Origin of the sequence: Streptomyces amritsarensis, from assembly GCF_001953875.1 — a bacterium.
Lineage (GTDB): Bacteria > Actinomycetota > Actinomycetes > Streptomycetales > Streptomycetaceae > Streptomyces > Streptomyces amritsarensis.
In genome coordinates, this window is the sequence record NZ_MQUR01000017.1 from 56236 (window position 1) to 96827 (window position 40592).

The window sequence follows — 40592 nt, forward strand, 5'->3', positions numbered from 1 at the left end:
TCGGCCAGCGCCAGCGCCAGCCCGGCCGGCTCGTCGTGGTCCAGGGTGTCCTCGTCGAAGCCGCTGACGATCACGTGCGGGGCGAGACCGGCCTGCCGCAGCAGGTTCAGCCGGGCGGGGGAGGCGGAGGCGAGGACGAGCTTGCGCACGCTCGCGGGCTGGGGTGTGGCAGTCATGCCCGCCATCGTAGGTGTGCCCGGGGGCGGCTCAGAAGTGGCTCACACCGAGGACGTAGACCACCACGAGCATGGCGAGGGCGAGCACCACGGTGAGCCGCCGGATCATCGCCTGCGCGTCGCGCATGTCCTTGGGCGGCTCGTTCTTCGGGTCGGACCAGAGCATGTTCCGATCCTGGCCCCGGGGACGGGTGCGGCGCCTGAGTACGGGTACTCAGGCGCCGTACCGCATTCACGTCATCCGGCTACCCGGGCCAGTACGTCCGGCCCCAGGCGTGCGGCCCCGGCTGGGGGAGCCGGCGCCGTGCCACCCGGGCCGGCGTCGACCACTCGTCCGCGACCGGCGGGGCGCCCGCCGGCGCCGCCGAGGCCAGCAGCGCCGCGCGCGCCTGGACCACCGCCAGTGCGGCGGCCAGCTCCTCAGGGGTCGGATTGCCCTTGACGACCTTGATCACCACGGTGACCTCCTGGAGGGACTAGAGGGGGATGTTGCCGTGCTTCTTCGGCGGCAGGGACTCCCGCTTGGTGCGCAGCTGCCGCAGCCCCTTCACCACGTGCGCACGGGTCTCGGACGGCATGGCCACCGCGTCGATGTAGCCGCGCTCCGCCGCCGTGTACGGGTTGAGCAGCGCGTCCTCGTACTCGGCGATGAGCCGGGTCCGGGTGGCCTCCACCTCCTCGGGAGCGGTCTCGGCGAGGGTGCGGCGGTGCAGGATGTTCACCGCGCCCTGCGCGCCCATGACGGCGATCTGCGCGGTCGGCCAGGCCAGGTTCAGGTCCGCGCCGAGGTGCTTGGAGCCCATGACGTCGTAGGCGCCGCCGAAGGCCTTGCGGGTGATGACCGTGATCAGCGGCACGGTGGCCTCCGCGTACGCGTAGATCAGCTTGGCGCCGCGCCGGATGATTCCGTTGTACTCCTGGTCGGTGCCCGGGAGGAAGCCCGGCACGTCCACGAACGTCAGCACCGGGATGTTGAAGGCGTCGCAGGTCCGCACGAAGCGGGCCGCCTTCTCGGAGGCGTCGATGTCCAGGCAGCCGGCGAACTGCATCGGCTGGTTGGCGACGACGCCCACCGGGTGGCCCTCGACCCGGCCGAAGCCGGTCAGGATGTTGGGTGCGAAGAGCGACTGCGTCTCCAGGAACTCCGCGTCGTCGAGGACGTGCTCGATCACGGTGTGCATGTCGTACGGCTGGTTGGCGCTGTCCGGGATCAGCACGTCGAGCTCGCGGTCGCTGTCGGAGACCGCGGTGTCGGCCTCCTCCGGGAAGGCGGGCGGCTCGGAGAGGTTGTTCGACGGCAGGTACGACAGGAGCGACTTCACGTACTCGATGGCGTCCTTCTCGTCGCCCGCCATGTGGTGCGCGACGCCGGACGTGCTGTTGTGCGTGCGCGCACCGCCCAGCTCCTCGAAGCCGACGTCCTCGCCGGTGACCGTCTTGATGACGTCCGGGCCGGTGATGAACATGTGCGAGGTCTGGTCGACCATCACCGTGAAGTCGGTGATCGCGGGCGAGTACACGGCGCCGCCGGCGCAGGGCCCGACGACCAGGCTGATCTGGGGGATCACGCCGGAGGCGTGGACGTTGCGGCGGAAGATCTCGCCGTACATGCCGAGCGCGCTGACGCCCTCCTGGATGCGGGCGCCGCCGGAGTCGTTGATGCCGACGAGCGGGCAGCCGGTCTTCAGCGCGAAGTCCATGACCTTCATGATCTTCTGGCCGAAGGTCTCGCCGAGGGCTCCGCCGAAGACCGTGAAGTCCTGCGAGAACACGGCGACGGGGCGGCCGTCGACCGTGCCGTAGCCGGTGACCACGCCGTCGCCGTAGGGGCGGGTCTTCTCCAGCCCGAAGTTGGTGGACCGGTGCCGGGCGAACTCGTCCAGCTCGACGAAGGATCCCTCGTCCAGCAGTAGGGCAACCCGCTCACGCGCCGTCAGCTTGCCCTTGGCGTGCTGCTTCTCCACGGCGCGGGCGGAACCGGCGTGGGTGGCTTCGTCGATGCGGCGCTGCAGATCCGCGATCTTGCCCGCGGTGGTGTGCATGTCGATCGGCTCTGACGGATGTGACATCGGGGTCGCGGCTCCCTGCATGGTGTCAACTGCCTGGTCAATTGATTGACTACTGCTGGCTACTGGTGCGTAGCGTATCGGCGGGCATGGCGCTCGGCAGTGCGGCGTTTGACACACCTGCATTGGGTTGCTTGGCCTCGTCGCCTTCCCTAAGGGGAAGCCTTCCCACCCTCGCGGACGGCTCTCCCGGGCCGTGGGCCATCCGCACACGGTCGAACGTCGCGGACGGCTCCACGGCCCGCGCGTCGCAGGGGTGGAAACGGAACGTGAATGACCGATTCGCCGCAGAATTCCCCACAGTGGGGAAGCTAGGGTCAGTCAGGATCCGACCACGAGCCCGGGTCAGAGGATCACACACGGCGACATAAGGAATCCGACCATGTCATCAGACGCCTCAGCAGGAGCCTCCGCAGGTCGCTGGTCGAGCCTGGACCGGCCGCCGCTCAATGCCGCCGCGCTGCGGCGGGCCCTCGTCACCGGGGACGGGCTGTGGACCTCCCTGGAGGTGGTCGCCTCCACCGGGTCCACCAATACCGACCTCGCCGCGCGGGCTGCGCAGCTGCCCGAGGGGGCCGTGCTCGTCGCGGAGGAGCAGAGCGCCGGCCGCGGCCGTCTCGACCGCAGCTGGGTCGCTCCGGCCCGGTCCGGGCTGTTCTTCTCGGTGCTGTTCAAGCCGGGCGGCGCGGTGCCGCAGGAGCAGTGGGGGTGGCTGACCCTCCTGGCGGGCGTGGCCACCGCGACCGGGCTCTCCCGGGCCGCCGGCGTGGACACCGCACTCAAATGGCCCAACGACCTGCTGGTCACCGTCGAGGGCGAGGAGCGCAAGGCCGGCGGCATCCTCGCCGAGCGCGTCGCGGACGGCATCGTCGTCGGGATCGGGCTCAACGTCACCTTGACCGAGGAGGAGCTCCCGGTGCCGGCCGCCGGGTCGCTGCTGCTGGCCAAGGCCACCGTGACCGACCGCGAGCCGCTGCTGAAGGCCGTACTGCGGTCGCTGGAGGAGTGGTACGGGAACTGGCGCGCCGCCGGTGGCGACCCGGCGGCCAGCGGACTCCAGGAGACCTACGCGGCGGGCTGCGCCACGCTCGGCCGGCACGTGCGCGCGGAGCTGCCGGGCGGGCGCACCCTCACCGGAACGGCCGAAGCCGTCGACACCGATGGCCGCCTGGTGATCCGTACGGCCGAAGGCACCCACGAGGCGGTGGGGGCCGGCGACGTCGTCCACCTGCGGTCCGTGCACTGACGGGGGTGGGGCCGGGCCTGCGGCGAAATGCGCGGAATGCTGCGTTTCGGGTGCATGCGGCCCCAAGCACCGCCGTGTGGAGCCCGGCACCGGTGCCGGCTCGAAGCCGGGGAGGGGGAGTGAGCTACGGCACACCTGCCGTATGGTTTAGGCGATCCCGCTGCTCGTGGTGATCAACCGGTTCGGCAGGGCAGTGCGCACGGAATGGACAGGAGGCGGCCCTTGACCGTCGACGACTCTGCTTCCGGCGCGTCCGCCCCCGGGCCCACCGGTCCGGGCACCCCGATCGGGCGCGACCAGCACACCCCCCACCACGAGGTCGACCACACCGTGCAGCCGACGGCGGATCCCCTCGCGATCCGCCTGGAGCAGCTCATCCTGGGCGCCGAGCGCCGGTACACCCCCTTCCAGGCCGCCCGCAGCGCCGGGGTGTCGATGGAGCTGGCATCCCGCTTCTGGCGGGCCATGGGCTTCGCCGACATCGGCCAGGCGCGGGCGCTGACCGAGGCCGACGTACTGGCCCTGCGCCGGCTCGCGGGCCTGGTGGAGGCCGGGCTGCTGTCCGAGCCGATGGCGGTGCAGGTGGCGCGGTCCACCGGGCAGACCACGGCGCGGCTGGCGGAGTGGCAGATCGACTCGTTCCTGGAGGGGCTCACCGAGCCGCCGGAGCCGGGGATGACCCGTACGGAGGTCACGTACCCCCTGGTCGAGCTGCTCCTGCCGGAGCTGGAGGAGTTCCTCGTCTACGTGTGGCGCCGCCAGCTGGCGGCGGCCACCGGACGGGTGGTGCAGGTCGCGGACGACGAGGAGATGGTCGACCGGCGGCTCGCGGTGGGCTTCGCCGACCTGGTCGGATTCACCCGGCTGACGCGCAGGCTGGAGGAGGAGGAGCTCGGCGAGCTCGTCGAGTCCTTCGAGACGACCGCGGCGGACCTGGTGGCCGCGTACGGCGGCCGGCTGATCAAGACGCTCGGTGACGAGGTGCTGTACTGCGCCGACGACGCGGCGACCGCCGCGGAGATCGCGCTGCGGCTCATCGAGACGATGGAGGCCGACCCGCAGATGCCCGAGCTGCGGGTCGGGATCGCCTTCGGCACGGTGACGACCCGGATGGGCGACGTCTTCGGGACCACGGTGAACCTCGCGAGCCGCCTGACGTCGATAGCCCCCAAGGACGCCGTGCTGGTGGACGGGGCCATGGCCGAGGAGCTCTCCCGGACCGGCGCCGCACCGGTGTCGGAGAAGGAGGCGGAGGCGGAGCCCGACGAGGGCGCGGCCTACCGGTTCGCCCTCCAGCCGATGTGGCAGCGGCCGGTGCGCGGCCTGGGCGTCGTGGAGCCCTGGTCCCTGACGCGCCGCAAGCGCCGCTGACCCCCGCCGTCACCGGCCGCCGCTCGCACCGCCGGGGCGCCGACACCCGCCGGGGCGCCGGCACCCGCACCCCGCGCGTCGCAGGTGCCCCGGCCGGGGCGCCCGCGCCGACGGCGGCGCCCGCGCGCCCGAGGCCGCCCAGGCGGCCACGCCCCTGAGGCGCGCCGGGTCGAGCGGCGGCGTCCGCGCCCCTGTACGCCGGGCGCCGAGCCGCGCTGCGCAGGGTCCCCGCGTCCCCGCGCCCGAGGCCGCCCCGACGGCCGCGTCCCCGTCCTCCGAGCCGCGCCGCGCAGAGGCCTGCGCCGCGCCGGGCTGAGCGGCCGCGTCCGCGCTGGGTATCCGGCCCGCGCCGACCGGCGGCGCCCGCGTCCCCCGGCGCCGAGCCGCGCCGCGCAGGTGCCTGCGCCGGGCCGAGCGGCGGCGTCCGCGCTGGGTATCCGGCCCGCGCCGACGGCGGCGCCCGCGCGCCCGAGGCCGCCCAGGCGGCCACGCCCCTGAGGCGCGCCGCGCGGGTGCCGCGTCGAGCCGAGCTGCGGCGTCCGCGCCCCCGTACGCCGGGCCGCGGCGGGCGCGCCGGGGCGCGCCTCCGCCCACCCCCGCCCGAGGGGCTGGGGCGTCGGCGGGCGGGAGGCGGGGGTCACGGCCGCGCCAAATGTGCCACGGCCCGTACCGATCGGCGGGACACCGCCTACTATCCCGACGTAACGTTCGTTAACCGGGAGGGTCCTATGGCGTCCGAGTTCGAGTCGGAGTTCGTGGCGGTACGCCGCCACGAGGGCGGGGTCGCGGAGCTGGTCCTGGACCGCCCCAAGGCCATGAACGCGGTCTCGACCGACATGGCCCGTGCCATCGGCGCGGCCTGCGCCGCGCTGGCAGCGGACCGTTCCGCGCGGGTGGTCGTGCTCTCCTCCACCGCGGAGCGGGCCTTCTGCGTGGGCGCCGACCTCAAGGAGCGCAACTCGCTCTCCGACGCCGAGCTGGTGCGGCAGCGGCCGACCACGCGCGGGGCCTACGGCGGTGTGCTGGAGCTGCCGATGCCGACGATCGCGGCGGTACACGGTTTCGCGCTGGGCGGCGGTTTCGAGCTGGCGCTGGCCTGCGACGTGATCGTCGCCGACGAGACCGCGGTGGTGGGCCTGCCCGAGGTCTCCGTGGGTGTGATCCCCGGCGGTGGCGGTACGCAGCTGCTGCCACGCCGCGTGGGTGCGGCGCGGGCCGCCGAGCTGATCTTCACGGCACGCCGGGTGGAGGCCGCGGAGGCGCTCTCCCTTGGCCTGGTGGACTCCGTGGTGCCGGCGGGCCGGGACGCGGCCGAGGCGCTGGCGCTGGCGTCGCGGATGGCCGCGAACTCGCCGGTGGGCCTGCGGGCCGCCAAGCGGGCGCTGCGGCTGGGGCACGGCATGGACCTGGCGGCCGGCCTGGAGATCGAGGACGCCGCCTGGCGGACGGTCGCCTTCTCCGGAGACCGGGCGGAGGGCGTGGCGGCCTTCAACGAGAAGCGCAAGCCGAACTGGCCGGGGGAGTAGACCCGGGGGAGCAGACCCCGGCGGGTGTGCCCGTGGTGATCTTGAGGCTGTCGAAACTCGCGCCAATTGTCTCAAAATCCGACAAAACTCCCTAACCTGGGGTGATGGGAGCTGACGGGCGGCTGCGAGCCGTGGTGGGCCTCGCCCAGGCGATGGCCGCGGCGAGCACGCCGCGCGACAGTGTGCGTGCGGCCGCGCGGGGCGCGCGCCTGGCGATGGACGGCTCGTTCGCCGCGATCTCGGCGTGGGAGCGGGAGCGCGGGTGCCTGCGCGTGCTCGTCAACGAGGGTGAGCGGCGTGCGGGCGAGGAGGAGTTCCCCGAGGACGAGTCCTATCCGGTGCACGACTTCCCCGAGATCACCGAGTTCCTGCACGAGCGGTGGGTGGGCGGCGGCGGCCCCCACGCCTGGGTCGAGAGCGCCGTCGGCGACCGGCCGGGGCGGCGCGGCGAGGCGCTGCGCCGCCGGGGCCGCGGTACGTGCGTGGTCGCGCCCGTCGTGCTCAGCGGGCGGGCCTGGGGCGAGCTGTACGTCGCCCGGGACGAGGGGCTGCCCGACTTCGACGACGGCGACGCGGAGTTCGCCACCGTGCTCGCCGCCGTGGTCGCGGCCGGCCTCGCGCAGAACGAGCGCCTGGAGGAGGCGCGGCGGCTCGCCTTCACCGACCCGCTGACCGGGCTCGCCAACCGCCGGGCCGTCGACATGCGCCTCGACGAGGCCCTGGAGGAGCACCGGCGCACCGATGCCGTCGTCAGTCTCGTCGTCTGCGACCTGAACGGGCTGAAGAAGGTCAACGACACCCTCGGGCACGCCATGGGCGACCGGCTGCTGGAGCGGTTCGGGTCCGTGCTGAGCCTGTGCGGGGCCATGCTGCCGGGCGCGCTGGTCGCGCGTCTGGGCGGCGACGAGTTCTGCCTGGTCGGGGTCGGCCCGCCGGCGGACGACGTCGTCCGGGTCAGCGAGGAGTTGTGCGCGCGCGCCGCCGAGCTGGAGCTGGGTGAGGGCGTGGCCTGCGGGGTGGCCTCCACCGGGGACCCGATCGGGCCGGTGAAGTCCTCCCGGCGGCTGTTCCGCCTCGCGGACGCCGCCCAGTACAAGGCCAAGGCGGCGCGTTCGGCCGGGCCGGTCGTGGCGGGCCGGGACACGGCGGTGGTACGGCTGGCGGACGCTGCCGCGCAGGAGGCTCCGGGTGAGCGGCGCCGCTTCCGCGGCCGCCAGTGACCGCGGGGCCGGATGCCGGGCGCCTCGTCGCGTAAGGGGTCCAGCGGCTGCGCGATCGTGACAGTTTCAGCTAGTGACATGGAGCGATTCAATCCGTAGGGTGCTGAATATGGATATGCACACTGTCGTGGTGGGGACGTCCGGTACCACCGCCGAGGACGTCATCGCCGTTGCCCGCGGCAACGCACGGGTCGAGCTGTCCGGCGAGGCGCTCGACGCACTCGCCCGCGCCCGCGAGATCGTCGACGCGCTGGCCGCCAAGCCCGAACCCGTCTACGGGGTGTCCACCGGGTTCGGCGCCCTCGCCTCCCGGCACATCAGTCCCGAGCTGCGCGCCCAGCTCCAGCGCAACATCGTCCGCTCGCACGCCGCCGGCATGGGTCCCCGCGTCGAGCGGGAGGTGGTCCGCGCGCTGATGTTCCTCCGCCTGAAGACCGTCGCCTCCGGCCACACCGGGGTGCGCCCCTCCGTGGCGCAGACCATGGCCGCCGTGCTCAACGCCGGGATCACCCCCGTCGTCCACGAGTACGGCTCCCTCGGCTGCTCCGGCGACCTCGCCCCCCTGTCCCACTGCGCGCTCGCGCTGATGGGCGAGGGCGACGCCGAGGGCCCCGACGGCACCGTCCGCCCCGCCGGCGAGCTGCTCGCCGAGCACGGCATCGAGCCCGTCGAGCTCCGCGAGAAGGAGGGCCTCGCCCTCCTCAACGGCACCGACGGCATGCTCGGCATGCTGGTCATGGCCCTCGCCGACCTCGACCGGCTCTACAAGTCCGCCGACATCACCGCCGCCCTCACCCTGGAGGCGCTGCTCGGCACCGACAAGGTCCTCCAGCCCGAGCTGCACGCCATCCGCCCGCACCCCGGCCAGAGCGCCTCCGCCGCCAACATGGCCGCCGTGCTGAAGGGTTCCGGGCTGACCGGGCACTACCAGGAGGAGTCCGCGCCGCGCGTGCAGGACGCCTACTCCGTGCGCTGCGCCCCGCAGGTCGCCGGCGCCGGCCGCGACACCATGGCGCACGCCGCCCTGGTCGCCTCCCGCGAGCTGGCCGCCGCCGTCGACAACCCGGTCGTGCTGCCCGACGGCCGCGTGGAGTCCAACGGCAACTTCCACGGCGCCCCGGTCGCCTACGTCCTGGACTTCCTCGCCATCGCCGCCGCCGACCTCGGCTCCATCGCCGAGCGGCGCACCGACCGGCTCCTCGACAAGAACCGCAGCCACGGCCTGCCGCCCTTCCTCGCGGACGACGCCGGCGTGGACTCGGGCCTGATGATCGCCCAGTACACGCAGGCCGCCCTGGTCAGCGAGATGAAGCGGCTCGCCGTCCCGGCCTCGGCCGACTCCATCCCCTCCTCCGCCATGCAGGAGGACCACGTCTCGATGGGCTGGTCGGCCGCGCGCAAGCTGCGCACCGCCGTCGACAACCTCACGCGGATCATCGCCATCGAGCTGTACGCGGCCACCCGCGCCATCGAGCTGCGCCACGGCCTGACCGCCGCCCCGGCCAGCCTGGCCGCGATCGCCGCCGCCCGGGCGGCGGGCGTGCAGGGCCCCGGGCCGGACCGCTTCCTCGCGCCCGACCTGGCCGCCGCCGACGAGTTCGTCCGTACGGGCGCGCTGCTCGCCGCGGTGGAGCCCGTGACGGGCCCGCTCGCCTGACGAGCGGCACCCGCTCAGCACGGCGAAGGGCCGCCCCGGGATCCCACCACCATCCCCGGGGCGGCCCTTCGCCGTCGTAGGCGTCTGCCGGGGGCCTACGCGCCGGGGGAGCGGCGCACCGAGAAGGCCACGAAGGCGGCCCCGACGCCGAGGCAGAAGGTGCCGCCCAGGAGGTACGGGGCGGTGTCGACGGAACCGGTGTCGGCGAGCGAGAGGGACGGGGGCCGCGCGCCCGAAGCGGAAGGCGCGGAGCCCGTGACCGTCCCGACGGCGGACGCCCCGTCGGGGTCCTGCGCGGTGTTCGCGCCCACGGGCACGGCGGAAGCGGGCTGCGCCGTCTCCGGCGCGGTCGCGCCCGCGGAGGGCACGAACCACAGGGCGGCGAGGAGGGTGGTCGCTCCGAGAGCGGTGAGCAGCGGACGGCGTGCGGACACGGTGCGATCCCCCTTGTGGCAGCAGCGAATTGGCCGTGTGCGCCGATGCTACGGAAAGGGGCGGGTCGTGGGAAAGTCAGGGCTTCCGCGGGCCTTACCCTCCGTCGTATGAACCCTTCTGAGACATCACGATATGTACGACTTCGGGTGGATCTGGTGCTTGAAGTGCCGGACGCCCAGGCACTCACGGGTGCCGCGCTCGACCACATCAAGGCCGACGAGTTCATGCCGGACGAGGAACGCAGCCATGCGGAAGCCGCCGTCCGGGAAGACGAATCGGAAGCCCTCGCCTACCTCGTCGACCCCACTGACCTGGTCCTCGACATCCCCGGGGTGGAGCTCGCACAGGCCTCCTGGAGCAGCGAGCCCGTCGAATACGACCCCGAGTCGATGGAGTGGGACCTCGACGAGGAAGATGGGGACTTCGACGAAGAACCCGACAACGCCTGACCGTGTGGTTGCCCACATCCCAACGGAATGTGGAACCGGCCAACGTCGTTAACGCGTTGTCAGGACCGGGCAGGGGGGTGCGCCCCCTGCCGGGCCAACCCCGGGACGGCGGTCTCGTGGTTACCGGCAACGATGGAGTGGCGTGTGAGGACGGACAGCAAGCGGCGGAGAAGGTCCCTGGTGGCCATATCTGTCGTGCTCGGCGGCGTACTGGTGCTCTCGGCGTGCAACGACGGGGGTGGCGGGGGCGGGGACCCGAAGAGCAACGGGGAGGCCAGCAAGTCCCAGGCGGACGTGGACGCGGCAGCGGCCAAGGACGCCTCGAAGGCCAAGATCACCATCGCGCCGAAGGACGGCGCGACCAACGTCGGTCTCAACGACGCGGCGAACGTCACCGTCACCGACGGCACGCTCACGCAGGTCGAGCTCAAGACGAGCGAGGGCGCCGCCGTGGCCGGCGACATAGCCGCCGACGGCAAGAGCTGGAAGCCCAAGGGCGCCCTCAAGCGCTCCACCAAGTACGCCCTGTCGGTGACGGCCAAGGACGCCGACGGCAAGGAGGCGCACGAGAACGCCTCCTTCACGACCGTCTCCCCGGAGAACAGCTTCGTGGCCTCGTTCGTGCCGGAGGAGGGCCAGACCGTCGGCGTCGGCATGCCGGTCTCGATCACCTTCAACAAGGCGATCAAGGACAAGAAGGCCGTCCAGGCGGGCATCACCGTCTCCTCCAGCAGCGGCCAGGAGGTCGTCGGCCACTGGTTCAGCGCCCAGCGCCTGGACTTCCGCCCCGAGCAGTACTGGCAGGCGGGCTCCACCGTCACGCTGAAGCTGGCGCTGGAAGGCGTCCAGGGCGCTCCCGGCGTCCAGGGCGTCCAGAGCAAGACCGTCACCTTCAAGATCGGCCGCAGCCAGGTCTCCACGGTCGACGCGAAGACGAAGAAGATGACGGTCACCCGCGACGGCGCGGTCATCAAGACCATCCCGATCTCCGCGGGCGCCCCGGCCACCCCTACCTACAACGGCCAGATGGTGATCTCCGAGAAGTTCAAGGAGACCCGGATGAACGGTGCCACCGTGGGCTTCACTGACGCCGACGGCAAGGGCGAGTACGACATCAAGGACGTTCCGCACGCCATGCGCCTGTCGAACTCCGGGACCTTCCTCCACGGCAACTACTGGGGCGCGGACTCGATCTTCGGCAGCGCCAACACCAGCCACGGCTGCGTGGGCCTGAACGACGTCAAGGGCGCGGGCGACCCCAACCAGCCGGCCGCCTGGTTCTACGACAACTCGCTCATCGGCGACGTCGTCACGGTGGTCAACTCCCCGGACAAGACGATCAAGCCGGACAACGGCCTCAACGGCTGGAACATGAGCTGGGCCGACTGGAAGGCCGGCTCGGCCGCCTGACGCCTGACGCCTGACGCCTGACGCCTGGCACGGCCAGGGCGCGGCGCGCCGCACGAACGCCGAACGGCGGGGAACCCCACGGGTTCCCCGCCGNNAACCCCACGGGTTCCCCGCCGTTCGCCGTTGCCGAGGGGACGGCGAACGAAGTCGAGCCGGACGCGGTGGCCGAAAACCCCGGGGCGGCGCGCCCGGCCGCGCCCTAGGGTCGGGCCCATGATGATCAACTCTCTCGCCCTGCCCCCGTCCGACGCCGAGGTGGACGCCTGGCTGGCGGTCCTGACCGCCGCCGCGGCCGTCGACCTCCCGCAGCTGCCGCCGCCCTCCCGGGTGGAGGTCGCCGGGCGGCTGCGGGTGACCCCGGTGCGCGGCCGGCCCCTGCTGTGGACGGCCGGCGAGCGGGCGGGGGAGGGGGAGGAGGCGGGTGTCGCCGCGCTGCTCCTGTTCACCGAGGAGGGCAACACGCACACCGCGTTCCTGGACGCGCTGACCGTGCGCCCCGGAGCGCGCCGCCGGGGCATCGGCACCGCCCTGTGGGAGCGGGTCCGCGAGGAACTGCTCGCGGACGGCCGGACCTCGGTCGCGGCCATGGTCGACCTCGGCGGTCCCGGCCAGGCCTTCGCGGAGGCGGCGGGCTTCCGCAACGTCCTGCCGATGGCCTGGTACGTACAGGACATACCGGTCGGCGGTGAACCGGCGCACGCCGCGGCGGACCGCTGCGCATCCGCCCCCGCCACACCCGGCTACGAACTCCTGACCTGGTACGGCCTCGTGCCCGACGCATGGGCGCCGGCCGCGGCCGCGGCCCACGCGGCCATGGAGGACGCGCCGACCGGGGACATGGACGAGCGGATCCAGACCTGGACGGCCCCGCGGCTGCACACCCTCCAGCAGCTGATCCTCGACCGGGGCGGCGACATGATCACGGTCGCGGCGGTGACCCCCGGGGGCGAGGTGGCCGCGTACACGGAGGTCGTCCTGCCGGATCCCACGGGCACGACCGCCCTCCAGTACGACACGGTGGTCGTGCCCGCCCACCGCGGCCACGGCCTCGGACGCGCCGTGAAACTCCACATGGCCGCGCGGGCAGCAGCCCGCCACCCGCAGCTGCGCCGCATCGCCACCACGGTGGCGGACGAGAACGGCCCCATGCGGGCGGTCAACGAGGCGCTCGGCTACCGGCGGGAGCGCGGCGTCGGCATCTACCAGACCACGCTGTAGCCGGATCCGGATCCGGATCCGGGACGCGGGCCGCCGCCGCGGGTCACACGGCCTGCCCGGCGGCTCTCCCGGCGGTCTTTCCTCCCGCCTGCTGCCCGGAGGCGGTCGCCTCGCCGGTCCCCTCGGCGGCCTTCTCCGCGGCCTTCTCCGCGGTCCGCTGTGCGTCCCACGATGCCAGCAGGCGCAGCGCGTCCTCGGAAGCCGAGCCCGGCTCCGCATGGAAGGTCACCAGGGCCTGCGTCGGATCGTCGGGGAGCGTCAGCGTCTCGAAGGACAGCCGCATCTCCCCCACCAGCGGGTGCCGCAGCAGCTTCACCCCGTGCGTCTTGTCCGCCACCGTGTGCGCCGCCCACAGCCGCCGGAACTCCTCGTTCTTCACGGACAGCTCCCCGACCAGCGCCGACAGCTGCTCGTCGTCCGGGTGCTGGCCCGCGTACAGCCGCAGGTTGCTGACGACCCAGCACGCCTGGCACTCCCACTCCCCGTACAGCTCCGCGGTCGCCGGATCCAGGAACATCAGCCGGACCAGGTTCCGCTCCGCCGCGGGAAGCGCCCCGAAGTCCCCGAAGACCGCGGCCCCCAACCGGTTCCAGCCGATGACGTCCTGACGGTGCCCGACGAGGTAGGCCGGTACGCCCTCCATCGCGTCCATCAGCGTGCGCAGCGCCGGACGCACCTGCTGCGGCCGCCTGCTCTGGCGGCGCCTGCGCGCCTTCGGCCGAGCCAGGTCCATCAGGTGCGCCCGCTCGGTCCCGTCCAGGCGCAGGGCCCGTGCGATGGCGTCCAGCACCTCCGCCGACACGTTGTGCCCGTCGCGCTGCTCCAGCCGCGTGTAGTACGCGACCGACACCCCGGCCAACTGCGCCAGTTCCTCACGGCGCAGCCCCGGCACGCGCCGCCGGCGCCCGTAGTCCGTCATGCCCACGTCCTCCGGGCGCAGCCGTGCGCGGCGGGAGCGGAGGAACTCGCCCAGGCATGCTCGCTGATCAAGCTGGTCCATGCCGCCCAGTATCACCGGGCGGCACGCCGCGCGGAGGGCGTCAGCCTGACCCCACCAGTAGTACGTTCGCCAGTCGTAGGAAGCACAGGGGTCTGGGTGCCGGCGGGGCGGACCGGCAGGGTGGGGGGCACCGCAGAGACCCACCACGTCGAGGAGCACCCCATGCCCGTCACCGCCACCGCGGCGCACACCCCCGCCACCCCGATCACCCGGGTCGCCGCGTACGCCGCCCCCGCCCCCGGCGTCCCGCTGGAGCGCACCACGATCCCGCGCCGCCCCGTCGGCCCGCACGACGTCCTCGTCGACATCAAGTACGCGGGCATCTGCCACTCCGACATCCACCAGGTGCGCGACGGATGGGGCGAGGGCATCTACCCCATGGTCCCCGGCCACGAGATCGCCGGGATCGTCGCCGAAGTCGGCGCGGACGTGACCCGGTTCAGCGTCGGGGACCGGGTGGGCGTCGGCTGCATGGTCGACTCCTGCAGGGTGTGCGAGCACTGCCGAAACGGCCAGGAGCAGTACTGCGCGCAGGGCATGACCGGCACCTACAACGCCCTCGGCCGGGACGGCGAGCCCACGTACGGCGGATACTCGACCCACCTCGTCGTCGACGAGAACTACACCGTCCGCATCCCCGAGGGCCTCGCCCTGGACGAGGCCGCCCCGCTGCTGTGCGCGGGCATCACCCTCTACTCGCCGCTGAGGCACTGGCAGGCGGGCCCGGGCAAGAAGGTCGCCGTCGTCGGCCTCGGGGGCCTCGGCCACATGGGCGTGAAGATGGCGCACGCACTGGGCGCGGAGGTCACCGTCCTGTCGCAGACCCTCCGCAAGGAGGCCGACGGCCGACGACTGGGCGCGACCCACTTCCACGCCACCGGCGACGCGGCCACCTTCGAGGAGCTGGCCGGCACCTTCGACCTGATCCTGTCCACCGTCTCGGCCCCGCTCGCCCTGGACGCCTACCTGGGCCTGCTGAAGGTCGACGGCGCCCTGGTCAACGTGGGCGCCCCGGAGGAGCCGGTGTCCCTCAACCTCTTCTCCGTCATCGGCGGCCGCAAGACCCTCGCCGGATCGATGATCGGCGGGATCGCCGAGACCCAGGAGATGCTGGACTTCTGCGCGGAGCACGGCCTCGGCGCGGAGATCGAACTGGTCGACGCCGACGGCATCAACGAGGCCTACGCCCGCGTCCTGTCGAGCGACGTCCGCTACCGCTTCGTGATCGACACCTCGACGATCTGACACCGCGGGGCAGAGCCCGAACGCCGCCCGGCGGCCACCCGTCCTGCATCAGTGGCCCGACGGGTACGCGGACAGCCGGCGCCGCCGCGCCGCCCGTCGGGGAGGGGGACGCCGTTCACTCCCCGGGGGCCGCGGCCACGCCGATCGGGCAGGAGACGCCCGTGCCGCCGATGCCGCAGCGTCACGGCCATCGCCAAGTCCCTGGGAATCGGTCGTGCCACGTTGTACCGGCACCTCGGAGAGAGCGCGTGAGACAGACGCACGCGGACGCAGACAGGCCCCGGCATCACGGCGGGGGCCGCTGTCAGGCAGGGGCCTGCCGGGCCGGGCAGGGCAGCTCGGGAGCAGCACGGTTCGGCGAGCACGCCACGAGGGCGACGGAGTGGAAGACAGTGCCTCTCAGGTAGTGGCCGAGGGATACGTCTCCTCCCCACGTCAGCCGCTCGACAGCAGATTTCTCCAGGAGAACCATCCTGGTCGCCTCCCGGTCCGGCTCCGAGGCGAACCGGGCCGCGAACTCTGCGAGCTGGAGGCCCAGCCACTCGCCGGCCTCCTTGGGCTCCTCCCATGTCCCCCTGATCAGGGAGGGCGGTTTCATGAGCCAGTGCACCGTCTGGATCGGGGGGAGGTCGGTAGTCGGGAACGCGGCCACGGCTTCTCGGTACCGGTCGTTCACCTCTTGCTCACTGGTCGCCGCCGGGGCCTGGCCGGGCGGTCTGCGGACGCTCTCCCTGTCGAACGTCTTCTTCTCTCCCACCCATGCGTAACCGTGGTGGTGCACCGCTGCTCCGTTCCGAGAGGTGACGACGGCCCCGCCCGTCGGCGTGTGGGCAGGGCCGTCAGTTCAGGTGGTGCCGTGGATCAGGCGGAGAGGTCGAAGCGGGCGGGGTCGATGCCCGCCGCGTCCAGCTCGGCCGTGGTGAAGCGCAGGGGCTCGGCGTCCGGGCGCTTGCTGTCGCCCATCGCCCACGCGTCCGGCCCGATCTTCGCGAGGGTCAGGCACGCCTCGCCGTCCGGGTGGGTGTTGCCTCCGCACGCCTTGCTGAAGTGGGCTCCGGCGATGTCGAGTTCGTACAGGTCGGTCATCTTGTCCTCCTTGATTCAGATGGAAGGGCACCGCTGTCCCGCTCGGGGAGTGTCCGGGTGCCTCGCAGCGCCTCTGCGATCTGCTCGACGTGAGCAGCGGGGATCGAGCCCAGGTGCACGAGCGGCTCGCCTCGGGGAGTCACCTGTGGGCGTATCGCCGCGCAGGCGCTCTCCGGCAGGCCCAGGGAGGCGAGCACCTCCCGCATGGCATCGGAGGCACTCAGAGCCGCTGTACGTCCGTCTCTCCAGGTCTGCATGTCCACTACGCCGCTGTGCGCTGCTTCGCAAGGGCAGCGCAGACACCGCAACCCGGCGCAGGCGCAGGCGGTGTGCGGGGGAGGGACAGTTGAACCGGTGGGTCCATCGTGGTGCTGGGGCTGCTCACTGGGATTCCCTCCATCGAGTGTCGGCACCGCTGATGCTTCACCCGCTGAGCAGCTCCTTCTAGGACCTTTCCTGTTGGGGCAAGAATCCGTCCCGGACGCCCTCGACCAGGGCTCTCATGGCATCGCCGGAGACCGCCACGGCGGCGAACCGTTCGAAGGTGTCGAGGTAGACCCGGACGTCCTTCGGGTCGCGGGTGGTGACCTCGGAGTGGAACGTCTCCACGATGACGAGCCGGTCGTCGTGGAGGCTGAAGCAGGTCATGGGGAAGTCGGGCATCCGGCGGTCGGACGGGACGACACCCAGCGAGACGTTGGGCAGACGGGACACGGATACGAGCCGGTCGAGCTGGAGCGCCATGACCACGGGCTCGCTGATGCGCCACCGGAGTACGTGTTCGCAGATCAGGAAGCGGAATGACCTGCCCGGTTCGTACAGGACGGATTGCCGTTCGAGACGGGCAGCCACGGTCTTGGTCCTGGTCTCCTCCGGCAAGGACGGAGACAGGGAGAAGACGGCGTAGGCGTACTCGGGCGTCTGGAGGAGTCCGGGAATGAGCTGCCCCTGAAAGAGCCTGAGTGTGGTTGTGCCGGCCTCGATGGCCCGGATGGTCTTCTGGTGCTTCCAAGGGCCCATGCGGCGCAGCAGGCGCCATGCGGTGGCCTCGGCGGCTTCAGCGCGGGCGGCTGCCAGGAACTCTTCCTTGACTTCCTCGCTCACGTTTATGGCAGTGAGGACCAGGTCCACGTCCTGGACGGTTGGTCGTACCTTGCCCGTCTCGATCTTCGAGAGCTTCCCGGCAGACATGGAAGCCCTGCGGGCCACCGAATCACCCGTGAGTCCGGATGCGTCGCGCAGCGCCCGCAGGGCTTTCCCGATCGAGTCGGCGGTCAGTGGTGCCGCTCCCGGTAGTCCGCGAACGCCACAGCTTCGGCCAAGGCGCGGTCTCGGTAGTCCTGATACTCGGCAAGGCAGTGGGCAGGAAGCAGTTCGGCGCCGGTGAACGCACCTTCTGGCGTGTAGTGCATCCGGTATACGTCCTGGTCGTCGAACAACCAGAAGTCGTGATCGGGCAGGCCGGTCACGGCCTGCTCTGACAAGTCGATGATTCCGATGGTCTCGCCGGCCGCGATGTTGCCCGGATAGGCGGCCAGTTCGTACCGCAGGTAGTCAGTCAGCGGAGACCGAAGGATGTGGACGCGTGAGACCTGCTTGCCCTTGTCGGTCATCGACCGTACCCATGGGTTGTCGTCCCAGGTGGGGCCCATGTCCCCGCCTGCCAGGAAGCGTTCGAACTCCTCGCGCTCCTCCTCCACGCTGTAGACGGCGAGGGTCTCCAGCCGAAAGGCGGTCCGTTCGAAGGTCTCGAAGAGCCGGCCGAACTCTTCACCGCTGAGCACGGAAGTACTCCTCCAGCACCGCGGCCGGGACCACGACAGCGGTTTCACCCTCGGGCAGGTCCAGCTGCGCCAGCCGCTCCGGGTCGGTGATGACGTAGCCCTGCACTACGTAGTCCTTGGCGTCCTCAGTACCCCACAGCGTCGGGCACGTTCCGTTCCTGCACTCCGGGTCACCGGAAAGCTTCCGCAGCATCCTTGTCCCCACATGTCGGCGTACGCCTGTTGCGTTCGATGCTCCCGAGCTGGTCGGGGTGGGGTCAAGTACTGATCCTTTCCAGAACGGGAAAGCAGCCCTCTCGGTCGGAATTGAGGATGCGCCGGGATGTACGCGGCGGCTACAACGGCAGCATGACCGTCTTCCTGTGTGCCAAGTGCGGTGGCAGTCTTACGCCAGACCTGACGCTGCTGCCTGCCGTTCCGTCAGCGCCCGACGACGAGGAACGGGACAAGGAGAGCCGGCTGGCGCCGGCCACCATGCCGCAGGGGCACTACGCGATCGAGACCGAACCGTGGGGCGCTCCGTACGTGCCGCATCCGGACCCGGAAGAGGGTGGGCCTGCGCAGCCGCGTGGACCCTGGCGGAGTGACGAAGGGGTGCTCATGATCTCTGCCGGGCCGCTCGGCAACATCGTGATCCACCCCGAGGAAGCGCCCCGACCTCCAGCCGCTGCCGGACTGGGAGAACAGCGGCGGATGCTGCGGACCGTCAGGAGACAGCGGACTCAACCGCGCCTGCCCCTGTGGCGCCCGGGTGGCCACGCTCGCCGCAGACTGCTGGGGCCCGTACGAGCTCCATCTGGACGCGAAGCGGGTCTACGGCTACGACCCGTCCTGATCAGTAGCCCGAGGGGTGTGCGGACAGCCAGGCGGAGTGGCGGGTGCACAGGCGGTCCCGTTCCTCGGGGGTAGGGAGGATGACGTCCGCGCCGCCGTCGTACGGGTGGTGGATGCGGGTGAGACCGGGGGCGTAGCGTTTCGACTCCGGCAGGCTGTGGAAGCGGACCCAGCGATTGCGGTACACCGCCTTCAACTCCCACGGCAGCATGGGCCCGGGAGGCCGGTGGGCCTGCCGGAGCCGGGTCAGCCGCTCGTGCGCCGGGTCCGTGAGCAGCGGGCCGCTCACTCCCCGGGGGCCGCGGCCACGCCGATCGGGCAGGCCACGCCCGTGCCGCCGATGCCGCAGTAGCCGCCCGGATTCTTGTCGAGGTACTGCTGGTGGTAGGCCTCCGCAGGCCAGAACGGGCGCTCCGCGGCAGGGAGCACGGCCGTGGTGATCTGCCCGTAGCCCGAGGAGCCCAGGACCTGCTGGTAGGCCGTGCGGGAGGCCTCCGCCGTCGCCTGCTGGGCGGGGGAGTGCGTGTAGAGCGCCGAACGGTACTGGGTGCCGACGTCATTGCCCTGGCGGAAGCCCTGGGTCGGGTCGTGGGACTCCCAGAACAGCTTGAGCAGGGCCGCGTAGGAGACCTGTGCCGGGTCGAACACCACGCGGACGACCTCGGTGTGGCCGGTCAGGCCCGAGCACACCTCCTCGTACGTCGGATTCTCCGTGAAGCCGCCCTGGTAGCCGGCCAGCGTGGTCCACACCCCGGGGGTCTGCCAGAACTTGCGCTCGGCGCCCCAGAAACAGCCCAGCCCGAAGTCGGCGACCTCCAGGTGGGCCGGATAGGGGCCGGCCAGCGGGTTGCCGAGCACGGTGTGCTTCTCGGGAAGGGCGAACAGCGGCTCCGCGCGGCCCGTCAGGGCCTCCTCGCGGGTGGGGAGCTCGGGCGTACGGCGGTACGAGAACATGGATTCCCTCCTTGTGGGAGGGACAACGCGCGGAAGGCGGGCCGGGATTCCCCGCCCCGCCCCCGGACCGTGCCTCACAGGCCGGGCGTGACCTTGCGTACCGTCCAGTCCCGCGCGTACACGTACGCGGACCTCGGCGCGTAGGACCAGGGCAGGGCCCCGATGTAGCCGTCGATGTGCCGGAAGTGCTCGACCGCCTCCGCCTCCCGGTCCTGCCAGAACAGGAAGTAGGCGAGCAGGTGGCGCAGCCGGACCGTCCGCCAGTCGTCCGGGTCGGCCGCCGCCAGGTCCCCGAGGGCCGCCTCCACCGCCGCGACGACCTCCGGCTCCTTGAAGAACGTCTCCGACCTGAGGTCGGACTCTCTCACCTTCTGCTCGAAGTAAGCCGTCAGCGGCAGCAGCGACAGCAGCTCACCCGGCTTGCCCGAGGCGGCCGACTCGCGCGCGAAGGCCAGCGCCAGCTCGTGCGAGCCGCGCCACTTGGCGCACCAGTACTGCAGGGCGCTGGTGTGCGCCGTCAGCACCTTGGGGTCGCGGCGGGTGATCTGCGCCCACAGCTCGCCGTACTGCTCGTGGGCGTAGCCCAGGCCCTGCGCGACGGGCTGCTCGATCATGTACGGGACCGGGTCCGCGGGACCGGCCAGCCGCTGGGCCTCGTGCGCGTCCGCCTGCGCCTTGACCAGCAGCTCGTGGAAGATCCGGAACTGCTCCCGCGTGGTGTGCTCGGCGGTCAGGCTGCCGCGTACGTTCCACGCCACCGCGACGCTCGTGTCGGCGTTCACCAGGGCCGCGGTCGGGTCGGCCGGCCGGGCCGCGCGCCAGGCCAGCAGCCAGGCGTCGTCCTCGGCCGCCACCTCGGCCAGGGCGCGGACGCGCTGCCAGCGCTCCTCCCAGTCCGTCCCGCACGCCTCGACGTACGCGGCTCCCGCCTCCCAGTCGCCGGCGCGGACCGCGTCGAGCGCGGCCTTGCGCCCGGCCGGCACCGGCCGCGCGTTGTCCGTGTCGAGCTCGGCCTCCGGTACGAAGCCCAGCGCGACGACCGCGGCGGCCTGCTGGGCCTTCTTCTCGGCCTTGGCGGCGGCGGTGCGGCCGTCGGAGGCCACGGTCCGGCCCTCCAAGGCGGCCACCTCCGCCTCCAGCCGCTTCGCCTTGCGGATGTAGTAGACGCCCCGCAGCACCTTGAACGCGCCGAACAGCAGCATGGCGCCGAGGATGTACAGACCGATCACGGGGCAAGCACCAGCTTTCGCAGGGGTTCGGTGTCGGGCAGGTCGGCGACGGCCGCGTCCAGGGCCAGGCGCAGCTCCTCCTCGAAGCCGTCGGCCGGGTAGCTCAGGGCGGCCGAGTCGGACCAGGACAGCTGCCAGCGGGCCGCGCCGCGGCCCGTCAGCTCCACGGTGACCAACTGGTTCAGGGCGCGCCGCACGGCGGGGCGGGCGAACTCGCGGGCCGTGCGGCCCGTGGCGGCCGCGGCCTCCTCCGACTTCGGGAAGCGGTCGGCGATGCGCCAGCGCACCGCCGGGTCGGCGTCGATCGCGTCGAGCAGGGCGGGCAGCCCGGGGCCCGCGCCCTCGGCTGCGAAGGCCTCGCGGATCTCCTCCGCGCCCTGGCCGACGTACTGCGTCATCGACTGGTGGACGAGGTCCTCCCAGTCGACCCGCTTGAGCGCGAGGGCTTCGGGGGTGAGGACGACCTGCTCCAGCGCCGCCAGCGCGGCGCCCGCGTCGGACAGCAGTTCCAGCGCGGGACGGGCGGCCTGCCCGCCGCGGCCGTCGTCGGGCAGGGCCTCGATACGGGCGACGCGCTCCGCGAGCGGGGGGTGGGAGTCGTACGGGGAGGCGGGCTCGGTCGACAGGTCCCGGCGCAGGTCGTCCAGGTCCTCCGAGCGGGCGTCGAGCAGCTTGCGCAGGCCGCCGAAGACCTCGCCGGGGCGGGGCAGCAGGCCGGCGCCGACACCGAGGGTGGCGTAGGAGCTCATGTAGAAGTCGTGCGCGGAGTCCAGGGCGTTGATCTCGCGCAGGGCGGAGGCGGCGGAGTCGCGGCCGGCGACGCGCACGGAGGCGAGGTCGGCGGCGAGCTCCTGGCGGCGGCCGGCGGTGCGGGTCGCACGCATGTAGAAGTTGCCGTACGCCATGTAGATCTTGGCCATGGCGCGGTAGGTAGCGCCCTGGCCGGAGGTGTCGACACCCTTGGCGCCCTTGCCCTTGGCGACGCGCTTCTCGTCCCGCTTCTCCTGGCGGGCCCGCTCCTTGGCGACCTTGTTGTCGGCGCGCTCGTGGAAGTGGCCGATCGTACGGATCAGCTGGGCGCGGCCGCGGGCGATCAGCGGGGTGAGGCGCGTGTCGAAGTTGGCGTAGTGGCCCATCTCGTGGGCGAGGACGGCGCGCAGCTGCATCTCGTCCAGGCCCGTCATCAGGGGCAGGCCGAGGTAGAGGCGGCGGGTCCCGGGCCGCAGGCCCAGCATCCGCGCGTCCTCGGCGACGGCCGCGTTCACCTCGTCGATCAGCACGATCTCGTCGGGGGCGCGGGTACCGACCTGCTGGGCGATCTCGCGCACGGTCCGCCACAGGAGCGGCTCCTGCGCCTCCGTGACCGGGATGCCGGCCGGCGGCTCGCCCTTGGGGGTGCGGAGCATGAACAGGCCGCGGACGATCGGAACGGCGAGGACGACCGACACGATGATGATCTTGAAGGCGACCGGGCCGTGCAGCCAGGTGACGACGGCGAAGTCGACGCCCACGAGGGCGGCGAGCAGGAAGACGCCGAGCAGATAGAAGCCTGCGAGCAGGACGAGCGCGCGCACGGCGCGCAGAGAAGCGCCCATATGGACAGATCCCCCCCGGGATGAAGAACGGTGCTGAGCCGCGTGGCGGGGGTCGATGGCCGCCACGCCGCATGATGCGGCTCGAAGATTGTTGACGGCAACCTTATTCACCGCTCGTCGCCGCTGCTCGCGGGGGGTACTCGCGGGTAGGGACCCGCGCGCGGGGCGCCGCTCCGCTGCGGTCCCCGGGGCGGGAGCGCCGCCTCGCCCGCGCGAAGGGCGGGCCCCGCGGGGCCCGGCGCCCCGGGCCCGCCGCGGGCCCGCAGGGCCGGGGGGAAGGGTCGCCGGGCCCCGCAGGGCCGGGGGAGGTCCGCCGGGCGGAGGGCCGAGGGGCAGGTTCGCCAGCCCGCAGGGCCGCGGTGCGCCCGACAACGCGGCGAGGCGCGGTGCCGGGCGGCGCGGGGCGGGCGGGCCTTCGCGGACCCGGCCTCGCGGCAGCCTACTGGGGGAGCGTCGCCGGGGAGCCGCCGTTGGCCTCGTAGCCGGCCACCGCCAGGGCCCGGTACAGCGCGTACTGCGCCGCCGGGTCCTCCGCCGCCGACCACGGCAGCGCGCCGACGTACCCGTCCACGTGGCGGACCTGCTCCATCGCCTCCGCCCACCGCTCCATGTTGACCAGGAACAGCAGCAGCAGGTGCCGTACGTGCGCCAGCATGGGGTCGTCCTGCCGGGCCGTGTGCACCGCGTACAGCGCGCCCTCCACCGCCCGCGTCACGGCCTCCCCCCGGTGGAAACCGCTGCTGAGGATCACGTCCGGCAGGTTCTCGTACAGCGCGAACAGCGGCAGCGCCGCCAGCAGCGAGCCCTGCGGGGCGCGCGCCGCGGCCGCGTGCGCGAAGGCGTCGGCCTTCTCCCGCGACCCGTGCCACTTCGCGCACCAGTAGTGCAGCGCCGCAATGTGCGCACCCATGTGCTCCGGTGCCCGGTCGATGACCTTCGCCCACAGCTCGTCGAACTCCGCCTCCGGGTACGCCAGACCCCGGGCGATCGCCAGCTCCGTGATGTACGGGACCGGGTCCCCGGGTGCCAGCAGCGCGGCCTTGCGGCACGCCTCCCGGGCCTCCTCCAGGATGATCCGGTGGTCTTCGGAGCCGACACCGCCCGACTGCCGCCACGCCTGCTGCACCAGCAGCTCCGCGTGCACCTGCGCACCGCCCGCGTCCTTGTCCGCCTCCAGCCGCCACGCCTTCAGCCACTGCGCGCCCACGCCCGGCTGCGCCGCCAGCTCAAGGGCGGCCGCGCCGCCGAAGGCCTGTACCCGCTGCCAGCGCCGTTCGCCCTCCCGCGGGGTCCCGGCCAGCAGTTGCGACGCCGCCTGCCACTGGCCGGTGCGCCGCACGTTGTCCAGGGCGTCCATCAGGTCCTGGTCGGGCCCGGGGATGCGGATGTCGAGGTCTTCCTGCCGGTCGAATCCGTAGTTCGCCGGGTCGGCTGCGTCAGGGCTGCCCGGCGCGACCAGACGGATGCCGCCGCGCCCGCGCCGGACGAACGGGCCGACGATGAACACGATCATGAGCACCGCGAACAGGAACCACAGAATCTCCATGCCTCCAGCGAACCAGACCGAGGGGGCCGCAGGCGAATAGGGGGGGTGCACACCGGGCCTGGGCATAGCATCTGACCATGAGCGACGACAGCCACGAGCACCAGAGCTTCGAGACCCGCGCGATCCACGCGGGCAACACCGCCGACCCGCAGACCGGCGCGGTCGTGCCCCCGATCTACCAGGTCTCCACCTACAAGCAGGACGGCGTCGGCGGCCTGCGCGGCGGCTACGAGTACAGCCGCAGCGCCAACCCGACCCGCACCGCCCTGGAGGAGAACCTCGCGGCGCTGGAAGGCGGCCGCCGCGGCCTCGCCTTCGCGTCCGGACTGGCCGCCGAGGACTGCCTGCTGCGCACGCTGCTCTCCCCGGGCGACCACGTGGTCATCCCGAACGACGCCTACGGCGGCACCTTCCGCCTCTTCGCGAAGGTCGTCTCCCGCTGGGGCGTGGAGTGGTCGGTGGCCGACACCTCCGACGCCGATTCCGTACGTGCCGCCCTCACCCCGAAGACGAAGGTCATCTGGGTCGAGACCCCCTCCAACCCGCTGCTCGGCATCACCGACATCGCCGTCGTCGCCGACATCGCGCGGACCGCCGGCGCCAAGCTGGTCGTGGACAACACCTTCGCCTCGCCGTACCTCCAGCAGCCCCTGGCGCTGGGTGCGGACGTGGTCGTGCACTCGCTGACCAAGTACATGGGCGGCCACTCCGACGTGGTCGGCGGCGCGCTCGTCACCGCCGACGAGGCGCTGGGCGAGGAACTGGCCTACCACCAGAACGCGATGGGCGCGGTGGCCGGGCCGTTCGACTCGTGGGTCGTGCTGCGGGGCATCAAGACCCTGGCCGTGCGCATGGACCGGCACGCGGAGAACGCCGCCAAGATCGTCGAGGTGCTCAAGCGGCACCCGAAGGTCACCAAGGTCCTCTACCCGGGCCTGCCCGAGCACCCGGGCCACGAGATCGCCGCCAAGCAGATGCGCAACTTCGGCGGCATGGTCTCCTTCCAGGTCGCCGGCGGCGAGGAAGAGGCCGTCGCGGTGTGCGGCCGCACCAAGATCTTCACGCTGGCCGAGTCCCTGGGCGGCGTCGAGTCCCTCATCGAGCACCCGGGCCGCATGACGCACGCCTCGGTGGCCGGCTCGGCCCTCGAGGTCCCGGCGGACCTGATCCGCGTCTCGGTGGGCATCGAGAACGCCGACGACCTGATCGCGGACCTGACCCAGGCCCTGGGCTAGCCCCGCAGAACCCGCCGGGGCCCGGCCCACCCGGCCCCGGCGGACCCGCCGGGGCCTTCTGGCTTGGCTCCGCCGGGCTGATGGGACCTCGGCGGTCCGGGTCGACGCCGCGGAAACCGGCCCCGGCGGGCCCGCCAGGCTCCGGCTCCGGCTCCGCCCGGCGCGGCGCAGTCGCGAGGGCGGGGCTACCAGCCTTCCAGCGGCGGGGAGATACCGGTCGGCGGGCCCGCCCAGGGGCGCGTCAGCGAAGCCCACACGGCGAAGGCCACCGCGGCGGCGAACAGCACCGCCCAGCCGAACCGGCGCAGCGCACGGCGCCGGCGCAGCAGCCGGTCCCCACGGGCCGCCGCGCCCGCCGCCAAGCCCGTCGGCACCACCGGGTAAGGCCCTTCCAGGAGCTGCTTGACCTGGGCTTCCTTCCGGTCCGGGAGCCCGCTCACGCCGCCTCCCGGGACCGCAGCAGGGACACGGCCCGGTTGCACAGCACGCGGACCCGCTCCACCGGCATCCCGAGCTGCGCCGCCGTGACCTCCTCCGCGAGCCCCTCGTAGAGCCGCAGGACGACCACGAGCCGTTCCGGCGGGCTCAGCCGCGCCAGCACCCCGGACCCGCCGTGGTGGCGCCAGCCGGTCCGGGCGAAGGCGGCGCACAGTTCGTGGCGGGTGAAGTCGTAGGGGTCGTCCGCGCGCAGGCGCCGCCAGTTCGCGTACGTACGGGCCAGCGCGTCCGCGAGCAGCCGGCGGGCCGACTCCGGTTCGCCCGTCAGCAGCACCGCGACATGCAGGAGACGCCCCGCCGCACCCGCGACGAAAGCTTCGAACTCCCCATAGGGGCCCGCCTGTTGATCAACCGCCCGCATATTCACATAGTGCGGCCGGTGGGACCGGTCAGGTCAATAGGACGGACGGACTCCGCTCAGGAGGCCGGACCGGCTTCGGCCACGGCCGCCATCAGCTCCGACAGCGACAGGTTGAAGCGCGTCAGCAGCCCGGTGAACGACTCGCGCTCGTCCTCGCTCCAACCCTCCGTCACCCGGGCCATGAGCTCGCGCCGCGAGGAGCGCACCTCCTCCAGGCGCGCCAACCCCCGCGGGGACAGCGCGAGGACCACGGCCCGCCCGTCCTCGGGGTGCGAGGTCCGCTTGACCAGACCGCCGTCGACCAGCGGCGCCACCTGCCGGGTCACCGTAGAGGAGTCGATCCCCATGCCGCCGGCGAGCGCCTTGACGCCCATCGGCCCTTCCAGGTCGAGCCGGTTGAGCAGCAGGTAGGCGGCGCGGTCCATCGAGTTGCGGGCCTGGCCCACGCCGCCCAGACGGGTCTGCTCGGCGCGCCGGGCGAAAACCGCCACCTGGTGCTGGAGCGCGTCGAGGAGACCGGCTCCGGCGGGCGCTTCGGCCTGCACGGACAGATCGGAATTGGCCGGGGTGGAAGGCATGGCCGTGGGCTCTCTTCGCGTGGGTCCGACAAGGATGGGGGACACAGTACGCGGCCCTGCGGCGGCTCGTACGCCTCGTACGAGAACTGGTACAGCCCGCCGGGGCACCCGTCCTGCGGGCGTCCCGGATGGCGAGATTTCGACCCTGCCCCGACAGCCGCCCCGGTCTCCGCCCCGACCCTCCCGCAGCCCCTGCGGCCGCTCCGCGCCCGGCCGCGCCCGGGCTGCGAGACTGGCGGCATGAACTACCGCGTGCCCCAGCCCGTTCCCCAGGTCATCCTCGACGACGTCCGGGGGGCTCAGAAGATGCTCTCCGGCGTCTCCCGGGTCACGCCGATGGAAGGCAGCAGGCACCTGTCCGCACTCACCGGCTCGCCGGTCCACTTCAAGTGCGAGAACCTCCAGCGCACCGGGTCCTTCAAGCTCCGCGGAGCCTACGTGCGCATCGCGGGCCTGCGCCCCGAGCAGCGCGCCGCCGGCGTCGTGGCCGCCAGCGCCGGCAACCACGCCCAGGGCGTGGCCCTGGCCTCCTCGCTCCTCGGGGTCCGCTCCACCGTGTTCATGCCGGTCGGGGCGCCGCTGCCGAAGGTCGCCGCGACCCAGGAGTACGGGGCCGACGTCCGCATGCACGGCCAGGTCGTCGACGAGACCCTCGCCGCGGCCCAGGACTACGCCGACCGCACGGGCGCGGTCTTCATCCACCCCTTCGACCACCGCGACATCATCGCCGGCCAGGGCACGGTGGGCCTGGAGATCCTGGAGCAGTGCCCGGAAGTGCGCACCATCCTCGTCGGCATCGGCGGCGGCGGGCTCGCCGCCGGGGTGGCCGTCGCCGTGAAGGCGCTGCGGCCCGACGTGCGGGTGATCGGGGTGCAGGCGGCGGGCGCGGCCGCGTACCCGCCCTCCCTCAAGGCAGGCCACCCGGTCTCGATCGACCAGCCGAACACGATGGCCGACGGCATCAAGGTGGGCCGCCCCGGCGACGTCCCCTTCAAGATCATCGGCGAGCTCCTCGACGACGTGCGCACCGTGTCCGAGGACGCCCTCTCCAGCGCCCTGCTGCTCTGCCTGGAACGGGCCAAGCTCGTGGTCGAGCCGGCCGGCTGCAGTACGGTGGCGGCCCTGCTGAGCGAGCCCGAGCTGTACGGCGCGGGCCCCGTGGTCGCCGTACTGTCCGGCGGCAACGTCGACCCGCTCCTGCTCCAGCGGATCCTGCGGCACGGCATGGCGGCGGCGGGCCGGTACCTGTCCCTGCGGTTGCGCGTGGCGGACCGTCCGGGGGCGCTGGCCGGGCTCCTGGGGGTGCTGTCGGTGGTCGACGCGAACGTGTTGGACGTGAGCCACGTACGGACCGACCCGCGGCTGGGGCTCACGGAGGTGGAGGTGGAACTGCACCTAGAGACCAAGGGACCGGAGCACTGCGCGGAGGTCGCGCGGACGCTGCACGGCGCGGGCTACAAGGTGATGGGCTAGCGGACCGGCGGCCGACGGACCGGCTGGACGGGCAGACGGCCGGCCGGCTGGACGGGCAGGCGGGCCGGACGGGCAGGCGGACCGGACCGGCGCGACACCCCGGCCACGCGCCCCGACCCACGCGCACGCGCCCCGACCCACGCGCACGAGTCCTGTACGCGTGCCCCCGTACGCGTGATGCCCCGGCCGGGGAGCCGGCCGGGGCATCATCTGCGAACCAAGGGCGATCGGGGGTGATCAGCCGGTGAAGGGCTTGACGTCCAGGACCTTGACGGAGGCCTTCTTGCCGTTCGGCAGCTCGTACTCGGCGTCCTCGCCGATCGACTTGCCGAGCACGCCGGCGCCCAGCGGGGACTGCGGGGAGTACGTCTCGAAGTCCGCGGACGCGTACTCGCGCGACGCCAGCAGGAACTCCATCGTGTCGTCCTCGTCGCCGTCGAAGGCGATCTTCACGAGGGTGCCCGGGGCCACCACGCCGTCGGACGCGGGCGCGGTCCCGACCTTGGCGTTCTCCAGGAGCTGCGTGAGCTGGCGGACCCGGAGCTCCTGCTTGCCCTGCTCCTCCTTGGCCGCGTGGTAGCCGCCGTTCTCGCGCAGGTCGCCCTCCTCGCGGGCGGCTGCGATCTTCGCGGCGATCTCCGTGCGGGCGGGACCAGAGAGGTAGTCCAGCTCCGCCTTCAGCTGGTCGTACGCCGCCTGGGTCAGCCAGGTGACGCTCTCGCTCGTCTGGGTCACGGGTGCTCCTCGTCGGTACAGGGGACTTCAGCGCCGCCAGCGGCGGACGAAACCACGAGCCTAACAATTCGGGAAGAAAAGGGGGAGGACCCCAGAGGGCCATTGCCCCGCGAACCGCACTCCCAAGCGTCGGCGGAGTGCCTCGGCGGGTGCGTCGGCGAGTGGCTCAGCCGGCGGACCCCGCGGGCTGGCAGCCCACCAGCTCGATCATGGTGGCCCGGCCGGTGGTCTTCACCGAGACGACCTCGTCGACCCGGGACTCGGGTTGGGCGAAGGTGAAGTCGGCCCGGCCCACCTCGGCGTGCTCCTCGTCCTGGGAGACCATGGTGCACACGCCCGTGATCGAAGGGTCCTTGCGGACCTCCAGGTGCACCTTCACCTCGGTGTCCGAAATCACCTGGAACTTGATGACCTCGGCGCTCACGCTCCGGCCCGCGACGTAGTCCCAGCCGATCCAGCCGATCACACCCAGCAGCAAGGCACCCAGCGCCGCCCCGATGATCTTGAGCTTCCGGTCCGCACGCTCGTCCGCCGACCGGCCGTACCGGCCCTCGGGCAGTCCTTCGCGCACCGCGCTCATGATCTTTTCCTCTCGCTGGGGAGGGCCGGTCATCCCTGGAATTTTCCGCCCCCCAGTTCGGTCACTATAGAAGCCGAGTGTCGCGCCGAATCGCAGAGGATCCTGTTTTGACCGAGCAGCTTCGACTGATGGCCGTCCACGCCCACCCCGACGACGAGTCGAGCAAGGGCGCGGCCACGATGGCAAAGTACGTGTCCGAAGGGGTCCCCGTCATGGTCGTGACCTGCACGGGCGGCGAGCGGGGCTCCGTACTGAACCCCAAGCTCCAGGGCGACGCGTACATCGAGGAGAACATCCACGAGGTCCGCGCCAAGGAGATGGAGGAAGCCCGCCAGATCCTCGGCGTCGAGCAGGAATGGCTCGGCTACGTCGACTCCGGCCTCCCCGAGGGCGACCCGCTGCCCCCGCTCCCCGAAGGCTGCTTCGCCCTCGCCGACGTCGACGAGGCCGCCGGCGAGCTCGTCAAGAAGATCCGCGCCTTCAGGCCGCAGGTCGTCACCACGTACGACGAGAACGGCGGCTACCCGCACCCCGACCACATCATGACCCACAAGATCTCGATGGTGGCCTTCGACGGAGCGGCCGACACCGAGAAGTACCCCGAGGCCGAGTACGGCCCCGCGTACCAGCCGCAGAAGCTCTACTACAACCAGGGCTTCAACAAGCCGCGCACCATCGCCCTGCACGAGGCGATGCTCTCCCGCGGCCTGGACTCCCCCTACGGCGAGTGGCTGGAGCGGTGGAAGGAGTTCGAGCGCAAGGAGCGGACCCTCACCACCCACATCCCCTGCGCGGACTTCTTCGAGATCCGCGACAAGGCCCTCATCGCGCACGCCACCCAGATCGACCCGGACGGCGGCTGGTTCCGCGTCCCCATGGAGGTCCAGAAGGAGGTCTGGCCCACCGAGGAGTACGAGCTCGCGAAGTCGCTCGTCGACACCTCCCTCCCCGAGTCCGACCTCTTCGCGGGCATCCGGGAGAATGCCTGACCATGAGCGCTACGCAGGCAGCACTGACCCAGCTCCTCCCGCTGGCGGGTGACACCTTCGACAAGAACAAGGTCACCCCCGGAATCCTGGGCTTCATCGTGTTCGCGGTCCTCGCACTCGGTGTGTGGGCCCTGATGAAGTCCATGAACCGGCACATGGGCCGGGTCGACTTCGAAGAGGCCCCCGAACCGGCCCCCACGGCCAAGCCGACCACCTAGTGCTGTGACCGGCAAGGTTCACCGGGTCGCGACGCCCGGCACGGCACCTCGCCGCGTTGTCGGACCGCGCGAGTACGTCCAGTACGAGCCGCGGCCCTCCGCCTTGCGATGCACCGCACCGGACGCCGCGCCCCGGCAAACCTTTCCGGCCACAGCACTAGCCGTACCCCGTCCGGGCTCCCGCCCGGACCCGCGACACCGGCCCGGCCCCCGCCGCGGCACGCCGCCCCGCCCACGACGGTGGGGCGGCCCCAGCCATGGCCACGGCGCCCCAGCCGACCACCGCCCGGCACCGCGCCGCCCGCCCCGACGGCTGCCGCCCGTGCCACCGCGGCCACGCGGCCATGCCGCCATGCCGCCTGCGTCTCGGCGCAGCCGTGGCCGCCGAACTCCGGCGGCTGCCGCCCGGGCCACGCCGGCCCCGTCGGCCCGCGCCCGCGCTCCGCACCCTCCGCCTGGACCGGCGCCGACCCTGGGCGACCCGCCGGTCGGCGCAGCGTGGCCGCCGAGCTGCCGCGGGTGCCGTCCGTGCCACGCCCGCCCCGGCGGCCCCCGCCTGCTCCGTGACCCTTCGCCTCGACCGGCGCCGACCCTCGGCGACCCGCCGGTCGGCCCGGCCATCCAGCCGCGGCCGCCGAGCCTCAGCCGCCCCGCAACCTCGACCACCGGGCCCATCGACCCGGGCCTGCGCCTACCGCCCAGGGGCTGCCCGCGGCTACCAGCTCGGGGCTGCGCCCCGGCGGGTGGGCCTGCGGGTACCGGTCCGGGTCTGCGCCCCGGCGGGGTGGGCGTGCGGCTGACCGGTCGGGGGCTGCGCCACCCGTGTGGGCCTGCGGCTACGGTCTGGGGCTGCCCCGGCGGGGTGGGCCTGCGGGTACCGGTCCGGGTCTGCGCCCCGGCGGGGTGGGCGTGCCGGCACCGGTCCGGGCCTGCGCCCCGGCGGGGTGGGCGTGCCGGTACTGGTTTGGGTCTGCGCCCCGGCGGGGTGGGCGTACCGGTACCGGTACGGGGCTGCGCCCGGCGGGGCGGGCGTGCGGCTGGCCGGTCCGGGGCTGCGCCCCACCGGCTCGGGCCCGCGGCTGTGCCCCGGCGGCGGCTCGGGCCTGCGGCCCCCGGCAACCGGTGGTCCGGGCCTCCCGCCCCCGACCACCGGTCCGGGCCTCCCGCCCCCGACCACCGATCCGGGCCGGGCGTGTGCCTCCGGCTTCTGCGACCTGCCGGTCAGCTCAGACGGGGCAGCCCCCGTCTATCGGCGGCCGCGCCGAGCTGGACTTGCGGCGCTAATGGCCCGCGGCCACCCCTCCGGGCCTGCGGCCCCCCGGCCACCGACCCGGCCCCCTGGCCACCGACCGGGGCCTACGGGCCTGCGTCCGGCCTGCGGCCACCTCCGGGGCCTGCGGCCACCTCCGGGGCCTGCGGCCACCTCCGGGGCCTGCGGCCCCCGGCCCCGGCCTGCGGCCCCGGCCTGCGGCCCCGGCCTGCGGCCCCGGCCTGCGGCCCCGGCCTGCGGCCCCGGCCTGCGGCCACCGATCCGGGCCGGGCCTCCCTCATCGGCTCGTGCGACCTGCCGGTCGGCTCAGCCGCGCAGTCGCCGTGTAGCGGCCGCCGCGCCGGGCTCGACCACCGGCCGTGCCGGTCCGCGGTCGCCGCGCCGGGCGGGGTGGGCGTGACGGTCCTGCCGTTCACACCCGCGGCACGCCCATGACCTCCCGCGAGTGCAGGTCCGGTACCAGCCCCAGCCGCCACGCCTGCCAGCCCTCCACCGGATCCACACCCCGGCCCAGGATCACCCCGTAGGTCTCCAGGCAGTCCGCCAGCCGGCCGTCACGCGCCGGATGCGGCGCCTCCACCAGCCGGGCCAACTCCGCCCGCGCCTCCTCCGGCACACCCGGCCCCGCCAGACCCACGTACGGCAACAGCGTGCACCGCAGGAACCGCGCCCAGTCCTCCCCGCGCCGGTCCCCGTACGAGATGAACAGCCGCACCGCCTCCTCGCACAGTCCCAGCGCCTGCGACAACCGCCCGTTGCCCGCGTCCACCACCGCCAGCTCCAGGCACGTCCACGCCTCACCGTGCGCCAGCCCGATCCGCTGGAAGTCCGCCCGCGCATCCACCAGCAGCTGCCGGGCGAAGCCCGAATTCCGCAGGTTCCCCGTCTGCGCCGCCCGCTGGTCCCGCGTCACCCGGCCCGAATGGTGCCGGGCGTGCGCCAGCCCGTACACGTCCCGCATCCGCGAGAACATCGTCCGCGCCCGCTCCAGCTCCCGCACCGCCCGGTCCCGCTCCCCGCCCACCTCCAGCGCCTGCCCCAGGTAGTACTGCGTCCACGCCTCCCCGCGCGCGTCCTCCGCCTCCCGATGCCGCGCAAGCGCCTCCCGCAGCCGCTCCACCGCCGGCTCCGGATCCCCGGCCACCACCCGCGCCCGACCCAGCTGCGTCAGCGCCCAGGCCTCACCACGGTCGTCCCGCGTCCGCCCGTACAACTGCAACGCCAGGTCCAGCTCCTTCTCCGCCTGCCCCACCTCACCGAACCGCAGGTGCACCTGCCCCAGCTGGAAGTGCGCCCACGCCTCCCCGTGCACGCTCTCGCTCTCCCGGTGCAACTCCAGCGACGCCTCCAACAGCCGCGTCGCCTCCGCCAGATGCGCCAGATCCCGCTCCACCGCCGCCAGCGCGTGCAGCGCCCACGCCCGGTCACCCGCCAGCTCCGCCGACTCCTGCAGCACCAGCGCCTCACGGATCCGCACCGCCGCCTCCGGCAGATTGCCCTGGTGGTGCAGCGTGATCCCGAGCGAGACCAGCGCCATCGCCGCCCCCGCTTCCTGGTGCGCCTCCATGTACTGGTCCACCACCGACGTCAGCGTCGTCCGCGCCTTGTCCAGCTCGCCCAGCTGACGCGCCGCGATACCCGTACGCCACTGCACCGACCGCACCAGCCGGCCCTGCGCCCCCTCCTGACCCTGCCGACCCGCCTCCACCGCCTGGGTGAGCTCATCGATCTCACCCAGCCGGTACAGGTCCCCGCGCAGCAGGCAGAAGTCGCACAACGCACCCAGCAGATCCAGCACCGCCTGCTGGTCCACCCCCTCCGAATGCCGCAGCGCCGCCGTGATGAAACTCGACTCGTCATCCAGCCACCGCAATGCCGCGTCCAACGAGACGAAGCCGTGCCCGCCGAACTGGTTCGCCCGCGTCGACATCTTCCCGTCGACCATCCGGATCACCGAGTCCGCCAGCTGCGCGTAGTTCCGGATCAGCCGCTCGTGCGCCGCCACCGCCTGCGCCCGGTCCTCGTCCGCCGCCAACCGGGCCGCCGCGTACGCCCGCACCGCGTCATGCATCCGGAACCGCTGGCCCCGGACCCGCTCGATCAGCCCGGCCTCCCACAACTCCTCCAACGTCCGCAACGCCGCCTGCTCCGGTACGTCGGCCAGCGCGGCCGCCGCCGCACCCCCCAGCGAGGCCCGCCCGGCCAGCGGCAACCGCCGCAACAGCAGCCGGGCGGGCTCGGCCAGCCGGGCGTCCGCCGCCCGCAGCGCCGCCTCCACCGGATGCACCCCGCGCCCGCCCCCCTCGCCCATGGGAGCCTCCACGCCGTCACCCACCAGCGGAGCCAGCATCCGCAGCGCGAGCGGCAGCCCACCGCTCACCTCCACCACCGAAGCCACCCCGGCAGCAACACCCGCGGCACCCACAACACCCGCAGCACCCGTGGCCCCCGCCGCCCCCGGCGCCACCGCCCGCACCAGCTCCGCCGCCGCGTCCCCGTCCAGCCGCTCCACCGGCAGCTGATGGACCCACGCCGCCAGATCCTCCGGCAACTCCAACGGCTCCCGCGCCGTCACCAGCACCAGGCTCTCCGAACGCTCCGGCACCAGCATCCGCACCTGTGCCGCGTCCACCGCATCGTCGAGCAGCACCGTCACCGGCAACCCCCGCAAGTGCTGGTGGTACAACTCACCCAGCCGCCTGACCTGCTGCTCCGCCGACGCACCCTCCCGGAACAGCAACTGCTCCCGCGGCGCACCCAGCCGGTTCATCAGGTGCAACAAGGCCTCCCGCGTCGACAACGGCGCCTCACCCGGCTCCCCGCCCGGCGAACCGCCCCGCATGTCCACCACACACGCACCCCGGAACTGGTCCCGCAGCGCATGGGCCGCCCGCAACGCCAGCGCCGTCCGCCCCACCCCCGGCTCCCCGTGCAACACCACGACCACCGGGCGCGTCTGCGTACTCGCCCGCGCCGCCTGCACCCACTGCGCGATCCGTGTCAACTCCGCCCGCCGCCCCGCGAACCGGTCCGCCACATCCGGCAACTGCCCGAACGACTGCTCCAGCGCACTGCGCCGCCTGGCCTCCGCACTACGGTCCACCCCACGCAACTGCCCCGCCGCCCGCGCCGGCGACAGCCCCACCGGCCGGGGCGCCCGCGCCGCCGCGGCCACCGCACGCTGCTGCTCCAGGAACGGACGTATCCCGCGCACCTCCAACGCCGACAGCCACTGGAGTCTCAACTGCTCCGCCCCGCCCGGCCGCCCCAGCTCGCCGGCCCGCCGGTTCGCCGCGGGCACGTGCAGCGCCGTCACCTTCGCCACCGTCGCCACCGCCCCCGCGATCCCCACGACGGCGCCCGCCGTCAACGCCGTGCCCGCCGCCACACCCAGCGACAGGTCCGCCCCCACGGCGGCGGCCGCCGCGACCGCGGTCACCAGCACCGCCGTCGAGGTGTTCCCCCGCCGGAAGGCCTCACCCAGCGACTGGTCCCCGGCCGCCGCCTCGTCCAACGCCCGCACGTACGCCTCGTACTCGGGCGCCGCACTCGCGGCGAGTGCGTCCAGGGCCTCCCGGCCGCGCGCCAGCAGTGCCGCCCTGTCGACCACAGCCCCACCCGCGGCATCCGCCGAGCCCGCCCCCCGCCGGACCGCCTCGTCCACGGCCCGCTCCAACAGACGCTCGGCCTCACCACGATGGCTGTCCCGCATCGGCATCCCCTCAGAGAGCTCCGGCAACGTGCCCCCAGTGTCCTGCGGGTCTCCGCCGCGCGCGAGGGAATCTGAGCTAGTTCAGAGGGAAGCGACAATTCCTTCGCGCGGCCGCGTCGAAACACCCAAACTCCCCTGCACCGCAAGCGGGATGACGGACCACCGCTCTCCGGCGCGTAACCCCGCGCACCGTCCGCCAGTCGTAGCGAGCATCGCACCCACTCTCGACGGGGAAAGCTCCATGGACCGGATACCGGTCGCCTCCTACGCCCGAACCTCGCGGGACACCCCCCACCGCGACGCACGCGGCGTAGGCCACCAGCACCGCATCAACGAACGCACCGCCCACGAGCACGGCTGCGTCGTGGTCGCCACCTACACCGACAACGCGCGCAACGCGACCAAGGACGACCGGGAACGCCCCGCCTTCGACCACCTGCTCGCCGACCTCCACCGCGGCCACGCCTTCGCGGGCGGGCCGCTGCGGGGCGTCGTGGCCGTCGCGGACGACCGCCTCCACCGCATGCCTGAGGACTTCATCCGCTTCATGGCGGCGCTCACCTCGGCGCCGTGACGGGTCTACGTGGCCCGTGACGGCCTGCGCGATCCGTACACCGAGGCCGGAGACTGTTCCAAGGCGCCGCACGCCTCCAAGGAACCGTCACCGAGGGCGAGATGCGCAGCCGCCGGGTCCAGGACTGGCACCGGTCGCGGGCCATGGAAGGCCTGCCGCACAGCGGCAGGTGGTCATCGAGATGGGCCCGCCGGTGGCTCGCCTTCGCGGACCCCGAAGCAGAACTGGTGCACCGGCGGAGTGGTCCGGTGCCGGGGCAGAGTGTGTCCCATCGGAGGCGCGGGTCCGCCGCGGCTACGGTGATCCGGTGCAGCGCACCCCGGACCGCCTGACCCTTGCCGCCTTTGCCTCCACCGCGGTCCTGGCGGGTGGCAACGCGGTCGGGGTCCGCTTCAGCAACCGCGAACTCGATCCGCTGTGGGGCGCGGCCGTGCGCTTCGGCGCCGCCGCACTGGTGCTGCTGGCCATCATGGCGCTACGGAGGCTGGCGTTTCCGCGCGGCAGGGCGCTGGCCGGGTCCGTGCTCTTCGGCGTGCTCAACTTCGGCGTCACCTTCGCGCTCGCGTACTACGCGCTGGTCCGTATCCACGCCGGACTCGGCCAGACCATTCTGTCCCTGGTCCCGCTGGCGACCCTGCTGCTCGCAGTGGCCCAGCGCGTGGAGCCGTTCCGATGGATGGCGGCGGTCGGCACCGTCCTCGCCACGGCCGGGGTCGCCGTCATCTCCAGGGCGCCGCTCCAGGGCTCCATACCCCTGCTGTCCTTTCTCGCGATCCTGGGGAGCGTGCTGGCGTTCGCCCAGTCCCTCGTACTGGTGCGACGGCTGCCGAAGGTGCATCCGGTAACGATGAACGCGGTGGGCATGACCGCCGCGGCCGTCCTGCTCTTCGCGGGCTCCCTCGCAGCCGGCGACACCTGGCGGCTGCCGGACCGCCCGGCGACCTGGTGGGCCCTCGGCTATCTCGTCGTGGGAGGCTCCGTACTGACCTTCGTCCTCTACCTGTTCGTGGTCGGCCGCTGGGGCGCATCCAGGGCCGCGTATGTCTTCGTCATCATCCCGATCGTGACGATCATGCTGTCGGCCTGGCTCGACGACGAACCCCTCACGGCCTCCCTGCTGCTTGGCGCCCCCTTGATCCTGATCGGTGTGTATCTCGGAGCGCTCCGCAGGCACGGTACGCCTGGGGCCGACCGGCCCTGAGCGTCACGGGCCACTCCCGACACCCTCGCCGAGGCGCGAACGATCACGGCAGAAGCGGGAGGCGAGGCGAGTGGCTTCCTCGTTCCTACATGGTCCCGAGGTCGACCGTGACGCTGAAAGGTGCGGCGGCCTTCACGGTGCCGGTGAACATCTCGCCGTCCCTGTAAGCCTTGGTGGCTGGGTCGAGGACATAGGTGTAGACGATCGGCACCCCGGTGGCGGCCTGCTCGACCCGCCAGTAGAAGGGGATGCCGGCTTTGGCGTACTGGTCCACCTTCACGACCCGGTCGGTTGTTTCCGAACCGGGCGATACGACCTCGACGACCAGGAGCACATGCTCGGGGCGGGTGGGCGTGAGGTCGATGGTCTCCGCCCGGTAGACGGTGACGTCCGGACGGCGGTTGGTGAGTGGAACGTCCTGCAGGCGGACGTCGAAGTCCGTGTCGGCGTTCCAGTCCGGACCCGCGGCGGCGTCCAGGGCATTGGCCAGGAGCCGAGCCAGCCGGTTGTGCCGCTTGGAGGCGCTCGGGCTCACGACGACCATCCCGTCCACGATCTCGATGCCGGCGCACTGCTCCTCGGACCAGGAGTCGTACTGCTCCGCGCTGATCTGCGTGTGCATCCACGCGGGCGCCACCATCTCGGCGGACATGGAGTACCTCCTTCGAGGATGCGGTGCTGCTCGACTCAGCGTACTGCCCGCTTCCGGTCGGGCACCGGCTTTGGGTCGGGGCAGAACCTTCAGCGTCCGCAGGGCGACCTGGGTGCAAAAGGGGCGATCCGTATTCACCACGTGATGGCGCATGAGTGCAAATCGGCCAAGTGGGGCGGGGGCTTGCGGGCCGAACCGGCAGGGCCGTGTCGGCGTGAGAGGCTGGGCCGTATGAACCGGTTGGCTGGTGTGACCTCGCCTTATCTGCTTCAGCACGCGGACAATCCCGTCGACTGGTGGCCCTGGTCGGCGGAGGCGTTCGAGGAGGCGCGGCGGCGCAATGTGCCCGTTCTGTTGTCGGTCGGATACTCTGCGTGTCATTGGTGCCATGTGATGGCACACGAGTGCTTCGAGGACGACGACACCGCCGCGTACATGAACGAGCACTTCGTGTCGGTCAAGGTCGACCGCGAGGAGCGCCCCGACGTCGACGCCGTGTACATGGAGGCCGTGCAGGCCGCCACCGGGCAGGGCGGGTGGCCCATGACCGTGTTCCTCACCGCGGACGCCGAGCCGTTCTACTTCGGGACGTACTTCCCGCCCGAGCCCCGGCACGGGATGCCCTCCTTCATGCAGGTCCTCGAAGGCGTACGGGCCGCCTGGGTGGGGCGGCCCGAGGAGGTCGCCGAGGTCGCGCAGAAGATCGCGCGGGACCTGGCCGGGCGGCAGCTGGACTACGGGAAGGCCGGGACCCCGGGGCCCGAGGAGCTCGCGCAGGCGCTGCTCGGGCTGACGCGCGAGTACGACGCCGCGCGTGGCGGGTTCGGCGGGGCGCCGAAGTTCCCGCCGTCCATGGTGCTGGAGTTCCTGCTGCGCCACCACGCGCGCACCGGGTCCGAGGGCGCGCTGCAGATGGCCGCCGACACCTGTGAGGCGATGGCCCGCGGCGGGATCTACGACCAGCTCGGCGGCGGGTTCGCAAGGTACTCGGTGGACCGGGAGTGGGTGGTCCCGCACTTCGAGAAGATGCTTTATGACAACGCCCTGCTCTGCCGGGTCTACGCCCACCTGTGGCGGGCCACCGGTTCGGAGCTCGCGCGGCGGGTCGCGCTGGAGACCGCCGACTTCATGGTCCGGGAGCTGCGGACCGCGCAGGGCGGCTTCGCCTCCGCCCTCGACGCCGACAGCGAGGACCCGCTGACCGGCGAGCACGTCGAGGGGGCGTACTACGCCTGGACCCCCGGCCGGTTGCGGGAGGTGCTCGGGGAGGACGACGGGGCGCTCGCCGCCGGGTACTTCGGGGTGACCGAGGAGGGGACCTTCGAGCACGGTACGTCCGTGCTCCAGCTGCCGCAGGACGGGCCGGCGGTGGACGCGGAGCGGATCGCCGGGATCAGGGCGCGGCTGCTGGCCGCGCGGGCGGAACGGCCCGCGCCCGGGCGGGACGACAAGGTCGTCGCCGCGTGGAACGGCCTGGCCATCGCGGCGCTGGCCGAGTGCGGGGCGTACTTCGAGCGGCCCGACCTGGTGGAGCGGGCGACCGAGGCCGCCGACCTGCTGGTGCGGGTGCACTTCGACGCGGCCGCGGGCCGGGCCCCACGGCTGGCGCGGACCAGCAAGGACGGCCGTGTGGGCGCCAACGCGGGGGTGCTGGAGGACTACGGCGACGTCGCGGAGGGCTTCCTCGCCCTGGCGGCGGTGACCGGTGAGGGGGTGTGGCTGGAATTCGCCGGGCTCCTGCTGGACCTGGTCCTGGACCGCTTCACCGCCGAGGACGGGTCGCTGTACGACACGGCGCACGACGCGGAGAAGCTGATCCGCAGGCCGCAGGATCCGACGGACACGGCCGCGCCGTCGGGGTGGACGGCCGCCGCGGGAGCACTGCTCTCGTACGCGGCGCACACCGGCTCGGAGGCGCACCGTACGGCGGCCGAGCGGGCGCTCGGGGTGGTGCAGGCGCTGGGTCCGCGCGTGCCGCGTTTCATCGGGCACGGGCTGTCGGTGGCCGAGGCGCTCGTGGACGGGCCGCGTGAGGTGGCCGTGGTCGGGCATCCGGGGGATCCGGCGCGGGCGGCGCTGCACCGGGCGGCGTTGCTGGGGACGGCTCCTGGGGCGGTGGTGGCGGTGGGGCTGCCGCAGGCCGCGGAGGGCGGTGAGGGGGAGTTCCCCCTTCTGGCCGAGCGCACACTGGTGCACGACCTTCCGGCGGCGTATGTGTGCCGGCATTTCGTCTGCGCGCGGCCTACGACGGACCCGGTCGAGCTGGCGGAGCAGTTGGGCGCGGTTCGTCCCTGAAGTGCCCGGAGTGCCGCCAATTCCGTTTGTGTATATGTCGATTCAGAAACACGTAATTCATCGCCGCTGAGGCCGGATGTCATCTTCCCTGCCTAGTCTCATGGCTTCGGGAGTCACCGTTACGGCGTGCTGGGGGGTGCGTTCGGGGGGAAGCGGGGCGGCGGCGGGCCGGGG

Annotated in this window: 38 protein-coding genes (1 of these 38 running past the window's edge); 16 read left to right on the forward strand and 22 right to left on the reverse strand. The window is 72.8% G+C overall.

The features are described from left to right. The 4 genes from AVW11_RS10510 to AVW11_RS10520 all read right to left on the reverse strand — a co-directional run. Nucleotides 1-185: the 5' portion of a Maf family protein gene (locus tag AVW11_RS10510; protein WP_030851146.1), read on the reverse strand. 445 nt of this gene lie to the left of the window's left edge; 185 of the gene's 630 nt are visible here — the first part of the coding sequence; the start codon lies at nt 183-185; its stop codon lies off the left edge, out of view. A 22-nt stretch (nt 186-207) separates the two neighbouring features. Next, nucleotides 208-342, reverse strand: a complete 135-nt coding sequence (gene mmpB / locus AVW11_RS38940; protein ID WP_257856429.1) for a morphogenic membrane protein MmpB — start codon at nt 340-342, stop codon at nt 208-210. Nucleotides 343-421: 79 nt separating this feature from the next. Next, a complete protein-coding gene (locus AVW11_RS10515; protein ID WP_030851143.1) occupies nt 422-634 on the reverse strand; it encodes an acyl-CoA carboxylase epsilon subunit in 213 nt (70 codons plus the stop codon). An 18-nt stretch (nt 635-652) separates the two neighbouring features. Next, nucleotides 653-2245, reverse strand: coding sequence for an acyl-CoA carboxylase subunit beta (locus AVW11_RS10520; RefSeq protein ID WP_076043847.1), 1593 nt, complete (start codon nt 2243-2245; stop codon nt 653-655). Nucleotides 2246-2624: 379 nt separating this feature from the next. Here AVW11_RS10520 and AVW11_RS10525 point away from each other — a divergent pair, with 379 nt between their 5' ends. From AVW11_RS10525 to hutH, 5 genes are all read left to right on the forward strand, one after another. Continuing rightward, complete coding sequence (locus AVW11_RS10525; protein WP_076043848.1) at nt 2625-3488, forward strand: biotin--[acetyl-CoA-carboxylase] ligase; 864 nt, start codon at nt 2625-2627, stop codon at nt 3486-3488. 222 nt (nt 3489-3710) lie between these two features. Continuing rightward, nucleotides 3711-4859: an adenylate/guanylate cyclase domain-containing protein gene (locus AVW11_RS10530; RefSeq protein WP_030851135.1), complete on the forward strand. Its 1149-nt coding sequence runs from the start codon at nt 3711-3713 to the stop codon at nt 4857-4859. Nucleotides 4860-5587: 728 nt separating this feature from the next. Continuing rightward, nucleotides 5588-6385: an enoyl-CoA hydratase/isomerase family protein gene (locus AVW11_RS10535; RefSeq protein ID WP_076043849.1), complete on the forward strand. Its 798-nt coding sequence runs from the start codon at nt 5588-5590 to the stop codon at nt 6383-6385. Between the two features lie 104 nt (nt 6386-6489). Next, nucleotides 6490-7605 carry a GGDEF domain-containing protein gene (locus AVW11_RS10540; RefSeq protein ID WP_030855415.1) on the forward strand — a complete coding sequence of 372 codons (1116 nt, stop codon included), beginning with the start codon at nt 6490-6492 and terminating at the stop codon, nt 7603-7605. A gap of 115 nt (nt 7606-7720) precedes the next feature. After that, nucleotides 7721-9262: a histidine ammonia-lyase gene (gene hutH / locus AVW11_RS10545; RefSeq protein WP_060178809.1), complete on the forward strand. Its 1542-nt coding sequence runs from the start codon at nt 7721-7723 to the stop codon at nt 9260-9262. Between the two features lie 95 nt (nt 9263-9357). Here hutH and AVW11_RS10550 read toward each other — a convergent pair whose 3' ends face one another. Beyond that, on the reverse strand, nt 9358-9696 hold the full coding sequence (locus AVW11_RS10550; RefSeq protein ID WP_030855421.1) for a hypothetical protein: 339 nt from the start codon (nt 9694-9696) through the stop codon (nt 9358-9360). A 156-nt stretch (nt 9697-9852) separates the two neighbouring features. Between AVW11_RS10550 and AVW11_RS10555 the strand changes: the two genes are divergently transcribed. The 3 genes from AVW11_RS10555 (at nt 9853) to AVW11_RS10565 (ending at nt 12774) form a co-directional block, all read left to right on the forward strand. Next, the gene (locus AVW11_RS10555) at nt 9853-10146 is read left to right on the forward strand and encodes a hypothetical protein (protein WP_030855423.1); all 294 of its coding nucleotides are present in this window, start codon (nt 9853-9855) and stop codon (nt 10144-10146) included. Between the two features lie 132 nt (nt 10147-10278). Then, a complete protein-coding gene (locus AVW11_RS10560; RefSeq protein WP_030855426.1) occupies nt 10279-11556 on the forward strand; it encodes a L,D-transpeptidase in 1278 nt (425 codons plus the stop codon). Nucleotides 11557-11769: 213 nt separating this feature from the next. Next, a complete protein-coding gene (locus AVW11_RS10565) occupies nt 11770-12774 on the forward strand; it encodes a GNAT family N-acetyltransferase (protein ID WP_079250583.1) in 1005 nt (334 codons plus the stop codon). 43 nt (nt 12775-12817) lie between these two features. Here the strand turns inward: AVW11_RS10565 and AVW11_RS10570 are convergent, their stop codons facing one another. Continuing rightward, nucleotides 12818-13774, reverse strand: a complete 957-nt coding sequence (locus AVW11_RS10570) for a helix-turn-helix transcriptional regulator (protein WP_079250584.1) — start codon at nt 13772-13774, stop codon at nt 12818-12820. A gap of 162 nt (nt 13775-13936) precedes the next feature. Here AVW11_RS10570 and AVW11_RS10575 point away from each other — a divergent pair, with 162 nt between their 5' ends. Further along, a complete protein-coding gene (locus tag AVW11_RS10575; protein WP_051700802.1) occupies nt 13937-15019 on the forward strand; it encodes an NAD(P)-dependent alcohol dehydrogenase in 1083 nt (360 codons plus the stop codon). 304 nt (nt 15020-15323) lie between these two features. Here AVW11_RS10575 and AVW11_RS10580 read toward each other — a convergent pair whose 3' ends face one another. The 9 genes from AVW11_RS10580 to AVW11_RS10635 all read right to left on the reverse strand — a co-directional run bounded on the left by AVW11_RS10580 (nt 15324) and on the right by AVW11_RS10635 (nt 24047). Beyond that, the gene (locus tag AVW11_RS10580; RefSeq protein WP_076043850.1) at nt 15324-15800 is read right to left on the reverse strand and encodes a hypothetical protein; all 477 of its coding nucleotides are present in this window, start codon (nt 15798-15800) and stop codon (nt 15324-15326) included. An 80-nt stretch (nt 15801-15880) separates the two neighbouring features. After that, nucleotides 15881-16105, reverse strand: coding sequence for a DUF397 domain-containing protein (locus tag AVW11_RS10585; protein ID WP_060178804.1), 225 nt, complete (start codon nt 16103-16105; stop codon nt 15881-15883). Nucleotides 16106-16549: 444 nt separating this feature from the next. After that, entirely contained in the window at nt 16550-17356 is an 807-nt protein-coding gene (locus tag AVW11_RS10595; RefSeq protein ID WP_276209061.1) for a helix-turn-helix domain-containing protein, read from the reverse strand. Nucleotides 17357-17379: 23 nt separating this feature from the next. Beyond that, nucleotides 17380-17889 (reverse strand): DUF6879 family protein, encoded by a 510-nt coding sequence (locus tag AVW11_RS10600; RefSeq protein ID WP_060178801.1) that lies wholly within the window; start codon nt 17887-17889, stop codon nt 17380-17382. A gap of 835 nt (nt 17890-18724) precedes the next feature. Then, nucleotides 18725-19012, reverse strand: a complete 288-nt coding sequence (locus tag AVW11_RS10615) for a DUF3885 domain-containing protein (protein ID WP_060178800.1) — start codon at nt 19010-19012, stop codon at nt 18725-18727. Then, on the reverse strand, nt 19009-19677 hold the full coding sequence (msrA, locus tag AVW11_RS10620; RefSeq protein ID WP_076043853.1) for a peptide-methionine (S)-S-oxide reductase MsrA: 669 nt from the start codon (nt 19675-19677) through the stop codon (nt 19009-19011). The genes AVW11_RS10615 and msrA overlap by 4 nt, the downstream gene beginning before the upstream one ends. Before the next feature lie 74 nt (nt 19678-19751). Then, nucleotides 19752-20906, reverse strand: a complete 1155-nt coding sequence (locus tag AVW11_RS10625) for a hypothetical protein (RefSeq protein WP_060178798.1) — start codon at nt 20904-20906, stop codon at nt 19752-19754. Beyond that, nucleotides 20903-22501 (reverse strand): M48 family metallopeptidase, encoded by a 1599-nt coding sequence (locus AVW11_RS10630; protein ID WP_060178797.1) that lies wholly within the window; start codon nt 22499-22501, stop codon nt 20903-20905. Before AVW11_RS10630 ends, AVW11_RS10625 begins: the two co-directional genes overlap by 4 nt. 439 nt (nt 22502-22940) lie before the next feature. After that, on the reverse strand, nt 22941-24047 hold the full coding sequence (locus AVW11_RS10635; protein ID WP_076043854.1) for a hypothetical protein: 1107 nt from the start codon (nt 24045-24047) through the stop codon (nt 22941-22943). A gap of 77 nt (nt 24048-24124) precedes the next feature. Here AVW11_RS10635 and AVW11_RS10640 point away from each other — a divergent pair, with 77 nt between their 5' ends. Beyond that, the gene (locus tag AVW11_RS10640; RefSeq protein ID WP_060178795.1) at nt 24125-25282 is read left to right on the forward strand and encodes a cystathionine gamma-synthase; all 1158 of its coding nucleotides are present in this window, start codon (nt 24125-24127) and stop codon (nt 25280-25282) included. Nucleotides 25283-25467: 185 nt separating this feature from the next. Here the strand turns inward: AVW11_RS10640 and AVW11_RS10645 are convergent, their stop codons facing one another. The 3 genes from AVW11_RS10645 to AVW11_RS10655 are packed head-to-tail and all read right to left on the reverse strand — an operon-like array spanning nt 25468 to nt 26719. Then, complete coding sequence (locus tag AVW11_RS10645) at nt 25468-25722, reverse strand: hypothetical protein (protein WP_060178794.1); 255 nt, start codon at nt 25720-25722, stop codon at nt 25468-25470. Continuing rightward, nucleotides 25719-26141, reverse strand: a complete 423-nt coding sequence (locus AVW11_RS10650) for a sigma factor-like helix-turn-helix DNA-binding protein (protein WP_076043855.1) — start codon at nt 26139-26141, stop codon at nt 25719-25721. The genes AVW11_RS10645 and AVW11_RS10650 overlap by 4 nt, the downstream gene beginning before the upstream one ends. 56 nt (nt 26142-26197) lie before the next feature. Beyond that, complete coding sequence (locus AVW11_RS10655) at nt 26198-26719, reverse strand: MarR family winged helix-turn-helix transcriptional regulator (protein WP_030855444.1); 522 nt, start codon at nt 26717-26719, stop codon at nt 26198-26200. A gap of 240 nt (nt 26720-26959) precedes the next feature. Between AVW11_RS10655 and ilvA the strand changes: the two genes are divergently transcribed. After that, on the forward strand, nt 26960-28192 hold the full coding sequence (gene ilvA, locus AVW11_RS10660) for a threonine ammonia-lyase (RefSeq protein WP_030855445.1): 1233 nt from the start codon (nt 26960-26962) through the stop codon (nt 28190-28192). Nucleotides 28193-28429: 237 nt separating this feature from the next. Here ilvA and greA read toward each other — a convergent pair whose 3' ends face one another. Next, complete coding sequence (gene greA / locus AVW11_RS10665; RefSeq protein WP_030855446.1) at nt 28430-28927, reverse strand: transcription elongation factor GreA; 498 nt, start codon at nt 28925-28927, stop codon at nt 28430-28432. A gap of 166 nt (nt 28928-29093) precedes the next feature. Continuing rightward, entirely contained in the window at nt 29094-29507 is a 414-nt protein-coding gene (locus tag AVW11_RS10670) for a DUF4307 domain-containing protein (RefSeq protein WP_076043856.1), read from the reverse strand. 107 nt (nt 29508-29614) lie between these two features. Between AVW11_RS10670 and mca the strand changes: the two genes are divergently transcribed. Together mca and AVW11_RS10680 are read left to right on the forward strand one after the other, a co-directional pair. Beyond that, nucleotides 29615-30496 carry a mycothiol conjugate amidase Mca gene (gene mca, locus AVW11_RS10675; protein ID WP_060178791.1) on the forward strand — a complete coding sequence of 294 codons (882 nt, stop codon included), beginning with the start codon at nt 29615-29617 and terminating at the stop codon, nt 30494-30496. A 2-nt stretch (nt 30497-30498) separates the two neighbouring features. After that, nucleotides 30499-30714: a hypothetical protein gene (locus tag AVW11_RS10680; RefSeq protein ID WP_030855449.1), complete on the forward strand. Its 216-nt coding sequence runs from the start codon at nt 30499-30501 to the stop codon at nt 30712-30714. Between the two features lie 1682 nt (nt 30715-32396). On the opposite strand, the gene AVW11_RS10685 is transcribed toward AVW11_RS10680, so the two are convergent. Then, the gene (locus AVW11_RS10685; RefSeq protein ID WP_076043865.1) at nt 32397-35696 is read right to left on the reverse strand and encodes a tetratricopeptide repeat protein; all 3300 of its coding nucleotides are present in this window, start codon (nt 35694-35696) and stop codon (nt 32397-32399) included. Nucleotides 35697-35937: 241 nt separating this feature from the next. Between AVW11_RS10685 and AVW11_RS10690 the strand changes: the two genes are divergently transcribed. Next, the gene (locus AVW11_RS10690; protein ID WP_076043857.1) at nt 35938-36270 is read left to right on the forward strand and encodes a recombinase family protein; all 333 of its coding nucleotides are present in this window, start codon (nt 35938-35940) and stop codon (nt 36268-36270) included. 307 nt (nt 36271-36577) lie between these two features. Further along, a complete protein-coding gene (locus tag AVW11_RS10695) occupies nt 36578-37471 on the forward strand; it encodes a DMT family transporter (protein ID WP_060178789.1) in 894 nt (297 codons plus the stop codon). An 85-nt stretch (nt 37472-37556) separates the two neighbouring features. Here the strand turns inward: AVW11_RS10695 and AVW11_RS10700 are convergent, their stop codons facing one another. Next, nucleotides 37557-38123, reverse strand: a complete 567-nt coding sequence (locus tag AVW11_RS10700) for a Uma2 family endonuclease (protein WP_076043858.1) — start codon at nt 38121-38123, stop codon at nt 37557-37559. Between the two features lie 231 nt (nt 38124-38354). Here AVW11_RS10700 and AVW11_RS10705 point away from each other — a divergent pair, with 231 nt between their 5' ends. Continuing rightward, entirely contained in the window at nt 38355-40418 is a 2064-nt protein-coding gene (locus AVW11_RS10705) for a thioredoxin domain-containing protein (RefSeq protein WP_076043859.1), read from the forward strand. Nucleotides 40419-40592: the final 174 nt, after the last annotated feature.

Bases quoted from the DNA above. Each gene is read 5' to 3' on its own strand.
- mmpB (WP_257856429.1), bottom strand. From the start codon at position 342: ATGCTCTGGTCCGACCCGAAGAACGAGCCGCCCAAGGACATGCGCGAC.
- AVW11_RS10520 (WP_076043847.1), bottom strand. From the start codon at position 2,245: ATGTCACATCCGTCAGAGCCGATCGACATGCACACCACCGCGGGCAAG.
- AVW11_RS10525 (WP_076043848.1), top strand. From the start codon at position 2,625: ATGTCATCAGACGCCTCAGCAGGAGCCTCCGCAGGTCGCTGGTCGAGC.
- AVW11_RS10535 (WP_076043849.1), top strand. From the start codon at position 5,588: ATGGCGTCCGAGTTCGAGTCGGAGTTCGTGGCGGTACGCCGCCACGAG.
- AVW11_RS10540 (WP_030855415.1), top strand. From the start codon at position 6,490: ATGGGAGCTGACGGGCGGCTGCGAGCCGTGGTGGGCCTCGCCCAGGCG.
- hutH (WP_060178809.1), top strand. From the start codon at position 7,721: ATGCACACTGTCGTGGTGGGGACGTCCGGTACCACCGCCGAGGACGTC.
- AVW11_RS10560 (WP_030855426.1), top strand. From the start codon at position 10,279: ATGGAGTGGCGTGTGAGGACGGACAGCAAGCGGCGGAGAAGGTCCCTG.
- AVW11_RS10565 (WP_079250583.1), top strand. From the start codon at position 11,770: ATGATGATCAACTCTCTCGCCCTGCCCCCGTCCGACGCCGAGGTGGAC.
- AVW11_RS10570 (WP_079250584.1), bottom strand. From the start codon at position 13,774: ATGGACCAGCTTGATCAGCGAGCATGCCTGGGCGAGTTCCTCCGCTCC.
- AVW11_RS10575 (WP_051700802.1), top strand. From the start codon at position 13,937: ATGCCCGTCACCGCCACCGCGGCGCACACCCCCGCCACCCCGATCACC.
- AVW11_RS10585 (WP_060178804.1), bottom strand. From the start codon at position 16,105: ATGACCGACCTGTACGAACTCGACATCGCCGGAGCCCACTTCAGCAAG.
- msrA (WP_076043853.1), bottom strand. From the start codon at position 19,677: ATGTTCTCGTACCGCCGTACGCCCGAGCTCCCCACCCGCGAGGAGGCC.
- AVW11_RS10630 (WP_060178797.1), bottom strand. From the start codon at position 22,501: ATGGGCGCTTCTCTGCGCGCCGTGCGCGCGCTCGTCCTGCTCGCAGGC.
- AVW11_RS10635 (WP_076043854.1), bottom strand. From the start codon at position 24,047: ATGGAGATTCTGTGGTTCCTGTTCGCGGTGCTCATGATCGTGTTCATC.
- AVW11_RS10640 (WP_060178795.1), top strand. From the start codon at position 24,125: ATGAGCGACGACAGCCACGAGCACCAGAGCTTCGAGACCCGCGCGATC.
- AVW11_RS10650 (WP_076043855.1), bottom strand. From the start codon at position 26,141: ATGCGGGCGGTTGATCAACAGGCGGGCCCCTATGGGGAGTTCGAAGCT.
- AVW11_RS10655 (WP_030855444.1), bottom strand. From the start codon at position 26,719: ATGCCTTCCACCCCGGCCAATTCCGATCTGTCCGTGCAGGCCGAAGCG.
- ilvA (WP_030855445.1), top strand. From the start codon at position 26,960: ATGAACTACCGCGTGCCCCAGCCCGTTCCCCAGGTCATCCTCGACGAC.
- AVW11_RS10670 (WP_076043856.1), bottom strand. From the start codon at position 29,507: ATGAGCGCGGTGCGCGAAGGACTGCCCGAGGGCCGGTACGGCCGGTCG.
- AVW11_RS10680 (WP_030855449.1), top strand. From the start codon at position 30,499: ATGAGCGCTACGCAGGCAGCACTGACCCAGCTCCTCCCGCTGGCGGGT.
- AVW11_RS10685 (WP_076043865.1), bottom strand. From the start codon at position 35,696: ATGCGGGACAGCCATCGTGGTGAGGCCGAGCGTCTGTTGGAGCGGGCC.
- AVW11_RS10690 (WP_076043857.1), top strand. From the start codon at position 35,938: ATGGACCGGATACCGGTCGCCTCCTACGCCCGAACCTCGCGGGACACC.
- AVW11_RS10700 (WP_076043858.1), bottom strand. From the start codon at position 38,123: ATGTCCGCCGAGATGGTGGCGCCCGCGTGGATGCACACGCAGATCAGC.
- AVW11_RS10705 (WP_076043859.1), top strand. From the start codon at position 38,355: ATGAACCGGTTGGCTGGTGTGACCTCGCCTTATCTGCTTCAGCACGCG.